This window comes from Chloroflexota bacterium, assembly GCA_016219275.1.
Classification (GTDB): Bacteria; Chloroflexota; Anaerolineae; order UBA4142; family UBA4142; genus JACRBM01.
In genome coordinates this window covers 57,672-115,342 of the sequence record JACRBM010000060.1, presented here as the reverse complement: position 1 = coordinate 115,342, position 57,671 = coordinate 57,672, and the positions used below count along the sequence as shown (strand labels likewise).

General features: G+C 56.8%; 47 protein-coding genes and 1 pseudogene (2 of these 48 cut by a window edge). 32 read left to right on the top strand and 16 right to left on the bottom strand.

All coding sequences use genetic code 11. From position 1 onward, the window contains the following. Positions 1-841: the final stretch of a GAF domain-containing protein gene (locus HY868_17440; GenBank protein ID MBI5303924.1), read on the top strand. 2,081 nt of this gene lie to the left of the window's left edge; the window shows 841 of its 2,922 coding nt (coding positions 2,082-2,922); the start codon falls outside the window, past its left edge; the stop codon is at positions 839-841. A 94-nt stretch (positions 842-935) separates the two neighbouring features. Here HY868_17440 and HY868_17435 read toward each other — a convergent pair whose 3' ends face one another. The 4 genes from HY868_17435 to HY868_17420 form a co-directional block, all read right to left on the bottom strand. Further along, on the bottom strand, positions 936-2,312 hold the full coding sequence (locus HY868_17435) for a SpoVR family protein (GenBank protein ID MBI5303923.1): 1,377 nt from the start codon (positions 2,310-2,312) through the stop codon (positions 936-938). A gap of 2 nt (positions 2,313-2,314) precedes the next feature. Further along, a complete protein-coding gene (locus tag HY868_17430; protein MBI5303922.1) occupies positions 2,315-3,481 on the bottom strand; it encodes a DUF444 family protein in 1,167 nt (388 codons plus the stop codon). 108 nt (positions 3,482-3,589) lie between these two features. Further along, positions 3,590-5,500, bottom strand: coding sequence for a protein prkA (locus HY868_17425; GenBank protein MBI5303921.1), 1,911 nt, complete (start codon positions 5,498-5,500; stop codon positions 3,590-3,592). Between the two features lie 638 nt (positions 5,501-6,138). Continuing rightward, entirely contained in the window at positions 6,139-9,186 is a 3,048-nt protein-coding gene (locus HY868_17420) for a hypothetical protein (protein MBI5303920.1), read from the bottom strand. Between the two features lie 703 nt (positions 9,187-9,889). Here HY868_17420 and HY868_17415 point away from each other — a divergent pair. From HY868_17415 to glk, 8 genes are all read left to right on the top strand, one after another. Next, the gene (locus tag HY868_17415; GenBank protein MBI5303919.1) at positions 9,890-11,716 is read left to right on the top strand and encodes an ABC transporter substrate-binding protein; all 1,827 of its coding nucleotides are present in this window, start codon (positions 9,890-9,892) and stop codon (positions 11,714-11,716) included. Positions 11,717-11,892: 176 nt separating this feature from the next. Further along, positions 11,893-12,906 (top strand): ABC transporter permease, encoded by a 1,014-nt coding sequence (locus HY868_17410; protein MBI5303918.1) that lies wholly within the window; start codon positions 11,893-11,895, stop codon positions 12,904-12,906. A 9-nt stretch (positions 12,907-12,915) separates the two neighbouring features. Further along, complete coding sequence (locus HY868_17405; protein MBI5303917.1) at positions 12,916-13,749, top strand: ABC transporter permease; 834 nt, start codon at positions 12,916-12,918, stop codon at positions 13,747-13,749. Positions 13,750-13,899: 150 nt separating this feature from the next. Further along, positions 13,900-14,892, top strand: a complete 993-nt coding sequence (locus HY868_17400; GenBank protein ID MBI5303916.1) for an ABC transporter ATP-binding protein — start codon at positions 13,900-13,902, stop codon at positions 14,890-14,892. Further along, a complete protein-coding gene (locus HY868_17395; GenBank protein ID MBI5303915.1) occupies positions 14,889-15,698 on the top strand; it encodes an ABC transporter ATP-binding protein in 810 nt (269 codons plus the stop codon). Before HY868_17400 ends, HY868_17395 begins: the two co-directional genes overlap by 4 nt. A 204-nt stretch (positions 15,699-15,902) precedes the next feature. Beyond that, positions 15,903-18,362, top strand: coding sequence for a glycoside hydrolase family 2 protein (locus HY868_17390; GenBank protein MBI5303914.1), 2,460 nt, complete (start codon positions 15,903-15,905; stop codon positions 18,360-18,362). A gap of 96 nt (positions 18,363-18,458) precedes the next feature. After that, entirely contained in the window at positions 18,459-21,122 is a 2,664-nt protein-coding gene (locus HY868_17385) for a glycoside hydrolase family 3 C-terminal domain-containing protein (GenBank protein MBI5303913.1), read from the top strand. An 81-nt stretch (positions 21,123-21,203) separates the two neighbouring features. Then, positions 21,204-22,199 (top strand): glucokinase, encoded by a 996-nt coding sequence (glk, locus tag HY868_17380; protein MBI5303912.1) that lies wholly within the window; start codon positions 21,204-21,206, stop codon positions 22,197-22,199. 2 nt (positions 22,200-22,201) lie between these two features. Here the strand turns inward: glk and HY868_17375 are convergent, their stop codons facing one another. From HY868_17375 to HY868_17360, 4 genes and pseudogenes are all read right to left on the bottom strand, one after another. After that, on the bottom strand, positions 22,202-22,999 hold the full coding sequence (locus tag HY868_17375) for an endonuclease (protein MBI5303911.1): 798 nt from the start codon (positions 22,997-22,999) through the stop codon (positions 22,202-22,204). A 9-nt stretch (positions 23,000-23,008) separates the two neighbouring features. Further along, a pseudogene (locus HY868_17370) lies at positions 23,009-24,373 on the bottom strand (DNA methyltransferase). 51 nt (positions 24,374-24,424) lie between these two features. Further along, complete coding sequence (locus HY868_17365; GenBank protein MBI5303910.1) at positions 24,425-25,096, bottom strand: cobalamin B12-binding domain-containing protein; 672 nt, start codon at positions 25,094-25,096, stop codon at positions 24,425-24,427. Continuing rightward, a complete protein-coding gene (locus tag HY868_17360; GenBank protein ID MBI5303909.1) occupies positions 25,097-25,903 on the bottom strand; it encodes a GntR family transcriptional regulator in 807 nt (268 codons plus the stop codon). 406 nt (positions 25,904-26,309) lie between these two features. Here HY868_17360 and HY868_17355 point away from each other — a divergent pair, with 406 nt between their 5' ends. From HY868_17355 to HY868_17335, 5 genes are all read left to right on the top strand, one after another. Next, on the top strand, positions 26,310-26,933 hold the full coding sequence (locus HY868_17355) for a DUF1638 domain-containing protein (protein ID MBI5303908.1): 624 nt from the start codon (positions 26,310-26,312) through the stop codon (positions 26,931-26,933). Between the two features lie 86 nt (positions 26,934-27,019). Next, entirely contained in the window at positions 27,020-27,826 is an 807-nt protein-coding gene (locus tag HY868_17350; protein ID MBI5303907.1) for a dihydropteroate synthase, read from the top strand. 51 nt (positions 27,827-27,877) lie between these two features. Beyond that, the gene (locus HY868_17345) at positions 27,878-28,513 is read left to right on the top strand and encodes a cobalamin B12-binding domain-containing protein (GenBank protein ID MBI5303906.1); all 636 of its coding nucleotides are present in this window, start codon (positions 27,878-27,880) and stop codon (positions 28,511-28,513) included. A gap of 1 nt (position 28,514) precedes the next feature. Continuing rightward, the gene (locus HY868_17340) at positions 28,515-29,792 is read left to right on the top strand and encodes a hypothetical protein (protein ID MBI5303905.1); all 1,278 of its coding nucleotides are present in this window, start codon (positions 28,515-28,517) and stop codon (positions 29,790-29,792) included. A gap of 110 nt (positions 29,793-29,902) precedes the next feature. After that, positions 29,903-31,711, top strand: a complete 1,809-nt coding sequence (locus HY868_17335; GenBank protein ID MBI5303904.1) for a DUF4445 domain-containing protein — start codon at positions 29,903-29,905, stop codon at positions 31,709-31,711. Between the two features lie 58 nt (positions 31,712-31,769). Here HY868_17335 and HY868_17330 read toward each other — a convergent pair whose 3' ends face one another. Beyond that, positions 31,770-33,281, bottom strand: coding sequence for a PLP-dependent aminotransferase family protein (locus HY868_17330; protein ID MBI5303903.1), 1,512 nt, complete (start codon positions 33,279-33,281; stop codon positions 31,770-31,772). An 82-nt stretch (positions 33,282-33,363) separates the two neighbouring features. Between HY868_17330 and HY868_17325 the strand changes: the two genes are divergently transcribed. Both HY868_17325 and HY868_17320 read left to right on the top strand, forming a co-directional pair. Further along, positions 33,364-33,933 carry a pyridoxamine 5'-phosphate oxidase family protein gene (locus tag HY868_17325; protein ID MBI5303902.1) on the top strand — a complete coding sequence of 190 codons (570 nt, stop codon included), beginning with the start codon at positions 33,364-33,366 and terminating at the stop codon, positions 33,931-33,933. Between the two features lie 26 nt (positions 33,934-33,959). Continuing rightward, positions 33,960-34,868, top strand: a complete 909-nt coding sequence (locus tag HY868_17320; protein ID MBI5303901.1) for an EamA family transporter — start codon at positions 33,960-33,962, stop codon at positions 34,866-34,868. Between the two features lie 5 nt (positions 34,869-34,873). Here HY868_17320 and HY868_17315 read toward each other — a convergent pair whose 3' ends face one another. From HY868_17315 to HY868_17295, 5 genes are all read right to left on the bottom strand, one after another. Then, complete coding sequence (locus HY868_17315) at positions 34,874-35,545, bottom strand: cyclase family protein (protein MBI5303900.1); 672 nt, start codon at positions 35,543-35,545, stop codon at positions 34,874-34,876. 28 nt (positions 35,546-35,573) lie between these two features. After that, positions 35,574-36,263: a CTP synthase gene (locus HY868_17310; protein MBI5303899.1), complete on the bottom strand. Its 690-nt coding sequence runs from the start codon at positions 36,261-36,263 to the stop codon at positions 35,574-35,576. Between the two features lie 45 nt (positions 36,264-36,308). Beyond that, a complete protein-coding gene (locus HY868_17305; GenBank protein MBI5303898.1) occupies positions 36,309-37,517 on the bottom strand; it encodes an aminotransferase class I/II-fold pyridoxal phosphate-dependent enzyme in 1,209 nt (402 codons plus the stop codon). A gap of 165 nt (positions 37,518-37,682) precedes the next feature. Further along, on the bottom strand, positions 37,683-39,746 hold the full coding sequence (locus HY868_17300; protein MBI5303897.1) for a molybdopterin-dependent oxidoreductase: 2,064 nt from the start codon (positions 39,744-39,746) through the stop codon (positions 37,683-37,685). Positions 39,747-39,931: 185 nt separating this feature from the next. After that, the gene (locus HY868_17295; GenBank protein MBI5303896.1) at positions 39,932-40,507 is read right to left on the bottom strand and encodes a GntR family transcriptional regulator; all 576 of its coding nucleotides are present in this window, start codon (positions 40,505-40,507) and stop codon (positions 39,932-39,934) included. Positions 40,508-41,035: 528 nt separating this feature from the next. Between HY868_17295 and HY868_17290 the strand changes: the two genes are divergently transcribed. From HY868_17290 to HY868_17280, 3 genes are read left to right on the top strand one after another with little or no spacing between them, the layout of a single operon-like run. Beyond that, positions 41,036-41,680, top strand: coding sequence for a methyltransferase domain-containing protein (locus HY868_17290; GenBank protein ID MBI5303895.1), 645 nt, complete (start codon positions 41,036-41,038; stop codon positions 41,678-41,680). Positions 41,681-41,699: 19 nt separating this feature from the next. Then, the gene (locus HY868_17285; GenBank protein MBI5303894.1) at positions 41,700-42,116 is read left to right on the top strand and encodes a rhodanese-like domain-containing protein; all 417 of its coding nucleotides are present in this window, start codon (positions 41,700-41,702) and stop codon (positions 42,114-42,116) included. A gap of 9 nt (positions 42,117-42,125) precedes the next feature. After that, positions 42,126-44,564 carry a copper-translocating P-type ATPase gene (locus tag HY868_17280; GenBank protein MBI5303893.1) on the top strand — a complete coding sequence of 813 codons (2,439 nt, stop codon included), beginning with the start codon at positions 42,126-42,128 and terminating at the stop codon, positions 44,562-44,564. Between the two features lie 43 nt (positions 44,565-44,607). Here HY868_17280 and HY868_17275 read toward each other — a convergent pair whose 3' ends face one another. Together HY868_17275 and HY868_17270 are read right to left on the bottom strand one after the other, a co-directional pair. Beyond that, on the bottom strand, positions 44,608-45,978 hold the full coding sequence (locus HY868_17275) for a 4Fe-4S binding protein (protein MBI5303892.1): 1,371 nt from the start codon (positions 45,976-45,978) through the stop codon (positions 44,608-44,610). Positions 45,979-45,995: 17 nt separating this feature from the next. After that, positions 45,996-46,739: a hypothetical protein gene (locus HY868_17270; GenBank protein MBI5303891.1), complete on the bottom strand. Its 744-nt coding sequence runs from the start codon at positions 46,737-46,739 to the stop codon at positions 45,996-45,998. Between the two features lie 379 nt (positions 46,740-47,118). On the opposite strand from HY868_17270, the gene HY868_17265 reads away from it, so the two are divergent. The 13 genes from HY868_17265 to HY868_17205 form a co-directional block, all read left to right on the top strand. Continuing rightward, on the top strand, positions 47,119-47,412 hold the full coding sequence (locus HY868_17265) for an SHOCT domain-containing protein (GenBank protein ID MBI5303890.1): 294 nt from the start codon (positions 47,119-47,121) through the stop codon (positions 47,410-47,412). Positions 47,413-47,418: 6 nt separating this feature from the next. Beyond that, positions 47,419-49,017 (top strand): multicopper oxidase domain-containing protein, encoded by a 1,599-nt coding sequence (locus HY868_17260; protein ID MBI5303889.1) that lies wholly within the window; start codon positions 47,419-47,421, stop codon positions 49,015-49,017. Positions 49,018-49,141: 124 nt separating this feature from the next. After that, positions 49,142-49,333 (top strand): SHOCT domain-containing protein, encoded by a 192-nt coding sequence (locus tag HY868_17255; protein ID MBI5303888.1) that lies wholly within the window; start codon positions 49,142-49,144, stop codon positions 49,331-49,333. Then, complete coding sequence (locus tag HY868_17250) at positions 49,272-49,550, top strand: SHOCT domain-containing protein (GenBank protein ID MBI5303887.1); 279 nt, start codon at positions 49,272-49,274, stop codon at positions 49,548-49,550. The genes HY868_17255 and HY868_17250 overlap by 62 nt, the downstream gene beginning before the upstream one ends. Positions 49,551-49,729: 179 nt before the next feature. Next, positions 49,730-50,392 (top strand): response regulator transcription factor, encoded by a 663-nt coding sequence (locus HY868_17245; GenBank protein ID MBI5303886.1) that lies wholly within the window; start codon positions 49,730-49,732, stop codon positions 50,390-50,392. A gap of 45 nt (positions 50,393-50,437) precedes the next feature. Beyond that, positions 50,438-52,060, top strand: a complete 1,623-nt coding sequence (locus tag HY868_17240) for a HAMP domain-containing protein (protein ID MBI5303885.1) — start codon at positions 50,438-50,440, stop codon at positions 52,058-52,060. Positions 52,061-52,296: 236 nt separating this feature from the next. Further along, the gene (locus tag HY868_17235; protein MBI5303884.1) at positions 52,297-52,728 is read left to right on the top strand and encodes a hypothetical protein; all 432 of its coding nucleotides are present in this window, start codon (positions 52,297-52,299) and stop codon (positions 52,726-52,728) included. Beyond that, positions 52,725-53,186 (top strand): cupredoxin domain-containing protein, encoded by a 462-nt coding sequence (locus HY868_17230; GenBank protein MBI5303883.1) that lies wholly within the window; start codon positions 52,725-52,727, stop codon positions 53,184-53,186. The genes HY868_17235 and HY868_17230 overlap by 4 nt, the downstream gene beginning before the upstream one ends. A 62-nt stretch (positions 53,187-53,248) precedes the next feature. After that, positions 53,249-54,613, top strand: coding sequence for a 4Fe-4S binding protein (locus HY868_17225; GenBank protein MBI5303882.1), 1,365 nt, complete (start codon positions 53,249-53,251; stop codon positions 54,611-54,613). Between the two features lie 54 nt (positions 54,614-54,667). Next, the gene (locus HY868_17220) at positions 54,668-55,645 is read left to right on the top strand and encodes a cytochrome c oxidase subunit II (GenBank protein MBI5303881.1); all 978 of its coding nucleotides are present in this window, start codon (positions 54,668-54,670) and stop codon (positions 55,643-55,645) included. A 12-nt stretch (positions 55,646-55,657) separates the two neighbouring features. After that, positions 55,658-55,993 carry a hypothetical protein gene (locus HY868_17215; GenBank protein MBI5303880.1) on the top strand — a complete coding sequence of 112 codons (336 nt, stop codon included), beginning with the start codon at positions 55,658-55,660 and terminating at the stop codon, positions 55,991-55,993. A gap of 334 nt (positions 55,994-56,327) precedes the next feature. Next, on the top strand, positions 56,328-56,918 hold the full coding sequence (locus HY868_17210) for a DoxX family protein (GenBank protein MBI5303879.1): 591 nt from the start codon (positions 56,328-56,330) through the stop codon (positions 56,916-56,918). Positions 56,919-57,080: 162 nt separating this feature from the next. Then, positions 57,081-57,671, top strand: the 5' portion of a protein-coding gene (locus HY868_17205) for a cation transporter (GenBank protein ID MBI5303878.1). 300 nt of this gene lie beyond the right edge of the window; 591 of the gene's 891 nt are visible here — the first part of the coding sequence; it begins with the start codon at positions 57,081-57,083; its stop codon lies beyond the right edge, outside the window.

The window sequence follows — 57,671 nt, the reverse complement described above, 5'->3', positions numbered from 1 at the left end:
GGAACGCCGAATTATCACGGCGTCCCACTGGGACAAGGATACGAACGGGTTGGCGCGTACGACCTGGCTCGGCGGCGAAGATTTCGTGGATTATTTCGCCGTGCCGCTCATCGCCAAAGGCGACATCAAAGGTGTTTTGGAAATCTTTCATCGCGCGCCCATCGAGGCGAATGCCGAATGGCTCGAATTTTTGAACACCCTGGCAACCCAAGCCGCCGTGGCGATAGACAACGCCACCCTCTTTAACAACTTGCAGCGCTCGAACATCGAACTCGCGCTTGCCTACGATGAAACGATTCACGGGTGGTCGCGCGCGTTAGACCTGCGCGATCGGGAGACTCAGGGACACACCGAACGAGTGATGGAGCTAACCTTGCGCCTGGCGCGCGCGATGAACATTCCTCAGGAAGACATGGTGCACATCCGGCGCGGCGCGCTCTTGCACGACATTGGCAAAATGGGCGTGCCCGATTCAATTCTACTCAAGAGCACCAAACTAAGCGACGACGAGTGGCAGATCATGCGCTCGCATCCCGAATCCGCGTTCCAAATGTTGGCGACGATTCCGTACCTCAAGCCGGCGCTCGACATTCCGTACTGTCACCACGAAAAATGGGACGGCACCGGCTACCCGCGCGGGCTAAAGGGCGAACAAATCCCGCTGGTCGCGCGCATCTTTGCCGTCGTGGACGTGTGGGACGCGCTGTGTTCCGACCGCCCTTATCGTCACGCGTGGAGCGAGGAAGCCGCGCTCAATTACATTCGGGAACAAGCCGGGAAACACTTCGATCCAAAGGTCGCCGCGATTTTTCTGCAATTAATATCCAACGGCGAGATTTGATCGGCGCTCCCGCGCGCGAACCTTGCTAAACAAGAATCCAGGTTTCTTCCCTGCGGGGAAACCTGGATTCTGATTTTTGATGGTGGGTGTGCCGTTACTTGGTTTGACTGAAGCCGGACTGATTAAAGGTGAACTTGATCGAATGTTCACCTTGACGCGCCTCCAACACGACCGGCTTTTTCCACAGTTCAAAAATATACCCCATCGTTTTCTCCGCGTAGCGCGCGTCCAAATCGCCCAGCGATCCTTTCTCGTGCTGCAAGCGCAACTCGCTGGGATGCGCTTCGACGACGACGATTTTCGGCGCGCCGTAATTATAGTGCGGCGCAAGGAGCGCGCGCATCACGTCGTCGTACGCGCGACTCTTGACGCGAATATCGTGGTTGCTCGTATCCTCTTCGTCGGCGTATCCATAACTGAACAGATTCAGTTTCAGCGCCAACTCTTTGGTGAGATAATTGGACAAGAACGAAATGTCGTTCTCGGTCGCGCGCACTTCGAACAATTTGGCAAACCCATCCTGGCGCGATTCGCCCGCCGCGTACTGCGCGTCCCAGCGCGTCTTGATATCCACGAGGATTTTGTAACCGAGGTAGTACGGATTGAGTTGGAGCCGACCGCCTGGTTGCACCACGCTCGAATGGAGTCGCGCAAATTCGAGCGTCTCGCTCGGCGTGAGGTTTTGGTAGCGATTCAAAACCTCGGCGTGCCAAAATGATGCCCAGCCCTCGTTCAGAATCTTGGTCTCAAATTGCGGGAAAAAGTAATACGCTTCTTCGCGGATGATCTCCAGCACATCTTTTTCCCACGCCTCGATGGGCGCATAGTTGGCGAGAAACCACAGCAGGTCTTTTTCGGGATGCGGCGGGAGTTTGTCGCCGATGACCTGGGTCGTCACCGCGAATTGCCGTTCACCGAAAAGGTCTGCATACGGGGCTTGCGGAATTTCCCGCTCCACGACCTGCCGCGCCGGGTACCGCTTACGATTCAGCCCTTTGTGCGAGTCAATGTGCCGGTCGAGCGCAAAGCCAATATCCATGACATGCTCGACGCGCTCCAAACCGTACTTGTTGATGTACTCGTCAATGCGCCGCGCGTGTTCGACGGCTTCGTTCACCATATTGCGATTCGATCCGTCGAACCAGATATTGTTCCGGAAAAAATCGCTGTGCGCCAAAACGTGCGCGGCGACGAGCAGGTTGTCAATCTCTTCGTTCGATTCGAGCAGGAACGCGTAGCAGGGATCGTTGTTGAGCACGATCTCGTAGATTTTCGACAAGCCCATCTCGCCGTGAATCTTGTGGTGATTGTAAACTTTGCCGTAACTCCAATGTTGCGCGCGCGTGGGCAAACCGTACGCGGCAATCTCGTGCATGATGTCGAGTGGAATCACTTCAAAGTACGTGTCGAAAGGACGCAGCCCCGCATCCCGCGCCAGTTTTTCGATCTCGATTACGCGATCTTCAAACATGATTAACTTTCCCGCACTTGAAGAAACTCGCGCAACGCCTGATAGACCTCATCGCGTTTTTCAATCGTCACGGCGATAAAGCGCGAATTCGCGATGGAGCCGAATTCGTGGAGGAGCGTGCTCCACTGCGGCGTGCTATGCGCGCCGCGCCCGGCGTATGCAAAGAACTCGTTATAGTTCACTTCGCCATAGCCCACCATCGTGCTGACCTGCAGTAAATCTTTGACCAGACTCAGGCAGCGCGCGTTATCGTCCGCATAGTTATCGCCGTCGGAAAAATGAAAGACATAGTTGTTCCAACGCGAGGATGGATGGTGCTTGGTGATATGGTCGAGCGCGAGCGCGTACGCGCTGCTGCACATCGTGCCGCCGCTGTTGGAGAGCGTAAAGAAATCTTTTTCGGGGACAATCGCGGCTTGCGTGTCATGCGCGATGAAAATCGTTTCGACCGTGCGGTATTTGAGTTGCAAAAAGCGCACCATCCAGAAAAAGAAACTTTTGGTGATGTACTTTTTTTCCGTCGTCATCGAGCCGCTGCGGTCCATCAACAGGTAGACGGCGCAATGCGAATGGAATTCGGTGCGGATTTCGGGCACGCGAAAACGCAAATCGTCGTCAACGATTTTCCCGATCTGGGGTTTGCCCTTGGCGGCGCGGCGTTTGAGTGTTTGCTTCAGGGTGCGCCGCCGGTCGAGATTGGCGGGCGAACCTTTTTTGCGAATATCCTCAAAGCGCCACGCCTCGATCTTGATCTGGTCCTTTTGCTTTTGCACAAGCCAGGGCAAAGCAAGGTCTTCGAGCATCATCCGGGTCAGTTCGTCGAGCGAAATCTCGGCTTCGTAGATCGCCTCCCCCGGTTGATCGCCGGCTTGCCCAGGCGCGTTGTCTTCGCCGTCGCGCGCGATCACATCGCCAACTTGCCCCGGACCTTGACCGACGCCGCGTCCGTTCGTCGCGCGGTCGAAGATGAAACGATACTGGTCGAGATACCGCACTGGAATCTTGACCATCTTTTGTCCGTCGGACGTGATGATCGTTTCCTCGGCAATCAATTCCTTAAGGTTCTGCTTGATCGCATCGCGCACGCGTTTGTCGTGACGAATCGAATCTTTCAACCCGCGCCGGCGCAAGTCCCACGGAACAGCCATACTGGAAATTGCCACTGCCATATCAAACCTTTGCGAATTACCAATTACTAATTACCGCTTACCAATTACTGATTTCGAGATACGTAAATGGTATGTGGTATGTGGTAAATGGAAATTGGTAATTGGTCATTACTTTTCCCGTGCGAGCAACGACGACACGTACTTGAGCAACTCGTTCGAACACTCGGAGCAATAGCCCTCGCGCTCGACTAGCGTGTTGACGACTTGGTTGATTTTGCGAAGTTGTTCGGGATCGGGGTTGCGCGTGGACACCGTAAGTTTGATCGTGTCGCGCCGTTCGTCAAACAATTGTCGCTCGATGGCTTCACGCAACTTGTCGTGCGTGCGGTAATCGAAAGGTTCGCTGCGACGCTGCGCCATCGCCACCTTGCGGAAGATTTCGTTGCGGAACGCGTCCTTGCCGCTTTCCGAGACTTTGACCTTGTCCTCGATCGAGCGCATCAATTTTTCGTTGGGCGGCAATTCTTCGCCGGTGATCGGATCGGTGACTTTGCGGTCGTCGAGGTACGCTTCGACATTATCCAGATAATTGTCGAGCAAAGTCTGCGCCTCTTTTTCGAACGAAACGAAGAACGCTTTTTGAACATCCGTGCGCGCGATTTCGTCGTACTCTTTGCGCGCGTCGGCGATCAAGTTGATGTAGCGTTCCTTGTGTTCCTTCGTCATGCCGCTGTGCCCTTCGATGCCGTCCTTGATCGAACGGAGTGCGTCAATCGGATTGACACATTTGGCGCTGGGCTTGGTGAACGCCGCGCTGATGCGGTTGATGACAAAGCGCGGCGAGATGCCGTCCATGCCTTCGCGTTCGGTCGCTTCCTTGATTTGCTTGATGTCTTTCTGGCGAAAACCTTCCACATCCTCCGCGCCGTCATACAACTTCATCTTTTTGATCAGCGTCAGCCCCTTGATCTTGGGTTCTTCCAGACGCGTCAGGATCGCAAACATCGAAGCCAGTTCCAGTGTGTGCGGCGCGATGTGGATGTTGCCGAATTTCGATTGGCGGAGCAATTTGTCGTAGATTTTCTGCTCGGCAGACACGCGCAAGTTGTACGGCATCCGCACGACGATCATGCGGTCTTGCAACGCTTCCGATTTTTTGTCCGCCATAAAGGTGTTGAACTCGGCTTCGTTCGTGTGTGCGACTACGACTTCGTCCGCATAGATCAACGGAAAGCGTCCGGTCTTGATATTTTTTTCCTGGGAGAGCGTGAGCAGGACGTACAAGAATCGCTCGTCCGCCTTGAGCATTTCGATAAATTCCATCAGTCCGCGGTTGGCGACATTCAGTTCGCCGTCGAACCGATACGCACGCGGATCGGATTCCGAGCCGTACTCGCCAATCGTCGCCAGATCAATCGAGCCGACCAGCTCGGTAATGTCCTGGGATTTGGGGTCAGCGGGGACGAACGTGCCAATCCCCATGCGTTCGCGTTCGGAAAAAAAGACGCGCTTGACGGGGACGGCGTAAATATCGTTGCGATATTTGTTGGTCAGGTTCATCGCGCAGCGTGGGCAAAGTTCACCCTCGATCTGGATTTTGTACTCATGCAGAAAATCAGGACGGATCGAATGCGGAACGAGGTGAAGTGGTTCTTCGTGCATCGGACAATCGGCAATCGCGTAGACCGCGCCGATGGGAGTGCGCGTGTATTCTTCCAAGCCACGCTTGAGCAAAATCACGAATTGACTTTTGCCGGACGATGGCGGTCCGTAAATCATCAAGATTCGTCGCCCTACGTCCGAACCGAGCGACGCGGCTTTGAAATACTCCATGATTTGCGCCAGCGCCTCGTCCACGCCGAACAAATCCTTCTGGAAAAAGAGATACTTTTCCGCGCCGGTCGTCTCATCGGTTTCCACCCCGGCGGAACGCACCATTTCGTAAATGCGCGCATGCGCGAGTTGGGCGGCGTGAACATTCGCGTGGACAATCGCGAGATAGTCGCGGAAGGATCCGCTCCACTCGTTCGCCTTGTGGCTCTCGGTGTGCGCATCTAATCGGTTGATCAAGTCACTCATCGTAATTTCTCCTGTTACATCTGCAAAAAATCCCGGGGGCAACTAGATGCCTCCCGGGAGCGACACGTTTTTCGATAGAGCAACTGCCTGTGCGGCGCTTTAGCGACGATGCTCGATGCTGGGAACGAAACAGGACGTAGCGTTGGAGTTGGTGTAGGACGATTAGAGCAATCGTTTTGAATTAGCGAACTGCTCCTTGATTGGTTGTGTTGGCGATGTGGTAATTGATCGGTCCTTTTTGCTGGATTGGAAAACGGTCGTGTTGCAATTTCGTCGCGCTTGCATGTGACTCGCTATTAAACGAAAACCGTTCTAGAGTTGGACCAGAACGGTGAATGCGACAGAGTTCCTCGTCATTGAGAAAGTCACTACCTTTGGCGTCATTCCCTCGCGCTCCCGGAAGACCGCGAGGGATCTTACTGCCCGAATTATACGCCATTCGATTATTTTGGCAATAGCCCAACCTGGCGATGACTTTAATCCTATCACCGAAAACACAAACCGCATCAAGTCACCGCGAGAAAATATTTCCTCCTCTGTGTTCGCGGCAGCCCTTTGTTAGATAATACGTTCCCGGCTCATTGCGGGATTGCTGTTGGTACGCGGCGTGTGCCCGGACAGAGCGGGGCATCCAGTTTTCACACCAGTCTCAACGTCTGCGCCTGCGCGATGGCTTGCGTCCGGCTATTCACTCCGAGTTTACGATAGATATTTTCAAGGTGCGTCTTGACCGTGCACGTCGAAATGCAAAAGCAGTCGGCGATTTCCTGGTTCGATAAACCCGCGCTCACCAAACGCAATACTTCTTGCTCGCGCGCGCTAATGGACGCGGCAGTAGAGAGCGCGGCGAGTTCGTGTTTGGGCAAGGGCGTGTATCCGCCATTGGCGGATCCAAGCAAACGCACAAGTTGTTTGGCAAACATTTGCGTTTCGCCGGTCAGGTTGCCAGTGTGCAGAACGAGCGTGAGCAACGACGCGACCTGAGACCCGTAATCCAGGAACGGGCGCAGGAATCCTTCCGGGCTGGCAAGCCGAAGCGCGTCAGTCATCGCTTGGCGCGCCTGATTCGGTTTGTTCTGCTTGAACAACGCGAGCGCGCACAATATCCGCGTACCCATCAACGGCTCTCGATACAAACCGTGCGGGTATTCCGCGAGTAAGGCATTGAGAATTTCTTCAGCACCCGCGGCGTCGTGCTCCAACAGAATCTCGGCTTGGACGCGCCTGGAAAAGGCGTGCGTGGTTGCCTCGCCCGCTTCGTTCAACAGGCGTTCGGCGGACGCGCCGTCGCCTTGCCGCAAAACGAATAACGCCTGGTACGCGATCAAATCCTGGTTGAGCCACGCGCCGGACGGACGTTGGGTATTCAATTCGAGCGCGGCTTGAATCGTCACTTGCGCGGCGTCGTGATTCCCCTCCGCGGATTGAATCAGCGCGCGTGTCACCGCCACCATCACGCGCATATTCGAACTGGTGGGGTTCGGGTCCACCTCGGTCGCGCGCAGCAAAAGTTGATGCGCGTGCGCCAATTGGTTGCGCTCGTAGCACACGCGGCTCATTGTCGTGAGCGCGATGCTCGCCGGTTCCGGCAATTTGCCGCGCCGCGCCAGGGCTTGTTGCAAAACCTGGTGCGCGATCTTTTCACTGCGCCGCAGATTGCCGCGGGATGCCGCGATACACGCGCACGTACCGCCCGCCATCAACATCACAAAAAGATGGCGGCGCGCCTGCGCCGCTTCGTATACCTCTTGCGCGATGGCTTCCGCTTGATCGAGTTGTTGCCGCATGTTGAGACGAAAGCGCGCCAGCTCGTTCAACATTTGCCACACCTCGGCATGTTCACCGTTCGTCGGCAATTCGGCGGACGCGCCCGTCGCCCACGCGCGCTTGAGTCGCTGGATCTCGAGTAACACGGCTTGCTCGTCGCGCGTCTGTTCCGCCAGCGGCTTGCGCGCGATGGACGTTTCGGTGTGCGCCAAAAAGCGTTCCACTTCGGTTTGCGATAACGCCATCTTCGCCAGACGCACAAAGACCGCCAGCAAGGTCTTGTGATGTTGCATCACCGTCTCGGGCAATTGTTGCAGCCACTGGAGTAAGCGCGAGTCTTCGCCGAACTGTTCGAGTTCGCGCAGTGCCACGCTTTCGATGAGCGCGGCGGCTTGTTCCCACTCGCCAATCGCGAGAAAATGATGTACCGCCTCGGCCGGCGCGTTCTGTGTGCGATACCATTCCGCCGCGCGCTGATGCAACTGCCGAATCTCGCCGGGGAATTGCGCCTGTAATTGACTGCACAACATTTCGGCGAACAAATCGTGATAGCGATACCAGTCTTGTTCTTCCAAGCGCACGAGGAAAAGATTTTCTTGCCATAGACGCGCCAACATCTCCGCGCCATCGTTTTGCCCGGTCACCGCATCGCACAAACCGCCGGTCAAATGTTTCAACACCGCCGTCCGGAGGAGAAACGTTTGAACGGCAGGCGATTGTTGATGCAGGATGCTCTCCATGAAATACTCGTGCAGGTACGCGTGCGCGCCGGAAAAATTCGCCATGAACGCTTGCCGATCGTTATACTGCGTCAACGCTAATGTTGCGAGCGTAAGCCCGGCGACCCAGCCCTCGGTACGTTTGACCAACGTTTGCATATCGCCGAACGCCAAACGCCGGTTCGGATTGCGCCGCCACAAGAAATCAATTCCTTCTTCCACAGTAAAGCGCAAATCCTCCGTCTTTAACTCGGTGACGATTCCCTTTGCACGCAAACGACCTAGCACGATCGGCGGTTTGGTGTGACTGGAAATTATCAAGCGCAATGCGGGCGGCAAATGTTCGATCAAGGTTTGAAGTGAGGCGTGAATGACCGGCTGTTGAACGTGGTGATAGTCGTCCAAAATCAACGCCATCCCGCGAGGAGGATTTTCTTCATCCATCACCCGTACGATTTCATTCGAAAGCGCGACGACGATTTCGGAACTTGCGCTAGCCGAGGACATCTGGAGTTGAGAGAGCAGTGCGTGACCCAGGTTCGGGTAATTCGTTCGCAGAGACAAAAGGACCGTGGACCAAAAACGCGACGGCGAATTGTCGTCCGCGTCGAGCGAGACCCAGGCAACCGGCATCGCGCACGTTTGCCGCCATTCGTTGAGCAAGGTGCTCTTGCCAAATCCGCTCGGCGCGTAGATAATCGTCACCGGCGCGGTCAATTGCTGCGTGAGGCGCGGACGCGCGACGAGGTCTTGCGGCAACGTCGGGGGTTTGATTTTGGTCAGGGGTAAAAAAGACAACTCGCTCGTCGTTGCCTGGGGAGGGCTGGTATCGGCAACCTGAATGAGCGGAGTTGTCAAGTCAACCGAATCGGATTGGCTCGCTAGCCGCGCCAGTGTCGTTTGACCGGCAAGGCGCGCGCTGGCTTGCTCGAAACATTCCTGGGTCAGTTCTTCCGATTTGCCCAAGTACGTCTTGGCAAGTTTCCCGGCGCGCCAACGATAGGCGTACCAGTACGCGATCCCGCGTCGCGTTTCGCGGCGCGCGGTAAAGTACCCCGCGCCACCCTCGAAAACAAATCCTGGAGTTTGGTCGAGCCACGCGAACCACTGCGGCGAACCGACGCGAATGGGGTTGAGTGTGCCCGGCTCATCGGTCACCACGCGGTCGTGCCTAACAACCGGCTTGCTGGATTTCCGCATACGCCCTCCAAATCGAGACGGCGAACTTGCCCAACACCCGCGATTGTATCCGTGTTGGGCAAGTTGTCAATTTCTGCCCTCCGCCTTTTCCGCTTCTTTCGGCGATGCCCTTCCGTCTACAATCCGCCAAACGAAGGATGGGCAACGGTGCGATTCTGCGCTATCCTGATTGCCAAATACTCCTGGGGTAGCACCCCATTAAATCGTGGAGCATAGTCTGGACATTGGCAATTGAAATTGCCCCGCATGAGCCGTTGGCTGGTCGCCCGCCTACGCGGGCGAAATGCGGCGGAACGCCCACCAAAAGCGACACTTGCACCGCACCCCTTCGGGAGTGCAGGTGTTTCAATCGCCCCATTTTGACTCCACGATTCAGTATAGAGCTACCACACTCCAGGGACAAGGCAGTCCGAATTACTCACTACGGTGGTCTACTTGTGGCAATGGCGCAATCGCAAGTTTTTCGCAACCTCTTTCTTCAACCCCACGTCATTGCGCGCGATGCGCTTGCCCGCGCGTCGTCATACTGAAAATAAAGCCCTAATCGAAGCTCCGAACCTTGACAGTAGTCTGGCAAGTACCCATGAGAGGAGGTGGTTGAAGAGCTTGGAAAATTCTTTGAACGATTTGTGCTAAAGTCAACTCAACTTTTCAAGGAGGAGATGCGATGAACCGAAAATTGATTGCGAGTATCGTGTTGTTGATGTTGGTTGGACTTGTCGTTGTGAGCGCGTGCACTACTCCAACTACCGCGCCAACAACCGCGCCCACTCAACCCCCCGCCGCCGCGCCGACCAAAGCCGCCGCGGAACCGACCAAAGCCGCTGCCGCGCCAACCTCTGCGCCCGCCGCGGCGACCAAAGCGCCCGCGCCAACCTCTGCGCCGGTCGCGCCGGGTCAACTCCCGCGCAACGAAACGCTCTACATCGGTGGCTTCCAGTGGGGACCACCGGCAACCTTCAATCCTCTGGCTGGCGTTCCAGCCTGGCCCAGCACCGGCATTCACGAGCAGATTTATGAAACATTGTTCGCGTTCAACGTGGCGACCGGTAATCTCGATCCGCTACTCGCGAAAGAGTACAAATTCACGGACGCAACGACCGTTGTGATTACGTTGCAAAATGGTACGCAGTGGCAGGATGGCAAACCACTCACGACGGACGACGTGGTCTACACCTTCGGACTTGCCAAGACGAACAAGGACCTGGTCTATAGTGACTTTTGGCGTTATGTGACTGAGATGACGTCTACCGGCGACCGCACGATCCAACTCAAACTCGATCCCAAAGTGATCAACCCTGGGATCGTCAAGCAACGTTTGGCGACGACGCGTATTCTGCCCAAGCATATTTGGACGGAACGCGAAAAATCCGGCACGGCTCTATCACAAATCGTAGACAACGCGCCAGTCGGCTCGGGTCCCTACAAATTGCAGGTTGCTTCGGCGGAGCGCGTCGCGTTGGTGCGTGACGACAACTACTGGGGCAAATCCATCTATGGTGCTCCCGCGCCCAAGTACATCGTCCATCCGATTTTCAAGAGCAACGACGACGGCAACCTCGCCTTTCAACGCGGCGAAGTGGACATTTCGCAACAGTTCACGCCGCAAATTTGGTTGATGTGGGAACAGAAAAAACAACCGGTGGGTACGTGGTTCAAACAAGAACCGTACTATATTCCCGGCAGCATCCCGATGATGCACATCAACACAAGCAAGAAGGGCTTGGATAATCTCAAAGTACGCCGCGCGCTCGCGTATTCGATCAACTATCCGCTCATCGCGCAGACTGCCATGTCGCGCTATTCAGCGCCGGTTCAATCCAGTCTCATTCTCCCCACCGGCGGCGAAGCCAAGTACTTTAACGCCGAACAAACCAAGAGTCTCGGCTGGGAGTACAATCCGGCAAAAGCCAAAGAGATTCTGGAAAAAGAACTGTCCGCCAAGAAAGGCGCGGACGGAATCTATGTGTTGCCCGATGGCACGCGCCTCGGTCCCTGGAAAGTCATCACCCCGTACGGCTGGACGGACTGGATGACCGCGCTCTCCCTGGTCTCGCAAAGCGCGAAAGAAATCGGCATTGACATCAACACCGAATTTCCCGAACAACCGGTCGTGACGAGCCGCGTGCGGAACGGCGACTTTGACTTTGCCCTGTTTGGCATCACGGGCGCGACACCCGCCGCGCCGTGGCAACGCATCCGCGATATGATTGACGACCGCGATGTGCCCGATCGCGGGACTCAAGCGTTCTGGAACTTTGGTCGCTTCAAACCCCCAGCCGGCACGTACGAACTGCTGGACAAAGCCGCCGCGGCAACCGACGAGGCAACCCAGAAGCAACTGTTCGGTCAACTCGATAAAATCTTTATCGAGAACATTCCTGGGATCGGGTTGATGTACCGCCCGCTCGAGTTCTACGAATTCAATGAAACGGTCTGGACGGGCTTTCCGACTTCGGACAATCCCTGGGCTCCGCCGATGCACCAACAAGCCGGGATCAAAATCCTCTACAAGATCAAGCCGAAGTAGAGTTGGAAGTTAGAGGTTGGAAGTTGGACGTTAGAGGTTGGAGGTTGGAAGTTGGAAATTGGATGGTGGAGATTTGCGGACAACAACGATTTTCCGATTTGCATTCCGCCATCCGCAACCTCTAACGTCCAACATCCAAACTCCAACCTCCTATCCCCAAACCAAGGCGGGAAAAGATGACGCGATTTCAAAGTTATCTGCTCAACAAAATCCTTTGGTTCATGCTGGCATTTTGCATTGCCTTGACTCTCAACTTTTTATTGCCCCGACTAATCCCAGGTAATCCAGTAGATGTCATCGTCGGCGAGATGGCAACGGGTGGAACGTTGAGCAGCGAGACCGCGCAAAAAGTTTACGCCGCCTACATCAGCGAATTCGGGCTGGATCAACCGATGTGGATGCAGTTCCTGCTCTATGTGCGAAACTTGACGCGGGGTGACCTGGGAATCTCGTTCGCGCGTTCCCCGTCGCGTGTGCAAGACCTGATCGCGCAGGCGTTGCCGTGGACGATTGCGCTCCAACTGCCGGCGATTCTCGTCGGCTGGACGCTGGGCAATGTCCTGGGTGTGCTGGTCGCTTACAAGGGCGGCTGGTTGGATCGCGGCGTGTTTCCAACGTTCATGTTCATATCGAGTATGCCGTACTATTGTTTGTCCATCATCCTGCTCTATCTGTTCGCCGTGTACTGGAATATCTTTCCCGCCGCGGGCGGTTATAGTTTTGCGCTGACGCCAACCTGGAGTTGGGAATTTGTGCGGAGTGTGTCGGAACACTACATTCTGCCATTTGGCTCGCTCGTGTTGATTTTTATCGGTGGGCAAGCGATTGGTATGCGCGCCATGTCTATCTACGAGCTGGACGCGGATTACGTGCGTTACTCGCGCAGTCTGGGCGTCGCCGACAACCGGATCATCGCCTACATTTTTCGCAACGCGATGTTGCCCCAGGTCACCGGGTTGGCTTTGGCGATTGGCTCGATGGTGAGCGGCGCGCTCATCACCGAGGTCGTCTTTTCGTACCCTGGGATCGGCAGTTTGCTGTTCGGCTCGATTCGCCAAAACGATTATCCGGTCATTCAAGGAATCACCCTCTTGCTAATGGTCGCGGTCTTGGCGGCGAATTTTCTAGTTGACCTGGCATACGGCTTTATTGATCCGCGCATTCGCGCGCGCACATCCGGGGAACGGTAAGGAGTCACCATGGCGAATCTCATGCGCCTCAACCGGCGATTTTTGTTCAGCGTGATCATGTTGTGCTTGGTCATCAGTTTTGGTTTTCTCGGTCCGGTGATCCTGGGCAGGGACAAACCGTTGGCGACGGTTGGCGGGCTGTACGACCACCCCTCGGAAAAAGCGTGGCTGGGCACGGACAATTTCGGACGCGATGTGTTCACCCAGTTAATGCACGGCATTCGCACGTCGCTCATCATCGGAGCGATTGCCGGCGCAGAAGCCATCTTGATCGGACTAGTGATCGGGACGTTGGCGGGTTACATTGGCGGCATCGTCGAAGAGGTGTTGATGGCGACGACCAACGTGGTGATCACGATTCCCTCCATCGTGATTTTGATTTTGCTTTCGATTGCGATTAGCACGCGTTCCATCGTCGCGATGGGATTGATCATCGGGCTAACCAGTTGGCCCTGGACGGCGCGCGCGGTGCGCGCGCAAACGAGCAGTCTGCGCACGCGCGAGCACGTGGACATTGCGCGTCTCTCCGGCGCGGCAACTTTTGGATTGATCATCTGGGAAATCTTGCCCTACATGTTGTCGTACGTCGTGATGGCATTCGTCCTGCAACTCAACACCGGCATCTTGCAAGAAGCGACGTTGAGTATGCTGGGCTTGGGTCCGAGTGACACGATCTCGCTGGGGCAAATGTTGCACTGGGCGTTGTTGTGGGAATCGGTCCGCACCGGGGCATGGTGGGGCTTTGTGCCGCCCGCGTTGTTCCTCACCCTGATTGCCTTTTCGCTTTTGTTGTTGCAATCAAGCGTGGACGAGTTGTTGAACCCGCGTCTGCGAAAGGCATAGTGGATAGTAAACAGTAGGACAGTGAGACAGTGTTCAGTATTCAGTATTCAGTTCACGTTTCACGCTTTACGCTTTACTTGTATACCTGTCTACCTGTTTACGTTTTACGTTTCACGTTTCACGTATCACGCATCACGGGAGTATGACGAGATGATTGTCAAAAACGTCCGCGCCTACTATGCGGTTGGCACGGGTCCCGAAGTTAAAGCTGTAGACGGCGTTTCGTTCGCCATTCGCGAGGGCGAAGTGCTGGGCATCGCCGGCGAATCGGGATGCGGCAAGTCCACACTCGCCGCGGTGATGGCGTTGACCGCGCGCGCACCGCTCCTCGTCAAGAGCGGCGAAATGTCGCTCGACGGCGAAACGCTTCCGCTGACCCATCAACTTGACGCGCCGCGCGCGTGGCATGGCAAAAAAGTTGCGTTGCTTCCACAACGCGCGATGAATTCGCTGAATCCAACCGCGCGCGTCCGCGATGTCGTCGTGGATGTCGTGCGCGCGCACGATCCCACGATTCAATCGCGCGCGGCAATCGAGCAAGCGCGCGAGCGATTGGAGCAAGTGTCGTTGCCGTCGCGCGTGCTCGAAAGTTACCCGCATCAATTGAGCGGCGGAATGCGCCAGCGCGTCGTCGCAGTGATTTCGACGTTGCTCAACCCCAAGGTGTTGATCGCGGACGAGCCGACCTCCGCGCTCGACGTGTCGTCGCAAAAGCAACTCATCTTGCTTTTGCAGTTGCTCTTGGAATGTCGTTTCATCACGCGCATTGCGTTCATCACGCACGACTTGCCGATGTTGAGCAACATCGCGCATCGCATCGTGGTGATGTATGCGGGCAAACTTGCCGAGATCGGCACGACGAGAGAAATTGTGGACTCGCCCCAGCATCCCTACACCAAGGCGCTGATTTGTTCGACGCTCGATCCCGATCCGCGCGTGCGAGCGTGTCGTCTCGACGGCATCCTGGGTGCGCCGCCCGATCTGCGTCGTCCTCCGAGCGGTTGTCGCTTTCAACCGCGCTGCCCGCACGCGCTAGAGATTTGCGCGCGTGAAGAGCCGCCCATTTTCGGCAGCGAGGAACGCTTTGCCGCGTGCTGGTTGCTGCACGAACAATTCCAAATCGCGAAGGAGAAACAGCGATGAGCGCGCAACCATCCCAGGTTCCTCTTCTCGAAACGCGCGACCTCTCACGCGTGTTTGGTCATGGCGCACGCGGCGTGCGCGCAGTGGATCGCGTGTCGTTCACGGTGCAACCCGGCGAGATCGTCGCCATCGTCGGCGAAAGCGGCAGCGGCAAGTCCACGCTCGCACGGCTCTTGTTGCGTTTGTTGGATGTGTCGAGTGGCAGTATTTTGTTGGACGGCGACGATGTCACGCAACTCAAGCGCACGGACGACCTTAAAAAATATTGGCAAAAAGTGCAAGGCGTTTTTCAAGACCCGTTCGCCGCGTTCAATCAGTTTTACACGATTCGCCGCGTTCTGGGCAACGCGTTGAACGTGCTCGATCATCGCTTGACGGACACGGAACGTTTGCCGCGCGTCGAAGCAAGTCTGCGCGAAGTGGGCTTGGACCCCGACGACGTGTTGAACAAATTGCCCCATCAACTTTCGGGCGGGCAGGTGCAGCGCGTGATGATCGCGCGCGCGTTGGTCGTGGGACCCAAGTTGTTGATCGCGGATGAGCCGACGAGTATGCTCGACGCATCGCTGCGCGTCACCGTGCTGAATCTATTGCTCGATCTCCGCAAGCGGCATAACACGACGATTCTGTTCATCACGCACGACCTGGGGCAGGCGTACTATTTGAGCGACCGCATCCTGGTCATGTATAACGGCGAATTGGTCGAAAAGGGACCGGTTGAGTATGTGTTAGCAAATCCGCAACACGAGTACACCAAACGCTTGATGACCGATGTGCCGCGTTTGCATGGATGGGGCACAGCGTGATTTTGCTCTTCTCCTCCTTCGCCCTCTCTCGCCTCTCTTGCGAAACAGTCGTCGGATTCGGAGAGGCGGAGAGGGTCGGGAAAATTTTTCGCCCACGAAGGACACGAAGGAACACGAAGAAGAAATAAATCTGGTGTCCCTTTGTGTCCTTCGTGGAAAAACATCAGTTTAGTTTCGGCGTGGGCGCGTTAGGAGAAAAGGCAGATGCTTTCACAATCACTAAAAGGTGCTTGGCAATTTCGCCGAGTGGGGACAACCGAGTGGTTGCCGGCAAACGTCCCCGGTGGTGTTCACACCGATTTGCTCGCGGCAAACAAAATCCCCGATCCCTTTGTGGGCGACAATGAACAGCGCGTCAAGTGGGTTGCCGAATCCGACTGGGAATATCGCCGCACGTTTTCGTGCGCGCCCGAATTGCTAAACGAGGATCACGTCCGGCTCGTCTGCGATGGACTCGACACGCTCGCGACGATCAAGCTCAACGGGCAGGAGCTGGGTCGGACCGACAATATGTTCCGGCAGTACACCTGGGATGTTAAACGATGGTTGCGCGCAGATGCGAACGAATTGCAAATCATTTTTGATTCGTCGGTGCGGTACATCGCCGAAAAGCAAAAGGTGCGCGCGCTCCCTGGCACCTCGCACCCAATTCCCGGCGGACCGTACCTTCGCAAAGCGCCGTGCCAGTTCGGTTGGGACTGGGGTCCGCAACTTCCGCCGATTGGAATTTGGAAAGACCTGCGTTTAGATGGATACACCGACGCGCGACTCGAAGAAGTACATTTGCGCCAACACCACGCCGACGGCAACGCGACCATCGAGGCGCGGATCGTCGTCGAGCGCTGGAGTGATGCGCCGCTTGCCGCGACGATGCGCGTCACTGCGCCGGACGGCGCGACCTGGGATGTGCGCGCGACGATTCCCGCGAGCAATCAGGGGACTCTGCAAATCCCAATCGCGAACCCGCAACTGTGGTACCCCAACGGCTATGGCGCGCAACCACTCTACGCTGTTCAAGTGACCATCGCACACGACAATGTGATCGTGGATCGCCGCGAGTATCGCATCGGTCTGCGAACGATCGAGGTGCGCCGCGAAGACGATCCATGGGGGCAATCGTTCGCGTTCGTCGTGAACGGTGTGCCGATATTTGCCAAGGGGTCGAATTGGATTCCGGCGGATTCATTCCCGACGCGCATCGGCGACGCGCACTTGGAAGGATTGATTCGCGCGACCGCCGACTCGCATCAAAATATGCTGCGTGTGTGGGGCGGCGGCTTGTACGAAGAGGAACGCTTTTACGATTTGTGCGACCGCTACGGCATTCTCGTGTGGCAAGAATTTATCTTTGCATGCAATGTTTATCCGCTCGACGATCCTGGGTTTGTCGAAAACGTTCGCGTCGAAGCGATCCAAAACATCCGGCGCGTGCGCCATCGCGCGTGTTTGGCGATGTGGTGCGGTAACAACGAGATCGAATGGCTCTACGCGCCGCGCGGTTGGAATCGTCCCGACTTGAGCGATTTGCAAGACGCGTACGTGCAGTTCTTTCATCACACGTTGCCGGAATGGTGCGCGGCACATGACCCCGCTCGTTTTTATTTGCCCAGCTCGCCCACGTCGTACACGCCGTTTGAAAATCCGAACGGACAGGAACGCGGCGACGCGCATTACTGGGACGTGTGGCACGGGCGAAAACCGTTCACCGCGTACCGCGATCAGTTTCCTCGCTTTATGAGTGAGTTTGGATTCCAGGCATTGCCGCCGCTCGCGACGATTCGGACGTTCGCCGATCAAGCAGACTGGAACATGACCTCGTACATCATGGAACAGCACCAGAAAAATGGAAACGGCAACAGTTTGATGGTTGGGCAGATGCTCGATACGTTTCGACTGCCCAAAGATTTCGACTCGCTCGTTTACTTGACGATGGTGCTCCAAGCTGAAGGCATTCGCTACGGCGTCGAGCATTGGCGGCGAAATATGCATCGCGTTGCCGGCACGCTGTATTGGCAACTCAACGATTGTTGGCAAGTCGCATCCTGGTCGAGTCTGGATTATTTCGGGCGTTGGAAAGCGTTGCACTATGCCGCGCGCCGATTCTATGCGCCGCTTTTGCTTTCCATCGAAGACCAGCCGCCCATGCAAACGCTTCACGTGACGAGCGATCTGCGCGAAACCTGGGAAGGCGTGATTCGTTGGTCGCTCGAAACACTCGATGGCAAGTTGCTGGCTTCAAGCCAAGAAAATGTGCGCGCCGCGCCGCTCGCTTCGACCCAGGTTCGCGCGCTCGATTTTGCAAATCGCGTGACGTACGACAATCGGCGCGAGTTGGTATTCATCGCGGAGCTGATGCAAGGAGAACATCGTCTCGCGTTGCAAACCGCGACCTTTGCGCCGACCAAGCATCTCGCGCTGACCGACCCGGCAATCACAGTAAACGCGCGCGAAGAGAGCGGCTCGCTAACGATCGAACTTTCGTCGCTCTCGTTCGCTCGGTTGGTCGAGTTGTCGCTGCGCGATGTGGACGTGGTTTTCAGCGACAACTATTTCGATTTGCCCGCCGGACGTACCGTCTCGATTACGTGTCCCTTGCCGGCGGGCTGGACGTTAGCGCAAGCGCGCGTCGCGCTCGCCATTCGCTCGGTGTACGATACGTACTAGACAATCGTGAGGCAAGTTTCCAACTTGCCACCCTGATCCGACATCCCAACGAAGCAAGGCAAGTTGGAAACTTGCCCTACATTTTTAAGGAGCTGTATGAACGACAAAATCGAATCCTTGATCGCGCAATTAACGTTGGAAGAAAAAATCACGCTGCTCGCCGGCGCGGATTTCTGGCACACCGTTGCTATCAAACGCCTGGGCATTCCAGCCATCCGCGTGACCGACGGACCGATCGGCGCGCGCGGCACGAGTATGCAGTCCGGCGTCACCTCGGCGTGTTTTCCGTGCGGCACCGCGCTCGCCTCAACCTGGAATCCAGAGATCGTCCAGCGCGTCGGCGAAGCGCTCGCGGAAGAGACGCGCGCCAAGGGCGCGCACATCCTGCTCGCGCCAACCGTCAACATTCATCGCACGCCGCTGGCGGGACGCAATTTTGAATGTTACTCCGAAGACCCGTACCTGACCGCGCGCATGGCAATTGCGTACATCACCGGCTTGCAGAGCAAGGGCGTCGGCGCGTGCATCAAACACTTTGTTTGCAACGATTCGGAATTCGAGCGCATGTCTATGAGTTCAGAGGTGGACGAACGAACGCTGCGCGAAATTTATCTGCGCCCGTTCGAACTCGCGATTCGTGAAGCGAAACCCTGGTCGGTCATGTCGTCGTACAATCGCATCAACGGCGTGTACGCCAGCGAGAACGCGTACACCTTGCTCGATATTCTAAAGGGCGAATGGGGCTTTGACGGCATCGTCATGTCCGATTGGTTCGGCTCGTACAGTCCGAACGTTGCCCGGGGCGGCTTGGATTTAGAGATGCCTGGTCCCGCGCGTTGGATGGGCGATAAAGTGATGGCAGAATTCAAGCAGGGCAACGTTAGCGAAGACATGCTCAACGACAAGGTTCGCCGGCTGTTGCGTACCGTCGAGCGCGCCGGCGCGTTCGCGCATCCCGAATTGCAGCCAGAGCGCGCGATAGACAAGCCAGAACATCGCGCGATTGCGCGGCAAGCCGCCAGTGAAGCCATCGTTCTGCTCAAGAACGAGCGCGCGGTTTTGCCGCTCGATGCGAGCCGCGTCAAATCTATCGCGGTGATTGGCGAGAACGCCAAGTGGGCATCTATTCGCGGCGGCGGCAGCGTGCGCGTCAATCCGCATTACGTCGTCGCGCCGTTCGACAGCATCGCGCAACGCGCGGGCGATTCGGTGCAGGTCGAGTACGCGATGGGATGCGTCACGCGCAAGAACACGCCGCTGCTCGACACGAGTTGGTTGTCGAATGGTTTGACCTTGCAGTACTTTGGCAATCGCGCGTTGGCGGGCGAGCCGGTGCATACCGAAACAACCCGCAACGCCGAGTTCGTGTGGATTGACGACAACCTGGGATTTGTCAAGGGCGCGGATTTTTCCGTGCGCTTGACCGGCGCGTTCACCACGCCCGCGTGTGGGACGTTTGAATTTAGTTTGGCTGGCGTCGGCAAGAGCCGCTTGTTCATCAACGACACACTGCTCCTCAATTCCTGGGACCGCGCGACGGTGTGGGAAACTCGCGAAGGTAAACCGGTCAAGGGCGACATCGCGTTGGACTCCGGCAAGCCGTACCAGTTGACCGTCGAGTATGTGCCGGAGCCAGGTCCGCGGTGGCGTAATCTGCGAATCGGCTGCGCGATCAAACTGCCGGCGGATTCCATCGCGCAAGCCGCCGCGCTCGCGGCAAAATCGGACGTCGCAATTGTGTTCGTCGGTTTGACGGACGAATGGGAGAGCGAGGGGTTTGATCGCGCAGATATGGAATTGCCCGGCGACCAAGCCGGGTTGATCGAGCAAGTCGCCGCGGCGAATCCGCGCACGATTGTCGTCGTCAATGCCGGGTCGCCGATCACGATGAACTGGCTCGATCGGGTCGCGGGCGTTGTCGAGGCGTGGTACCTGGGTCAAGAGACCGGCAACGCGATTACCGATGTGTTGTTCGGCGACGTGAATCCGTCCGGCAAGTTGCCGACGACGTTCCCGAAACGCTTGCAGGACAACCCGGCGTACATCAATTATCCCGGCGAAAACGGCAAGGTCGCGTACGGTGAAGGAATTTTTGTCGGCTATCGCTACTATGACGCAAAAGATGTTACGCCGCTGTTTCCATTCGGCTATGGTTTGTCGTACACGACGTTCGCATACAGTAATTTGCGCTTGAGCCAGACCGATCTCGGCGCGGGCGAGGCGCTTTTAGTGAGCGTGGATATTCAAAACACCGGCGCGCGCGCGGGCAAAGAGATCGTCCAACTGTACGTGCGCGATGCACAGTCACGCCTCGTGCGTCCGGAAAAAGAGTTAAAAGCGTTCGCCAAGGTCGCGCTCGCGCCGGGCGAAATCAAGACGGTGACGCTCGTGGTGGACGAGAACGCGTTGGCATACTACGACCCGGCGATAAAACGCTGGGTCGCCGAAGCGGGCGAGTTCCAGGTATTGGTCGGCAGTTCGTCGCGCGCGATTCACCTGACGGCAAAGTTCAACTTTCAGGGCGCGGCATCCCAATCGCGCCAATGCGCGCGCTTGCACGCCGGCTTGCCGTTGCGGACGTTGATGGAAGACGCGCAAGGCAGAGCGATTTTGTACAAGTATTTCGCCGCGCAGTTGGCGCACATGCACCTGGACGCGGTGGGCGGGATGACGCTCGAACAAATCGCAACGCACGTTCCCCAGTCATTGCCCGCGCAAGTGCTCGACGTCATCAACGAAAATTTGGCGACGATACAGTAAAAGACCCAACGGGGCGCAGTCCGAAACTGCGCCCCGTTTGATAGTGGCGAAAATTTATTTCTAAAAACGCAAGAGCAAAAAATGAATCGTACGAATGAATGGTTGCTGGCGGGCGATATTGGCGGCACGAAAACCGCGCTCGCGATTTATGCGCGTGAACGCGGTCCGCATCAGCCGCTCGCGCAGGCGACCTTTGCAAGCAAAGACTATGCCTCGATGGAAGCCATCGTCCACCGATTTTTGGCGGACCTGGATTTGAAACCGACGCGCGTGTGTATTGACGTGGCGGGTCCGGTCGTTGACCAGCGCGCACAGGTGACCAACTTGTCCTGGGTAGTGGACGCGCGCAAGTTGAGTGAAATGCTCGGCAATACGCCGGTGTGTTTGCTAAACGATCTCGAAGCCATCGCGCATGCGATTCCCTTTCTGGAATCGGCGGACTGGGAAACGTTGAACGAAGGCGCGCCGGTCGCCCAGGGCGCGCTAGCGGTCATCGCGCCAGGCACGGGATTGGGCGAAGCATTTCTAACCTGGGACGACGATGGATACCGCGCGTGCGCTTCCGAAGGCGGTCACGCCGATTTCGCGCCGACAACCGCGCTCGAACGCGACCTGCTGGAGTACATGCAGGCACGGATGGAACACGTCAGTTACGAACGCGTCGCGTCGGGAATGGGACTGCCGAACGTGTACGCGTTTTTCAAAGACGCGCGGCACATGGACGAGCCGGCCTGGTTGCGCGATGCGCTCGCCGCGGCGAGCGACCCGACGCCCATCATCGTGCAGGCGGCGCTCGAAAGCCAGGTCGCGATTTGCGCGGCAACGCTGAATCTGTTTGTGGCAATCCTGGGAAGCGAAGCAGGGAATCTGGCGTTGCGGATTTTGGCGACGGGCGGCGTGTATCTGGGGGGTGGCATGCCGCCGCGAATCTTGCCGTATCTGAAAGAAAGAACTTTTCTGGAACGATTTACGCGCAAGGGACGCTTTGCGGAATTGCTTCGCCGCGTCCCGGTGCGCGTGATTCTCAATCCGCACGCCGCGCTTATCGGCGCGGCGTGTTATGGCTTGCGCGATTAAAATCAGACTGAACGTGTTCTGTATTTTTCGAGTTCTTCCGTCGTTAATTCATCCGGATGAACAAGTTTGTAATGTTTTTCAGCGGCGACTTTGATGCCTTCATCTGTTTGCTCTAGTTCAAATAATGCAATCAGATTTTCCTCCATGAACTGCGCTGCGATCGGACGGCAAACCAGGTTCGGAAATTTTGCCGCGCACATGGCGATGTCTTGTTCAACTTGCACAATGCCAATTCGATCGGTTCCGCCTTTTGCTTGAATCGGCAAAACATATTGCGCGCCGCGTTTGTCAATGCCAATGTACAGTTCGTCGGTTTCGACTTGCCCCATCCCTGGGACGGTTGTCCTCAAATGGTTTTGCAAAGAATAACAGGCAAGCCTAGTGAAAATATCAACGAGTCGGTTGTAACGTAGTTTTGCCAAGACGGCTTGTTCGTCGTTCAAAGCATATTTGACGATGATCCCAGGTGTGGCATCCGGAATCTTGGTCTCGACCAAATTATCCGATGGCGCGATGGCAGATTGAATGACCAGCACGAATTTGTAGCGTGATCGTCCTGCCGCGCGGATAACCCACTCAAAGCCGGAGGGCGCTTTCGTGATGATGCTGTCCGGCAATTGAGTTCGGTATCGAAAAGAATAGAGCACATCGCCCAGGTTTTTGGGCAAGTCCATCTTCAATTTATCCGCCGCGCGGTTGATATCTGATCTTTCAAATTCAACTTCTGTTGCGCCTTCCTGGTAATGCGTGAAAAAAATGGATTCGATCAGTCGAGTATAGCGATTCTTTTCTTCTGCCATGTCGTTTTTTTCTCCTCGCCAACGTAGAATGACGACTTCTTCGCGCAATTGTTCTTTGGTTGCCGTCGCAAAGCGCGTTCTGAAAAGGTCTGTTCTAACGAGTTCGTATCCAACCGTCTCCGCGATTTCCGCCAGCAATCGTCCGGTGCGAATCATCACACGCAAGTAGGAAGCTTGATCGCCGACGACGTACGCCAACCGCGCACCCGGTTTAAGCAAGGGGCGCAGTTCGATCAAATGGCGCGCCATTGCCGCAAAGTAGAGACTCGTGACTCGACCGTACAGCTTTTCAAAACCGGAATTTTTTCCCAGCGCGATTCGGCGAGTTTCAATCGAATCAACAATCTGCCGAATCTCAGCGGGTGTTTCCACCCATTCGTCGTCGTCGTCGTCTTTGTATACCCCGCGCGTATTCGACCGCACCAGTCTCTTTTTCAGTTCGCGCAAATCTTGTTTGGTTTTGATGTAACCCAAGATGACCGATTCGAGCCGCGTGGTTCGTGTGTAATCTTTTTCATTTGGATACGGCGGCGATGTGATCACGGCATCAATCGAATGAGGCGCGATTCCATTAAATTGGAGATGGCTGACCGCGCGCGCATCCGCATTGTAAACCTGACATTCAGGATAGGATTTGCCAGCGACGCGCCGCAAGTCGTTCGCAATCTTTCCAACTTCGGATAACCAGATTGCAATGACCGGCGCGTCTTGCTTTTTTACACCGACTCCGACCTCGGGTCCGAAACGGAGATTGCCGATCTTGAATACCAACGCGTTTGCCAATGCCAATTCGGCATGGCGATAGAATGGTTCGTTGGCAAATTCACGCAAGCAATCCAAAAGCACCAGAGTTTTGTGTAGTGGCAATGAGCTGATTGAATCTGTTAGCAAAAGTTTAGCCGCATCAGGATTGAGCGTTCTTAGCGTCAAGTTTTTGATTTCGTCTTGAAGAATTTGGTTATCGTCAATTCCTTGTGTCTGCAAAATTTTCGATGCCGCTTCGGCAATATCGTGCGCGCGCACCAACAAAATATCGGGATCAATCGACCAATCTGTTTTGACAGAGCTGGCAATGTAGGCAAACGGATTTGCTTCCAATCCAATCGCATGGATTCCATTCAATTTGGCTTCGACCAATGTTGTGCCAGTTCCACAGAAAGGATCGAGCAATGTGCTTTTTTCATCCAGTCCAAAATCCTGAATGTATTGGCGCACAAGATGGGGAGGAAATGAAAGCACAAACCGGTACCATTCGTGGAATGGACGGTCTTGAGAATCCAGTTTGTTGGCTTTACCGTTGATTTCGGGGATGGAAATTATTTCTGGCTCGGCGACTGCGGGAAACGGCAAAACGGTTTGCTCTAACGATTTCATCTAAACATCATGGCTCTCGAATAATCTGCCAAAAGTATACATTCGTTTCCATCACGAGTCAACGACGATTGAATGTTCTGTCATCAATCGCTGACACAAACGCACGCCCATCATCGCGTCTTGTCCGTAATAGTCCGCGCCAGTGTTCGTGCGAACTTGTTCATCAATTTGTCCGCCGCCGATGATAATCGAAAATTTCGCGCCGGTGCGCTTGGCTTCGCCGCGCAAGAGCGACACCGTCTCGCGCATTTTTTCGTGCGCCGAAGTCAGCAGTGCGGACAATCCGACAATGTCCGGTTTGATCTCGACCGCGCGCGCGGCGAACTCCGTCGGCGCAACGTCCACACCGAGATCAATCACCGTAAAGCCATAGCAACTCAGCAACATCGCGAGCATATTCTTGCCCATGTCGTGAATGTCGCCTTGTACCGTGCCGAGCAACACGCGTCCCGAAGATTGTTGCCGGATGCGATGTTCGAGCAAGGGCTGGACGATCTCGGTCACCTCGCGAAAAATTTCGCCTGCCATGATCAAACCCGCCAAGTAATACTCGCCGCGCTCGTAACGCAAGCCGACCTGGCGCATCCCTTCCTGGCATTCTTCGACAATCTTCAAGGGGTCTTCGCCTTCCGTCAACCGTTGGCGCACGAGATCGAGAACGGCATTCTCCTCCAAGTTAGCCACATGCGCGATCAATGCGGCGCGTTGATCGTTGCTCGGCATTTATCTTTCCTTCCTGGGTTGATCCATTCCGTCCAATCGTGGAATGCCCACGCCGGTCGTAAAGCGCAAGCGCGTGCTATGGCAGACGAACCAACCCCAACTGACCGGACGCTCTTTGAGATCGTAGAAAAGATGCTCGATGCAAAACGCCGCGGCGGGTGTGGCGACCTCCAACAGGCGCGCCTCCTCGTCGTTGAGGATCGTCGCTTCGATGCCGAGTTCGCCGCGCTTGAGCAGAGTTTCGCCGATGCCGGTAAACAATCCTTGGAGCGACGTCACTTCCATTTCCGCTTCGACGACCGGGCGCGCGGGATCGTACACCACGTACTCGCGATGATAAAACGCCGGTTGGTTTTCGATCGTCAAGAGGCGACGAATATAGACGACGCGTTGCCCCAGCGCGATATCGAGTTTGCGCGCGGTGCGTTCATCCGCCGTGACGACGCGCGCTTCAAGCAGTTTGACGTTGGTCTGTGGTTTGTTGCTGAACAGACTTTGCAATTCTTTGAGTCCGAATGTCGCCGTGCTTAATTCGACGCCGCGCACGAATGTGCCGCGTCCTTGCGCGGTGCTGATAACTCCCTGGTCGGCGAGGAGGTTGATCGCGCGGCGCACCGTCATCGGGCTGACATCAAAGCGACCGACGAGTTGCGATTCGGAAGGCAACTGGTCGCCGGGCTGAAACACACCGGTCGCCACTTGTCGGCGCAAGATATTGGCGAGCTGGGCATACGCCGGCTCATATGAATCGCGATCAATACGCCCGCTTAGATTCCGCGCGGTGAGTGGTTTCCCTTTTCTAGTCATTTTGCAATACTCGGTTGCCCATCCATCCTTGCGAAGGTTGCAAAAACGCATTTCAATTTCAACACCTTCGCCAAAATCATAAATTCATCCGCGAATAACGCGAATGAATTTAAAAATTAGCAGAGATTCGCGTTATTCGCGGATAAAAAAACGGGTGAAAACGATTTGGCGAAGGTATTGAATTTAAGACACCGCTCGAACCATCGCAAGGATGTGTAGTTGTCATATCTGTAGGATATTCACAAAAACGAAAATGTCAATACGCTTTCTCATCAAAAAACACTTGAATAATAGCCAATTTGACAACTTCCCTATATAAGTGTATAATCGGGGTGGATTCAAGACAATGGCGACTAGGAATCTCTCTAGCACTCGTGTAATCGCTTGCGCGACGGTCATCGAGGAGATGCTCCCCTTTCTCCCCGGTGATGTCTCGTATGATATCCTCGAATTCGGTCTTCACCTTCACCCCAACGATCTGAAGAACACATTGCAAAAAAAGATCGAGCAAGTCAGTCCGCACGCCGATATGGTGTTGCTGGGTTACGGCTTGTGCTCGATGGCGGTGATCGGTCTCCGCGCGACCACTGCCACGCTCGTCGTGCCGCGCACCGACGATTGTATCGCGATTTTTCTGGGATCGTGCGCGGCGTACAAAGAGCAGATCAACCGCGAACCGGGAACGTACTATCTCACGAAAGGTTGGATCGAGGTCGGCGATAGTCCGTTCGAAGAGTACAAACGCCTCGCCGAAAAATATGGCGCGACCAAAGCAAAGCGCATGATCAATCTGATGCTCAAGAATTACACGCGGCTTGGTTTTATCAATACCGGACAATTCGAGCTCGAACGATATCGCCAATACGCGCGCAACACCGCCGAGCAGTTCGGACTGCGCTTTGAAGAAATCGAAGGGTCGCCCGCGCTCGTCAAGAAAATGATCTTTGGACCCTGGGATGACGAGTTCGTCGTCGTGCCGCCCGGGCAAACGATTTTGTACGAACACTTTTTCCCTCCCGCGCGCGATTAAATCAAGGGGACGCAGACGAACGCAGATTTTATTCTTATCCGCGTTCATCCGCGCTCATCCGCGTCCCAATTCCGAAGGAGCGGTAGATGAAAATTATTGGCGAAAAAATTAACGGCACTCGCGCCCAGGTTAAGAAAGCGATTGCCGAACGGAATGCTGAATTCATTCAGAACCTGGCAAAGAAACAAGTCGGAGGCGGCGCGCATTGGCTCGATGTCAACGCGGGCACACCGCCCGATCGCGAGCCGGACGACCTGGTGTGGCTTATCCAACTCGCGCAAGACGCGGTGGATGTGCCGCTCTGCCTGGACAGCGCGAATCCCAACGCGTTGCGCGTCGCGATGAAGCACGTCAAAAAGACGCCGATGATCAACTCGATCAGTGGCGAACAAACGCGCTTGAGTGGCATCCTGCCCATCGTCGCCGAGTTCGGCTGTGAAGTCATCGCGCTGTGCATGGACGACAAGGGCATTCCGCCGACGGTTGCCGCGCGGCTCGACGTGATCCGCAACGTGTTCGCGGCAACGCGCCGCGCCGGCGTGCCCGACGAGAAAGTGTACGTGGATCCGTTGGCGATGACGATTGCGACGAACACCGAAGCGAGCCGTATCACCTTCAACACGATGCGCGCGATCCGCGCGGGATTTCCGCAAGCGCACATTTCTTGCGGGTTGAGCAATGTATCGTTTGGCTTGCCGGTGCGCGCGTTGATCAATCGAACTTTTCTGGCGCTCGCGCTCGATGCCGGCATGGATACCGCGATTATTGATCCGAACGACCGCGAACTGCAAGCGACGATGCTCGCCGCCAATCTTTTGCTGGGTCGCGACAAGCACTGTTTGAACTATACGCGCGCGTATCGCGCGGGATTATTGGAAAACAAACCGAGTTAAACGTGGGTGCGCGAGAATCAAGCGCCCAAGTCACTTTCAAAGGAGAAGGGTATGTCAGAAAAACTGGTCAACGCGATTGCGGACATGCAGGAAGAAGAGGTCCTTGCGCTCACCCAGCAATTGTTGGAAAATGGGACCGACCCCATGACCATTCTCGACGATTGCCGGCTCGCGATGGAAATTGTCGGCAAACGATTTGAGGAAGGCAAGTATTTCATCCCAGAGTTGATCCTCGCCGGCGAGATGCTCAAGTCCATCTCCGCCGTGGTCAAGCCGCGCGTCACCGGCGCCGCGGAAACCGCCAAGCAAGGCGCGAAGGTGTTGGTCGGCACCGTCAAGGGCGACATTCACGACATCGGCAAAGACATTGTCGTGTTCATGCTCGACGTGAATGGTTTTGAAGTGAAAGACCTGGGTGTGGATGTGCCTATCGAAAAATTCATCAGCGAAGTCAAGAGTTACCAACCCAGCATCGTCGCGCTCAGCGGTTTTCTCACGCTGGCGTACACTTCGATGAAAGAAACGGTGGACGCGATCAAAGCGGCGGGGTTGCGCAACGATGTCAAGATCATGATCGGCGGTGGCACAGTGGACGATCAGGTACGCCAGTATGCCGGGGCGGATGCCTTCGGCAAAGATGCGATGGAAGCGGTCGTGCTCGCCAAGCAGTGGGCAGGAGGAAAGTAAAATGGCAACGAATTCTTTTCAAGACGCAGATGTCGGCAAAAGTCCTCAGCAACTTTTTGCCGAGCGCGCCAAGCGCATTCAGGATGCTTTGCAACTCAAGCAACCCGACCGTATCCCGATTCAACTCGGCATGGGTTACATGCTGGCGGAGATGGGCGGCATCACGCGGCAAGAGCAACACGAGAACGGCGCGAAAGAATTGGAATTGCTGGAAAAGGCGGCGTTGCACTTTCAACCCGACAGCATCATGGGCGTGTTCAATAATCCCGCGCCCGGTCTGGTGGTGGGCGACCGCATGACCAAGTTCCCAGGTCATGGTTTGGATCCGAATGGCTCGTTCCAGTTCGTCGAAGGCGAGTACATGAAGGCGGAAGATTACGACGCCTTTCTCGACGACCCCGCCGATTGGAGCATTCGCAAGTATTGGCCCCGCGTCTTCCCACGACTGGAAGGGCTAGCCGTCCTCCCGCCGCTAGGTATGGCGGCGTTCGGTCATTATAGTTTGTTCAACCTGGGAGTGTTCAAAGCGCCGCCCGTCGTCCAGGCACTGCAAACGCTTGCCAAAGCGATCGAAGCGCAAGCAGCCGGCGATGCGCGTGCCGTCCGCGGGGTTCAGCGCATGATCGAACTGGGATTCGCGCCGCCCACGTTCATGGGTTCGCTGATCGAAGCGCCGTTCGATTTCATGTCCGACACCTTGCGCGGGATGCGCGGCATTTTTCTCGACATGCACCGCCGACCGGAAAAATTGCTCGCGGCGCAAGAAAAGGTCTTGCGCTTTGAGCTCGAATTCGCGATCAACTGGAGTCGCGCGACTGGCATCAACGTCGCGTTCATTCCGCTGCATCGCGGCTCGGACGGATTCATGTCGCTCCCGCAGTTTGAAAAATTCTATTGGCCCCAATTGAAAGCAATGATGGTGGGCTTGGTCAACGCGGGCATCCAGCCCTTTGTCTTTTACGAAGGGGTTTGGAATCAACGCCTGAAATATCTGGCAGAGTTGCCCAAAGGTAAGACCGCGGGCTTGTTCCAGTCCAGTGACATTTTCAAGGTCAAGGAAATCGTCGGCGATACGATGTGCATTATGGGCGGCATGCCTAACTCGTTGTTGCAAGCTGGTACCGCAGACCAAGTGCGCGATCTGACCAAGAAACTGTGCCAGATCGTCGGCAAAGGCGGCGGCTATATTATGAGCGTCGGCGTCGGCGAGATGGAAGGTTGCAGACCAGACCTCGTCAAAGTTTGGGTAGATGCGACGAAAGAGTACGGCGTGTACTAATTTTGCGCGGTTCGCAAAATAGCATACAATTCGTTCTGGGCGCATAGCGCATTGCAACTTGTTCTGCACTATGCGCCCGCGTTTTACCTCAACTGGAGTTCTAGAAAGCGATGACGGCTTTTCAAATAGATTTCGAGCCGGTGGGACGTCGCGGTGAATGTCCCCATGACCAATCCTTGCTCGATTGCGCGCGCCAACTTGCCGTTGACCTGGTCAACGTGTGCGGTGGCATGGGCAGTTGCGAACGCTGCAAAGTCCAGGTTGTGTCTGGGCAAGTCTCTCTACCCACCGTTGACGAAAAAAATATTTTGACCCCGCGCGAATTGGAGCGAGGTTATCGCCTCGCGTGCCAAACGTTTCCACAAAGTGATGTCAAGTTGCGCGTTCCCCCGGAATCACTCACCGCCCCGCAACGTACCCAGCTCGAAGGATTGCAAGTTGAAATTCAACCCGACCCGCCGATCCGTACTTTCGATATTCAACTCACCCCACCTACGCTCGAAAACCCACGTGCGGACGACCTGGGTCTCTGGTCGGCGTTAGCCGGCGAGCATCACGTCGAACCTGGGACGATTGATTACCATGTCTTGCAAACGCTCTCGCCACACTTGCGCGATTTGAATTGGCGCGTTCGCGTTGGATTACGCGGAAACGAAATCGTCGCGGTGAGCGCGCCGGCGACGCGTTGGCTCGGTCTCGCAGTGGACATTGGCACGACCAAGATCGCGGGCTATCTCTTGGATTTGGAAACTGGACAGACGCTCGCATCCCAGGGCTTGATGAATCCGCAAATTTCGTACGGCGAGGATGTGGTCACGCGCATTGGCATCGCGTGTCAAGGAGCTGCTCAAGCCGCGCGCATGCAAAAGTTGCTCACCGACGCGTTGAGTCAGTTAGCCGCGGATTTGTGCGCGACGATCAGCGCGAATCCAAGCGAGATTGTCGAAGCGGTCGTCGTCGGCAACACCGCGATTCACCATCTCTTTTTGCGCTTGCCGGTGCAACAACTGGGATTCGCGCCGTACGTGCCAGCCACACGCGCCGCGCTCGATGTCAAGGCGCGCGACCTGGATTTGAACATTGCGCCGGGCGCGTACGTGCATTTGCTCCCCAACATCGCCGGTTACGTCGGCGCGGATCACGTCGCGATGATCTTGGCGACGCGTCTCGCCGAATTGAAAGGCGTCGTGCTCGCGCTCGACATCGGCACCAACACCGAGATTTGTCTGAACCATCGCGGCAAGATGACGAGCGTGTCATGCGCGTCGGGTCCGGCATTCGAAGGCGCGCACATCAAATTCGGAATGCGCGCCGCGCCAGGCGCAATCGAGCATCTGTTGTTGACGAAAGAAAAATTAGAGTATCAAACGATTGGCGGCGTCGCACCAGTCGGGGTGTGCGGGTCGGGATTGCTGGACGCGGTCGCGCAATTGCGCTTGAATGGGATACTGGATCGGCAAGGTCGTATGGGCGATCACGCGCGCGTCCGCGTTCAGAGTGGGATGCGCGAATTTGTGATTGTGAGCGAGGAAGAACGTCAAGGACTGGACGCGCTCACGATCTCGCAAAAAGATGTACGCGAATTGCAATTGGCGAAGGGCGCGATCCGCATGGGGATTCAGGCGTTGGTTGCCGACGCGGGTCTCACCGAAAACGACATCGAGCAAGTCATCATCGCCGGCGCATTCGGCACCTTCATTGACGTGTCGAGCGCGGTCACGATTGGGATGTTGCCGCGATTACCTTTGGAGCGGTTCAAACAAGTCGGCAATGCGGCAGGCACGGGCGCGCGCCTCGCGCTCATCTCGCGCGAACAGCGCGCATTGGCGAAGCAAATCGCGCAGCGCGATGCGTACATCGAGTTGGCGAGTGTTCCCGGTTTTCAACGCAAGTACGCCGAAGCGACGTACCTGGAATAAACGAGTCTTCGAAATCGTTCTTGCGCCGCGATGCGCTCGCCCAACCCATTGAACATTATTATTCGCGCGATTTGCGCGGATGCGCGAATGAACACGCGGACGCGAGTTGCCGCACACCTTCGCGAATCTCGCGCGCGTTGACCGCCGCGTAACCGAGCACCAGTCCACCGCGCGCCAAACGCGCGAGCGCATAATCGGACAGCGCCGGTGTTTCGACATTATGCTTCGCCGCGCGTCGCGAAATCACGCGATCATCCACGCCTTTCGGCAAGCGCGCCAGCACGTGCAACCCCGCTTCTTCCGACGTAATCTCCAGTAGCCCACCCAGTTCGCGCGCGACAGCGTCCACCAACGCCGCGCGTCGTTCCGCGTACAACGTTCGCATGTGCCGTACGTGCCGCGCGAAAAATCCCTCCGCGATAAAATCGGCGAGCACGGCTTGATCGAGCGTCGGCGATTGACGATCCGCCATCGCGCGCGCGGCGACGAACGCGTCCACCAAGTTCGGCGGCACGACCAGGTAACCCAGGCGCAATGCGGGAAACAGCACCTTGCTGAACGTGCCGATGTAGATCACTCGCTGCGCGTTGTCCAATCCTTGCAACGCGGTGAGCGGTCGCCCCGCGTACCGATATTCGCTATCGTAATCATCCTCCAAAATCCAGGCATTCGAATGCGTTGCCCACTCCAACAAAGTCAGTCGGCGCGCCAGACTCATCGTCACACCGAGCGGATATTGATGCGACGGTGTGACGTACGCCAGGCGCGCGTCGGCGTTTTTCGCAACGCCGACTTCCACGCGCAATCCCTCCGCGTCCACGGGCACCGGGACTAGCCGCGCGCCCGCCGCAAGCAATGCGCCGCGCGCGCCGCGATAACCTGGGTCTTCGATCCACGCGATATCGCCGGAGTCGAGGAGCAAGCGCGCGGCGAGATCAAGCGCCTGTTGCGAACCGGCGACGACGATCACTTGCTCCGGATCGCACCGCACGCCGCGCGATGCGCCAAGGTACGCGGCGATAGATTCGCGCAACGGACGATAACCCGCCGGTTCGCCGTACCCGAGCGCGTCGCGCGGCAGATCGCGCCAACGTTTGTGCGCGAGCCGCCGCCACATCGCAAAGGGGAATTCGTCGAGTGCGGGGATGCCGGGACGGAACGCGCGCGGCTTGTCGCTATCCTGCCAATCGCGCGCCGGCGCGGACGCCATGATCGCGCCGCGCTTGGATAGTGTGGCGCGCGCCAACATCGCGCGCGAAGGCGCACTGCTTTGCGCGCGTACTTGCAGGACCTGATCGGGCAAGGCGTGGCTGACGTACGTCCCGCTGCCAACCTTGCCCTCGATGTAGCCCTCCGCCAAAAGTTGTTCGAACGCGTTGACGACCGTGTTCCGCGAGACGCCCAGTTCCGCCGCGAGCGCGCGCGTCGGCGGAAGCCGCACGCCAGGCGCGAGCCGATGTGTAAGAATCGCGTGACTCAAACGATAATAGAGTTGACGGTGCAACGCGGTGGGCGTGCCGCGTTCGAGATCCAATGCCGCGAGCGTAAGAAATGCCGCGCGTTTTGCCATAACGCCCTCCAAAAAGTGGTACCTTCAATTTAGCGAAAAATGGCACTTGTGTCAAGACCACTTTTAGGTTACATTATGGCGCATGAAAACAATTTCCTTAGCCCAAGTCAAACGCCAAGACCGCGCTGTCGAGGATGAAGCATGGATTCGGGCGATGCTCCATCGCGCGGCAATCGGGATCATGGCGACCGCCCACGAGGGTCAGCCGTACATCTCCGCCCGGCACTATGTTTTCGACGAAACCGCGGACGCGATCTACATGCACGGCGCGCCCGCCGGGCGCACGCGCACCGATGTTGAGGACAACCCGCGCGTCTGTTTCAGCGTCAACGAGATTGGGCGACAATTGCCCGCGCCGACTGCATTCGCCATGAGCAGCGAGTACGCGAGCGTCGTCGTGTTCGGACGCGCGTCGGTCGTCGCCGATGAAGCGGAAGCCGCGCACGCGTTGCAGTTGCTCCTCGAAAAATATTTTGCACATCTCGAGTACGGCATGGATTATCGTTCCATTTCGCCGCAAGAATTGGCGCGCACTGCCGTGTATCGCATCGAGATCGAGCAATGGAGCGGCAAGCGGAAACAAGTCGCCGAAGATTTTCCGGGCGCGTTTTGGTACGACGCGGCGCATGCTTCGTCCAGCGCGAATTCGTAAATCGAAAATCAAAAATAGGAGCACCCATGTTTGCCTGGTTCATATTATTCTTGCTTGGCGCGATCTGGGGCGCATCGTTCTTGTTCATCAAAGTCGGCGTCGCCGAGATTCCGCCGTTCACCTTCGTCCTGGGACGAACGTTGATCGCCGCGACCGTCTTGTTCGGCGTGATGCGATTTCGCCGCGAAGCGTTCCCGCGCACGCGCGCATTATGGACGACGTTCATCGCGCTAGGAATTTTGAACGGCGTGATTCCGTACACGCTGATCACCTGGGGCGAAACGCACATCACGAGCGGCTTGGCATCCATCTTGAACGCGGCGATGCCCTTGTTCACCGTTTTGCTCGCGCATTATTGGACGCACGACGAACGCATGACGATGCCCAAGATGCTTGGCGTGTTGGTCGGATTTGTCGGGGTCGTCATTGTTTTCCTGCCGGAATTGCGCGGGGGAATTCAAATCGAATTCTGGGGACAGCTGGCAGTCGTCGGCGCGGCGTTGAGTTACGCGGTTGCAACGATCATGGCGCGGCGCACCTTGCGCGGCGTGTCGCCAGTGCTTGCCGCCGCGGGGCAACTTGGCACGGCGGCAATGTGGATGGTGATACCCAGCATAGTCATTGATCGTCCGTGGACGTTGCGTCCAACGTTGCCTGCGCTCGGCGCATTGGTCACGCTGGCAATCCTCGGCACCGCAGTCGCGTATATTTTGTACTACTGGCTCGTCAATCACACCGGCGCGACGCGCACGTCGCTGGTCACATATCTGTTGCCGATCTTCGGCGTGATGTGGGGCGCGGTGTTGTTGCGCGAACCGATTGCATGGGAAGCGATCCTGGGATTGAGTCTTATCCTGGCAGGGGTGATCTTGGTGAATCGCAAATTTGCGCCACAAACGAAAATCGTGGGCGCGATGGTCGAGTCGAGTGACTAGAGTGGCTACCTGAGTTTCGCCATCGCGCGCACCGGGAAGGTGCCGACGCCTTTCCACTTGGGCGGCACCGCGCTAAATGTGAATCCTTCGTCGGGCAATTCGCCCAGGTTGCACAAGTGCTCGACGATCAGAATGTCCGATGCCAACAAAATCGAATGAACGGGGCGGGACTTGACCTGGCTCGTGTTGTCAATGTTCATCGAATCAATGCCAACCAGTTTGACGCCGCATGTTTGCAAATACACCGCCGCATCCTCGGTCACGTAGGGATGATTTTGAAAATACGCGTCGGTGTTCCAATGAACATCCCAGCCCGTGTGGACCAAGACCGCCTTGCCGCGCAGTTCCTTGTCTTGGAAGAACGTCGCGTCCACCGCTAACGAGTTACGATAATCCGCGCGGACAACGATGCCTTCGAGGTCGGCGAACGCCTCTAGCCCCATTTGCGATAAATCCTTGCCGTCCGCGTACCGGTGAAACGGACAATCCACGTACGTGCCGGTGTTCGTCACCATTTCGATTTTGCCGATTTGAAATTCGGTCCCCGGCGCGTACACCGCGCGCGATTTTTCGCGGCTCAAATAATCGCAGATGATCGGCGCGGGCAACCCCTTGTACGTGACCAGACCATCCTCGATGGTGTGACTCAGATCAATGAACTTGATGCGTTTGTCCATGAATGCGATTTCCCTTTCATCGCGAATGTTAGTCCGTACCAGCAACCGCTTTCAAAAACGCGGTGACGAGCGGATGGGGTTTCTCGGGCGTGGAGCGCGCCTGGGGCACAAACAGTGTGCCCAGAAAAAATGGATGGTCCGGCAACTCGATCACCCGAACCGCTCCCTCCGAATCGGACCCTGTGACGCGCAGTGAGCCGCTCGTCAAGAATTGCATCTTGTCGGGGTTCACGCCAAAGTTGCAGTAATACTCTTCGATGGCGGATCGCGCACCATAGAACGCCGCCACATGCGAATCCGCGCCAAAATTCAATTTCATCGCGCGTCCAACTAGTGAGCACTCTAGCCGTGAGATGAACAGATTGGACGCGTAGGGATCGTACTCGGCATGTTGCGCGTCCTGGAAACCCAGGGCGTTACGCGCGTACTCGATGATCATGTGTTGAAAGCCGCCGCACGTGCCCAGGCAAGGGATGCGGTTCTCCCGCGCGTGTTGAATCGCCCAGAGCGCCCTGTCCATGTTTTTGTATGGACTGCCGGGCGCGACCCAGATTCCGGAATAGCGCGCGAAAAGAGAAGGTGCGATATCCTCGGTCGAGACCCATTCGCCGGCGACGCCGATGCCGAGCGTGTCACACGAATGTTGAGTCGCCGCGTTCGTCGCGCGATGTGTTTTCGATGTCAGCGTGAATTCTCCCAGTAAAGCAACGTACTTCATCTGCAAGTTCCTTTATTGGCAATTTTGGAAAATTGCCCCACGATTTTACATGCCGGCATTGTCAAGCGCCTGGGCGAGATCGGCAATAATATCGTCGGCATCCTCGATGCCAACCGACATTCGCACCAAGCCCTCGCCGATGCCGACCTGGGCGCGTTCTGCCGGTGTCAGTCCGCGGTGCGACGACGATGCCGGATGCAAGACCAGCGTGTAAATATCGCCCAGCGTCGTCGCGGGCAGACATAGTTCGAGCGCCTCCATGAAACGGAATGCCTTGGCGCGATCCGCCCCAACAATTTCGAACGACACCATTCCGCCAAAGCCGCGTGCGCCAAAAAGTTTTTGCGCCAACGCGTGTTGAGCATGATTCGACAATCCAGGATAATTAATCCACGCGACCTTCGGATGCTGGGTGAGCCATTCCGCGATGCGCGCCGCGTTCGCGCACTGCTGGCGCATTCGCAACGGCAACGTCTTGACGCCGCGCAATGCCAGCCACGCCTCGAACGGACCGAGCACTCCGCCGACGAGTTTGTTCAACTCGTACAGCGTACTTTTATTTTTATTCGCCGTCACCACCACGCCTGCCATCACATCGCCATGTCCGCCAATGTACTTGGTCGCGCTGTGCACGACATAGTCCGCGCCGTGCGCGATGGGATTGCACAAGTACGGCGAGCCGAACGTATTGTCGATCAGACACTGCGCGCCATAGCGATGCGCCAAATCCGCGAGCGCCGGGATGTCAGCCACTTTGAGCAAGGGATTCGAAATCGTTTCCGCCCACAGCGCAACAGGACGCGTTTCAGCCAGCGCCGCTTCAACCGATGCCAGGTCGGTCACATCCACCCATCGCGCGGTCGCGCCCAATTGCGAAAAGAGACGTTGCAGTAAGGTGAAGGTCGCGCCGTACACATCCATCGCGCCGACCACGGTCGTTCCCGCGCGCACGCCCGCGGCTAACAACGCGGCATGAACCGCCGCCATTCCCGAAGCGTAGGCGTGCGCCGCTTCGCCGGCTTCGAGTTCCGCGATCGCTTGCTCAAATGCGGCGACGGTTGGACTGCCGTAACGCGGATAGACGTATCCTTCACGCGTCGTCGCAAAGATCGCGTCCAAATCGTCCATGCTTTCGTACACAAAACCGACCGTCGGGTGAATGGGTGTGGCAACCGGTGTATAGTCACCCTGGAGCGCACGTTCGCCCGCGTGCACGGCGCGTGTGACAAATCCCTTGCGGCGTAATTCTTTCATCGAGTTCCTCCTCGAATTGTTTTAAAAACCTATTTCAGCATCATTTGCGAGGAGTGCAGCGACGAAGCAATCACTCCTCCCAACCCTCCCCTTAGCAAGGGAGGGCTAGGGTGGGGTTGGGGATTGCTTCGGGCAAGGACCACCCTTGCAATGACACCTGGGTAGTTACGAACGCGACCGCTCGACCTCGACGCGATTGTCGTGAAAGACCGCGCCTTCCATATCCGAATCGCGTTCCGCGACGGTGGCGTTCGCGTTGGAGGGGTGGCTATTCAACTTGACCCAGTAGCCCTTGGGACTCATCGCCAACCCAGGACGAATGACATCGCTCACTTGTACCATCGCGTAGAACTCGCCGCGATCATTGAAGATGCGCGCGTGATCGCCATGCGATAACTTGCGATGCGCGGCATCCGTGGGATGGAGAATCACGCGAATCGGTCCGGCTTGTCTTGCCAGGTCGGGTTTGTTCGCGAACGTGCTGTTTAAGAAATAGTGCGACGCCGGGGTGATGAGGATTAACGGATAGCGCATTGCCAATTCCGCATCTACAACTTCCTGGGATGGGATAAAAGTCGGCAAGGGATCGAATCCGTCATTCGCCGCTTTCTTCGAGTAGAACTCGATCTTGCTCGACGGCGTTGGAAAACCGAGCGGGTATGCGTGAGTTGGTTGTGGATAATTCAAACGCGCCCATCCCTGCTCCTTGAGTTTTTCCAAAGTAATTCCGTGGAGCGAGGGATGCTCCGTGTCGAGGAACGCGCGCGCCAGGTCTTCGTCGCTATCGTAAAGGTACGAATCGGTTAGTCCCATTTGTCGCGCCAAACGACGAAGGATTTCGGTGTTGGCAAGACATTCGCCGGGCGGCGCCACTGCTGGCTCGTTCCACATCACATAGAGATGTCCGTACGCGTTAAGAATATCCGCGTGTTCGGGCTGCATTGTGGAGGGCAACACGAGATCCGCGTAATCCGCGGTATCGGTTTGAAAGTGGTCAACGACGACTGTGAACAGGTCCTCGCGCGTCAATCCCCGGCGAATCTGGTTTTGATCGGGATTGCTCGCGGCGGGATTCGCGCACAAGATCAGAAGCGCCATCACCGCCGGGTTCGCGACCTCGAGCAGACTCTCGCCGAGACGCGACATCATGAGCACGCGCGTCTTGGCTGGTCGCAGATCGGGACGAAAGAGGCGCGCGAAATTTCCCTGGCAATAATCGCCGGTCGAGTACACCGCGCCGCCGCCCCGGTATTGCCAATCGCCGGTCACACCTGGGATGGTCATGATCGTTCGCAGAGCCATGCCGCCGCCGGCGTGACGTTGCATGCCCATTTTGGTGAGGATGCTCGTCGGTCTGGTTGTGGCGAGACGTTCGCCCAGCGCGCGAATTTTTTCTTCCGCGATGCCGGTGATCCGCGCGACGCGTTCCGGCGGATATTCCGCGATGCGTTCGCGATAATGATCCCAGCCGAGCGTGTTCTGTTCGATGAACGCGCGATCCTCCGCGCCCAGCGTGACGACGAGGTTCAAGAGTCCGAGCGCAAGCGCGGCGTCCGTCCCAGGAATGATGGAGATATGTTCGTCGGCTTGATCGGCGGTGCGCGTGCGGATCGGATCAATCACGACGACATACGCGCCCTGGGTGCGCGCTTGGTTAATAAAGCGCCAAACATGGTTGTGACTCGTGAGCGGATTCGTGCCCCAGAGCATGATCAACTTGGAATGACGACATTCTTCCGGATCCATGCCATCGCGCGACCCCATCGTGTAGATCGTGCCCAGACTTCCCGCGCGCGAGCAGATATTTCCCAGGTGAACCGACGCGCCGAGCGTATTCCACAATCGTTGACCCACGCCCGCCTCGCCTTGGAGAAATCCCATATTGCCGGTTCCAACGTACGGCAAAATCGCTTCGCCGCCGTGTTGCGCGATGATCGCGTTCAATCGTTCCGCCATCTCGCCCAGCGCCTCGTCCCAGGTGATGCGCGCGAATCGTCCTTCACCCTTGCGACCGACGCGCCGCAACGGATAAAGCAATCGGTCGGGCGCAGACACATGCTCCAAGTAGTTGTTCATCTTGGCGCACAGACTGCCGCGCGTGAACGGATGATCGCGCGCGCCGCGCAACGCGACGGCGTGACCATCCTCGACGGTTATTTCCCAACTGCACGTATCGGGGCAATCCAGCGGACATGCGCCTCGGACTGTGCGTTGATTATTCGCAGACATGGCTCACCTCACTGATTCATCTCGGTTTACGTGATCCAGAGTTTACACATCTCGCAAACAATTTGCAAACGCGCCTGTCGGTGGGGTCACTCCGCCGGTGAGCGCGGCAGTGATAATCAATTTATCCAACGAAATCCTCCATTAAGACAAGCACAAGAAACGGATCTGGGTTGCGCGCGAGAAAATCAGAGGATGCTGAGAACCCCTTCGACCGTATGGCGCAAATGTTCCACCAACAACACTTTCGCGCGATCAACCTCGCGGTAGCGACACGCGGCGATGATCGCGGTGTGGTCGGCGATTGCCATTTCATCGCGCGCGAGGATGGACGAGTACATTTGACGATAGCACGCCGAGCGGAGCGCGAGACTGCTGACGAGTTCGAGCAAAAGCGGTTGACGAGCCGGGGTGTAAAGCAGAACGTGAAATTCTTGGTTGATTTGCAATGCTAACGCGTGGTTCTGTTGTTTTGCCGCTTCCGCAAAACGTTGTTGCACCGCCTGGATTTTATCAAAATCCTGATCGGTCATTTGGGGAATCGCCAGATCGATTCCAAGCGGTTCGCGCGCCTGACAAATGCGATAAATTTCAAGCAGACCGTCGTGCGAGAGTTCACTAACATACGCGCCGCGATGGGGTGTTATCGTCACTAATCCCTCTGCCGCCAGCAGTCGCAATCCCTCCCGCACCGGGATGAGACTGACATCTAGCGCGCGCGATCTCGTTCTGGTCAAGCCGTTGACCGGGAACATGCTGCTCAATGAAAATCGCATTGAGGAGTTGCGTTCGAACGAATTTCGAGGTCGTTTTACGTTTATCCTTGGCAATTGAAATTGCCCCGCATGAGCCGTTGGCTGGTCGCCCGCCTACGCGGGCGAAATGCGGCGTCCACGTAGGTGGACGCCCGGCGGAACGCCCACCAAAGGCAATTTCAATCGCCCATTTTAACTCCACGATTCAGTGTTGGGCTACCAAATCATAAATTCATCCGCGAATAACGCGAACCCTGGCACTTGCGTTCCCGCCAGGGCAAGTGTAACGCGAATGAATTTAAAAATTAGCGGAGATTCGCGTTATTCGCGTATAAAAAAACGGGCGAAAACGATTTGGCGAAGGTAACGTTTATAATACATCTTTAATTTTTGTTTGCTCACAATTCACCGCCGAGATCACGAACTTAACGGATAGGTCAAATCGCCTACTGCGAATTACGCCAACCGACGGTAGAACAGTATGTTGTTTGGTGGTACAATTGAATTACCAAACCAGGTCTGCTCTTGGGAGACACGATGAACACTGACAAGGAATATATTCCCGCGTTGCGGTTTCGTGTTCTAACTCCGTTGTACGATCCACTCTTGCGCTGGGGCATGCGCGAACTCACGTTCAAGCGGCGTCTCATTGAAACCGCACGCATCGCAACTGGATTCCGCGTACTCGATCTCGGTTGTGGCACCGGCACGCTGACTGTCCTGCTCAAGCAAACGCATCCCGCTGCCGAAATCATTGGCATGGACGGCGATCCAACGGTGCTGGCAATGGCGCGCGCAAAAGCGGCGCGACAAAACGTGACGATCACTTTTGACGAAGGGATGGCTTTCCAACTGCCGTACCCCGCTGACTCATTTGACCGGGTCGTTTCGAGTCTCGTGATGCACCACTTGACGACCGCAGACAAATCGCGCGCATTGCGCGAGACATTTCGCGTGCTCAAGCCAGGCGGCGAATTGCTCGTGGTAGATTTTGGCGAACCACACAATTCGCTCGCGTGGCTGATTTCGCGCGTGACGCGGCGACTCGAAAGGACTGACGACAATATCCTGGGACGTCTGCCCGACATGTTTCGCGGTGCGGGCTTTCAATCCGTCCAAATCGTCGAACAATTTATGAGTGTGTTTGGTACGCTGGCGTTGTATCGCGGATGCAAACCTTGATGTCACATGGGAGGATTCGATGCGAACGATATTTTTGTTTCTACTCGTGGCAATGCTCGCGCTCGCCGCATGCGGGACGCCGGCGCTCAACGCGCCGACGAAGGTAAACGTCGCAGACGGTTCGTACACGAATGTTGCGCCCGCGCTGTTGAAGCAGATGCTCGCGACAAAAGATTTCGTCTTGGTCAACGTGCACATTCCGTATGCCGGCGAAATCGAAAAGACGGATGCGTTCATCCCGTACGACGAGATTCAGCCAAACATTTCCAAATTTCCCGCCGACAAGAATGCCAAGATTCTCTTGTACTGTCAGTCGGGTCGCATGAGCACGATCGCAGCGGAAGAGTTGGTGAAACTGGGTTACACCAACTTGTGGCACCTTGACGGCGGAATGAGCGCGTGGGAAAACGCGGGCTTGCCAGTCATTCGAAAGTGAGATGACGCGATGAAAGAAGCAACCTTGGAGATTGGGGATTGGAAATCGGTCCTCGATGCGCAGTGCATCGAACACTGCTTGCTGCAGGTGCGCGGCGTGCATCACGCCGACGCGAATTTTATGAGCGGGACGGTCACGGTGCATTTCGACGAAACGCAAACCTCTGTTGCCGCCATGAAAAAAATGCTTGACGAACGGGGATTCGAGTGCATGCAGTCCATGCCGCGACACCTCGTCAAAGACGCCGACCCACCTGCCGCGACGATGACGATGGATCAGCACGCCGCGCACATGGGACACGTGATGCCGACCTCACCCCCTGCCCCTTTCCTAAAAGGAGAGGGGAGTCACGCGGCGCATGGCGAAACCGCCGCGATGGCGCACGAGACACTTGCACCGCACGCAAGTGCAGGTGTGGGGCATGGCGCGGGAATGACGATGGACGCGATGGTGCGCGATATGCGAAATCGGTTTCTTGTGGCGCTCGTGTTCGCGCTTCCAATTTTTCTCTACTCGCCGCTCTTCACCGATTTTTTCAAAATCGTTTTGCCGGTGCCGTTCGGTTTGAGCAACAAACTCTTTTCATTCATCCTCGCGACGCCGCCGATTTTGTACAGCGGTTGGATTTTCTACATCGGCGCGTGGCGTGCGCTCAAGAATCGCGTGCTGAATATGGCGGTGCTCGTCGCGCTCTCGGTGCTCGCGGGCTATCTGTTCAGCGTCGCCGCGACGTTTCTGTTCGAGAGCGAAGTATTCTACGAAGCGTCCGCGCTCCTGCTCGTTTTCGTCTTGCTCGGGCACTGGCTCGAAATGCGCGCGCGGTCGGGCGCATCGCAAGCGATTCAGCAGCTGCTCAATCTCGCGCCGCCGCAAGCGACGGTGATACGCGATGGACAAGAAATCGAAATGGCAACCTCCGACGTACTGCGCGACGACATCGTGCTGATTCGACCTGGGAATAAAATTCCGGTGGATGGTGTGCTCGTCGAAGGCGCATCGTCGGTGGACGAATCTATGATTACGGGCGAGTCGCTGCCCGTGTCGAAAAAAGTGGGCGATCCGGTCATCGGCGCGACGATCAACAAAACCGGGACGTTCAAATTCAAGGCGACCAAAGTCGGTGCGGACACCGCGCTCGCGCAAATCGTCAAACTCGTGCAGACCGCGCAAAATTCCAAAGCGCCCGCGCAGAGATTAGCGGATCGCGCGGCGCAGTGGCTTGTCGCGGCGGCGATTGGGTTCGGCGCATTGACGTTTATCGGATGGTACTTGTTCGGCGCGCGCTATGTGCCGGCGGAGACGACGCCGTTCGTGTTCGCGCTTACGCTCGCAATCACGGTCGTCGTCATCGCCTGCCCCGACGCGCTGGGTCTCGCGACGCCGACCGCGGTGATGATGGGCACGGGACTCGGCGCGCAGAATGGCATCCTGTTCAAGAACGCGACCGCGCTGGAACAAACGTCGAAGGTGAGCGCGATTATTTTCGACAAGACGGGAACGTTGACCCGCGGACAACCGGAAGTGGTAGAGGTTTTGGAAGTTGGAAAGACCGACGTCCAACCTCCAACGTCCAACCTCCAATTTCTATCCCTTGTCGCGTCCGTCGAACAATCATCCGAGCATCCGCTCGCGCAGGCGATTGTGAATAAAGCGAAAGCGCAGAACCTGGCTCTCGCCGAAGCGAAAAACTTTGAGGCGATCCCAGGTCACGGCGCGCAAGCAACGGTGAACGGCAAAACGGTTCTCGTCGGCAATCGCAAATTGATGCGCGATAATCACATCGCGTTCGATGGTTTGGCGCAATCCGCCGATGCGCTCGAAGGCGCGGGGCGCACGGTCGTGTACGCGGCGCTGGACAGAAAATTTGCGGGCTTGATCGCGATTGCGGATGCGTCACGCGACACATCGAAAGCGACCGTCGCGAAATTACGCGCGCGGGGTATTCAAGTCGCGATGTTGACCGGCGACAATCGCGCAACCGCAAAACGTATCGCAGGGGAACTGGGAATCGAAACCGTGTTCGCCGAGGTTCTACCGCATCAAAAAGCGGACAAGGTGAAGGAATTACAGTCCCAGGGTAAGCAGGTCGCAATGGTCGGCGACGGCATCAACGATGCACCCGCGCTTGCGCAAGCCGACGTGGGCATCGCGATTGGCGCAGGCACGGATGTCGCGATGGAAACCGCCGATGTCGTGTTGATGAAGAGCGATCCGTTTGATGTTGTCAAGGCAATCGAATTGTCGAAAGCGACGGTCGCCAAGATGAAACAGAATTTGTGGTGGGCGGCGGGTTACAACACGATTGCGTTTCCGATTGCCGCCGGCGTGTTCTATCCCGCGTTCGGCTTGATGCTCCGCCCTGAAATCGGCGCGATCGCGATGAGCGGGAGTTCGCTCATCGTCGCGGTGAACGCGTTGATGCTCAAGTACACCAAGTTGGGCGATTGAAAGCAAAAGGGAGCGGCGACGACCGCTCCCTTTTTGATGGCGCTTACATTCGCATTGCCATCGGCAACATGAAAAAGTAAATGTTCACGATGCCGAGCAACGCGATCAAACTCGCGTACGGAATCAGGGTCGTCCAGCTCTTGCCGCCGGTGTAGTTGTTCCGCGCGATGCGATATGCGGTGTAGAGCGAGAGCGCCGCACCGAGAACAATCAACACGAATTGAAGCAGTTGAATCGTCGCATTGTCCACGAGCGCGGGCGACGCATCGGGCGCGGTTTGACCCAGGAACGTGAGCGCGGTGTAGACGACGGCTTTGCCTTCCGCCAACAGGTGGAACAAGTTGTGCGCGACGTGTCCCGCGACATCGAGCGGAATGATCGCGTAGCCGAACTTGGCAAAGTTTTGCGCCGGCGAATCGCCGTTCAGTTTCTGCGCGAACAACGCGGCGATAGACAACAAGCCGATCGGAATTCCCATCGCGATCAGAAACGTGATCGTGAATGTGATCGCGTAATTTTGTGTGCCGATCGCGTTCTCAAGCCAGGTCAACATCGAACGCCACACTTCGAGCATTGTCACGTTTTGAATGAACACGATGCCCATAATCACGACCGCGAGAAACGCTTCTTCCAATTTCGGTTTGCGAATGAACCACAACTCTTTCGTGGGAAAGCGCAAGGTCAGGCGAATCGAATCGTTGGGGCAGGTCTTGGCGCAGTTGCCGCACACGTTGCATTCGGCGTTCGTGTCCATCACGCGCGGAAACTCGAACATGGGGCAACCCGCGACTTGATCATTGCCTTTGTAGCACGCCGACACGTTGCATTTGGCGCATTTTTCCGGCGTCGCGCGCAAAGCCAGCATTCCGGTGCGCGCGTAATTGCCGGACAGTCCACCCAGGAAGCACAGATAGCGGCACCACGCGCGGCGTTCCCACAGCGCGCCGGCAATCACCACGCCGGTCGTAATGAGCAAAAGCAGAATGCCCGAGCCCCAGGGCGACTCGACGATGCCCCAGACGTGATCGCTCCACGTAATCATAATGAACGCGGCGTCAATGATCCAGATGCCGTACTGTTTCAAAAACTGCGGCACGCGGCGATGGTGTCCGACAAACTTTTGCACGACATCGCTTAACGTGCCGAACGGACAAATCGCGCACCAGAATCTGCCCAGGATGAGAAAGATGATTGGAATGAGGGGCCACCACAGCACCCAGGTCAGCGCGGTGCCCAGGTTGTCGTGCGCGACGACGGGACCGAGCACCAGTTGATAGATAACCAGCGCAAAAAACACGATGGTGGGCAATTGGAAAATTCCCGGGAACCAGTTGCTTTTTACAAATCCGCCGATCCATTTATTCTTGAGCAGATTGCCGGCGGCGGCAGTCGCCGGTGGTTTTGAATTCAACATCCGAATAACTCCTTCGTCTATTTTTTCGACGCTTTGCGTTTGGTGATGCCTGCCGTCGCGATGACGGCAAGATTCACGCCGAGAAATCCGCTCAACACGAGCCAGGTTTCCGCGCTGCGCGCCGCGTTGACGGCAAACAGCGCCGTCTGTTCTTTGCCTTCGATTTCGTAACTGACGGTGAGCAACCATTCACCCGCGTTGGGAAACATCACCTGCCCGACGTACTCGCCTTCGGTCTTGCCGGCGGTCATCGGTTTGCCCGCGTGGGCGGCATCTTCATCGGCGTGGCTTGCGTTTTTCGCTTCGGCTTGGTGCGTGACATTTTTTTCGTTCGCGTGCGATGCGACCTGGGCTGTTGCGTGCGTGTCCTTCTGTTCGTTCGCGTGATCGTCTTTCTTGACGGCGCTGTGAGTTTCCGGCGTAGACCCATGACTCGACGATGTGGTTTTTGTGTGATCGTCTTTTGCGATTGAGGCGCGCTGGTTCGCGGCGACCGCGACGCGCACCGTCGCATCGTGGAGTGGCTTGCCGGTCTGGATGTTCCGCACTTGCACAGTGATTGGATTGCTTCCCGGGATCACAGGCGACATCAAGGTCACTTGGGTTTGGTACTCGTTCTGCGCGATTTCCATCGCGTTGGCAACTGGCGAGGCGATCATGGGTGTCGCGGCAGGCGCGGCGCAAGCTGTCAAACCCAGCGTCAACACAACGACGCCGGCGATGCCGAGTCGCCACCAGACCGATCGAAAACGGATTCTCATTGATGGAACCTCCTCATGAAAAATGGTCGCACGCACGAATGGCGTGCTTGGGACTTGCGATATTTTAACAATCTCACGCGCAACCCCCCAGAGCGAAATGGCGCGGAACGGACTAGGCAAAATGGCGGGGTAACAACGGGCTACCGCCAAATGGCGTAGCCCACAACCCGCTCAAAAGCGGTGGCGCGGCGTCGAAAAGCAGATTATATTGGGAACGCAGAAAAAAAACACACCCTCTTCACGCCATCTTCACAACGTTTCGATAAACTGTCCACAAGATTGAAAAATTCGCAGGAGGCGAAAAATGAAAAACACTAGTTGGGTTCTCGGCATCGTTCTCGTCGTCGTACTTGCGCTGTTGCTCTTTAGCGGCGCGGGGATGATGGGCGGATTCGGCATGATGGGATCCGGAATGATGGGCGGCTATGGCGGTTACGGCGGAATGATGAACAGCTATAGCTTTAATCCGCTCGGCGCGATGATGATGCTCGTCTACTGGGGTCTCTTCATTGGCGGCATCGTGCTGTTGGTCGTTTGGCTCGCGCGCAATGCGAATCGGGTGACGCCTTCAGCGTCAAGCGAATCGCCGCTCGATATTTTGAAAGCGCGGTACGCCAAAGGCGAAATCACGAAAGAACAATTCGACGCCATCAAGCGCGATTTGGGAGCGTAAGAAAAAGTGATACGACGCTTTACGCGCAGAGAATTTCTGAAATTATCCGGTTTGGGCGTCGGCGCCTTGACGATTGTAGGTTTGAGCGGTTGCGGGGTTGCACCGTTTCTATCTGGAGCGGCGCAACCGGTTCGCACCAGCGGCGATTTCGTTCCCGATGTCGAACTCAAATTGACCGCGACCGATACACAAGCCAGCATCTTGCCAGGTCAACCGACGCGCGTATGGAAGTACGACGGCGCGGTGCTGAAAGGCGACTCCGCCAGTTTGCAAACGATTCCAAACAGTTACCTCGGTCCGATCATTCGCGCCAAACGCGGACAAAAGTTTCGAGTGCATTTGAATAATGCGTTGGGTGAGCCGACGATCATTCATTGGCATGGTCTGCACGTTCCGCCCGAAATGGACGGGCATCCGCGTTATGCGATCCAGCCAGGACAGTCGTACGTGTACGATTTCGAGATTCGTAATCGCGCCGGCACGTATTGGTTTCATCCGCACCCGCATCAACGCACCGGCTTTCAAGCGTACGCCGGACTCGCGGGCTTGTTCCTGATTTCGGACGACGAAGAAACGGAAGCGAATTTGCCGCGCGGCGAATTCGACTTGCCGCTCGTCATTCAAGATCGCACATTCAACGCGGCGAATCAACTGGTCTATGTCACGAGTCCGATGGAGCAGATGATGGGATTTCTCGGCGACCGCATTCTCGTCAACGGGCGACCTGATTTCGCGATGAACGTCGCCACGCGCGCGTATCGTTTCCGCGTATTGAATGGCTCGAACTCGCGCGTGTACAAACTCGCGTGGGAGGACGGTACGCCGTTGACCGTGATTGCAACCGACGGCGGCTTGCTCGAAAAACCCGCGCAACGGAATTACGTGACGCTCGGACCCGGTGAACGCGTTGAACTATGGGCGGATTTCAGCAATCGGCGCGTGGGCAGTGAATTGAAACTTCAGAGTCTCGCGTTTTCGGGTGCGGAATCGGGGATGATGGGCGGAATGATGGGTGGTGGCATGATGGGCGGCGGGATGATGGGTGGCAGCAACGCCACATTACCGCACGGCGCAGAATTTACGATCATGCGCGTCAAGATAGATCGCGAGATCAAGGACAGTACTCCATTGCCCGAACGTCTCAGCGCGATTCAACGCTATCGTCTCGACGACGCGATCAATCGTCAGAGTCCACGCACTTTTGGAGTTTCGATGCAACAAATGATGACGTGGACGATCAACGGGCGCGTGTTCGAGATGGAGGGCATCGCGAACGACGAAATCGTAAAACTCAATACGCTCGAAGCGTGGGAGTTTGTCAATCAGACGAACAGCATGGATCAAATGGTACACCCGATGCACATTCACGGCGTGCAGTTCCAGGTGATCGAACGGCAGATCGCGCCACAATTCAGGGTGGACTGGGACACGGTGCGCGCTGGGTACGTGGATGAGGGTTGGAAAGATACGGTGACGTTGTGGGCTGGTGAGCGCGTCAAATTGTTGATGCGCTTTGAAGATTTCCCAGGAATGTACTTGTATCACTGTCACAATCTGGAACACGAGGATCAAGGTTTGATGCGAAACTATTTGGTTCAAGCGTGAATCAGATAAACACATAAAATTTCACTCGTTTCACTTTTTAGTGAAAACGAAGAATGAAAAAGGAGAAGATAAAATGATGGGCGGATTTGGACTCGGTGGCGGAATGTTGTTCGGCGGATTGCTGATGATCGCCTTCTGGGTGTTGGTCATCGGCGGCGCGGTGTGGCTCGTGGTCACGCTCGCGCGCGGCAGTCAAGGTTCCTTGGCGACGCCGGTATCCGGGCAAACCCCGCTGGCGATTTTGCAAGCGCGCTATGCCAAAGGCGAAATCACGAAAGAACAGTTCGACACGCTCAAGCGCGATGTGGGGGTGTAAGATGTGGTGTATGTTGATGCATGCTCTGCACGGCAACCACGATGGACACCAACCATCAAGTACCTCGAACGAATCGCTGTTGGAAATTCTCAAGCGGCGTTACGCGCTGGGTGAAATCAACGATGCGCAATTCGAACAGTTGAAGCGTACGCTGGGGGTGTCATCGTCAGCGCAAGCTAATGCGCCGACAGAACACCCGGGTCATTCGACAATTTAGCGATTCCCGGAAGAATTCAAAGGCGAAATCACGAAAGAACAGTTCGACGAAATGCGCCGCGATCTCGCCGCGTGAAAATCTCGAACCGTGCCTAAACTCGCCACGTTCAACGCGGACGCGGCGAGTTTGCGTTTGCATCCCGTTACCGAGTGTGTTAAGATTCGGCTGAAAGGTTGACTATGGAAAATTCCGCGCCAGTCATCCGCGTGATCCTCGCCGACGATCACGCCGTCGTTCGCAAAGGCATCCGCGAGTTTCTGGAAGAAGACGCGGCGATTCGTGTCATCGCCGAAGCGAGCGACGGCGAAGAAGCTGTTGCGTTCGTCGCGCGCGACAAGCCCGACGTCGCGGTGTTCGATATTCAGATGCCGAAGATGAACGGGATGGAAGCGACGCGCCGCGTGAAAAAAGAATTTCCGCACACGCGCGTGCTGATTCTCACCGCCTACGACGACGATCCGTACATCTTTGCCGCGCTCCAAGCGGGCGCAAGCGGTTATCTGCTCAAGACGGCAAACTCCGATGAAATCTGCCGCGCCGTGCACGCGATTGCCGCCGGCGAATCGGCGCTCTCTCCCTCCGTCGCCAAGCGACTCGTGCAACGCGCGTCGGGCGTCGAAACCCCGCGCGACGAAATCGTCGAACCGCTGACCGACCGCGAACTCGAAGTGTTACGCCTCGCGGCGAAAGGCATGAGTAACAAACAAATCGGCGTCACGCTCTCCATCAGCGACCGCACCGTACAAGGGCATCTCGCCAACATCTACGCCAAACTACACGTCACCACGCGCACGGAAGCGGTGCTGTTTGCGTTACGCGAAAAGTGGATCATGCTTGAGTAGCCAATCAACAGTTTACTGCCTACTGTTGACTGTTGACTGTTCACTATGTTTCGAGACCTCCGCACCCAACTCCTCCTCTGGACGATTCTGCCGCTCGGCGCAATATTGATCGTCGTCGCGTATTTCGGTGTCAATAGTCATCAGACCGCGATGCGCGAGATGGTCGCCGAGCGCGATGGCGTCGTCGCGCGCGTCGCCGCCGCGCAATGGTCGGAGACCCTCGCGCTGCACGCGCGTCTGCTGCCCACGCTCGACCCAGGTCTGCCCGCGCAATGCGACACGAGTTGCGCCGCGTTCGACGGCGGCATCGCGTCGTTCGACGCGCAAGGCAATCTGCTGCACGCGCAACCCTCCGCCGACGTTTGGCAAAATCGGCGCGCCCACGTCGCCAGTCTGCTCAACCGTCGAGAGGTTTCCTTCGCGCCGCCGTTCGTCGAAAACAACGTGACGCGCGTTCTCGTCGCCGTGCCGCAAAGCGGAAATATTTTGATCGGCGCGTTCGCGCCGCCGCCGCTGACGAACCTCGGCTTTGGCGCGCACGGCATCGCGTATCTCGTGGATGCGCGCGGAAAAATTATCGCGCATCCCAACGCCGCGCGCCTGGGCGAGGATATGTCGCGCCACGCCGGCATCACGCAGGTGATGCGCGGCGAAACCGGCGCAACGTATCATCACGCGGACACCGGCGCGGAAATCGTCGTCGGTTACGCGCCGATCGCGCCGATGAACTGGGGCTTGATCGTCGAAGAACCCTGGGAAGAAATCGTCGCGCCGATGTTTCAGTACGCGGTGCTCTTGCCGCTGCTGCTTTCGCTGGCGGCGGTGGTTGCGCTCGGCGCGGTGTACTTTGGCGTCCGCAATGTCGTGCGTCCGCTGCAAAATCTCGCGCAAGCCGCGAACCGCATCGCGTACGGCGATTATCGTGCGGCAGAACGACCGGTCGGCGGGGTGGGTGAAATCGAAGCCCTGCGCGAAACGCTCGATGCGATGGCGCGCCAGGTTAGCGCGGCGCAGGACGCGATGCAGAATTACATCACGGCGATGACGCGCGGGCAGGAAGATGAACGTGTGCGCCTCGCGCGCGAACTGCACGACGAGACCATCCAATCGCTCATCGCGTTGCAACAACGGATCGAGATGGTGGAAAAGGCGTTGGGTAGAGACACAGCCAGTGCCGCAGGGAAAATCAAGGAACTGAGGGAACTGGTTGGAACGGCGCTTGTGTCGGTGCGCCGTTTCGTGCGCGATTTGCGTCCGACCTATCTTGAGGAACTAGGATTGATTCCCGCACTGGAAATGCTGGCGCGCGAATCACACGCGACTTTTGAAGTGACCGGCGAAGAAACGCGGCTCGATGCGGAGCGCGAGCTCGCGCTGTATCGCATCGTGCAAGAAGCGTTGCGGAACGTTGCCAAGCACGCGCAAGCCAAGCACGTAGCGGTGACGTTGTCGTTCGACGCGCACGAAGTCGCGGCGACGATTGAAGACGACGGCGTCGGTTTCGTCGCGCCGGACGCGCCGACAGCGTACGCGCCCGCCGGGCATTTCGGTTTGATGGGAATGCAGGAACGCGCGCAATTGTTCGGCGGCAACGTCTATGTGAAATCGGAACACGGCAAGGGCACGAAGGTGGTGGCGTTTGTGCCGGTTAGTGCGATAGTTCAATAGTGCGATAGTGCGATGGTGCGATAGTGCGATAGTGCGATGGTTGGATAGTGCGAGGAGCGCAGCGACAAAGCAATCTCCGAGCGACAAATTGACGGACACACGCGGCGCGCGAAATTGTGCGCCGTTTTTTTATTTTTGGCATACGCCAAATGGCGTACCGGCGATGCGTCGCTTTGCCCGTGCGATTTTGCTAGCGCGGTTATACAATAGGCGCAAGATTATCTGCGGGGTGCAATGTGAATCGAATTCTATCTTTCGTCTTGCTCATTGTGATGCTTACGCCTTTACTCTTGACGACGGCGTGTGCGGCAACTCCAGCGCAAGAATTGAAATTAGCGCCCGCGAGTAGCTTGCCCGCGCATATTCACAATGCGCCGACGCGTGTGCGCGAAGCGTACCAATTTGCCGTAGCGAATCCCGACGCGCTCAAGAATGTGCCCTGCTATTGTGGTTGCGGCGCGATTGGACACACGAGCGATTACTCGTGTTACGTGAAAGAAATCAAAGCCGATGGCATGCCGGTGTTTGATGATCATGCGCTGGGGTGTAGCGTTTGCGTGGACATCGCGCAGGATGTAATGAAACTGACGCGCGATGGGAAATCGCCGCCGGACATTCGCGCGGCAATCATGGCGACGTACAGCCAGTTTGGACCGCCGAATCAATGAGCCGACCGAATCGCCAATTGCGATTTGCAATTGTCGCGGTGTCGGCGGTGCTGACGCTGGCGGCGTTCGTCGCGCCGCTCCCTGCCGTTGCGTCTGCGCCCCAAGCGCGCCGAATCGAAATCAGCGCGCGCCAATTCGCGTACGAACCCGCGACGCTCAACGTCCAGCGCGGCGATACGATCACGGTGCATCTCGAATCGCTCGACGCGGCGCACGGCTTGGCGGTTGACGGCTATGCCGTGAACATTCAAGCCGAACCTGGGAAGAGCGCGGACGTGACGTTTGTCGCGGATAAGGAAGGCAAGTTCAAATTTCGTTGTTCGATTGCGTGCGGCACGTTGCATCCGTTTATGATCGGCGAATTGGATGTCACGCCAAATTATCCGTTCGCGCGCGCAATCATCGCTACGTTGATCACAGCCATCGGCGCGGTGATCTATTTCTGGAACAGGACATAGCGCGTGTTGCGTATTGCATGTTCCGTCTTACGCAACACATACTACACAGTCCGACAAAGACCATGACAGATACTCGTCTCGACCTTACCCGCATTCCTATCATCAAAAAAATTCTCGCGAGCCGTTGGTTGCAATGGTCGCTCGTTGCCGGGACCTTGCCGTTCTTTGTGCTGGCGATTTTGACCGGATTGTTTGGCACGCCGGCAGGCAATCGCAACTTTGGCATCGTCTTTGTGTGGATCGTGTGGTGGGGACTGTTGATGCTCGTGATGGTCCCTTTCGCCGGACGTTTTTGGTGCGCGGTGTGTCCGATTCCCGCGCCCGGCGAATGGTTGCAACGCCGTTCGCTCGTGCAGGTACACGAACGCGGCAAACTGTTCACCCTCGGATTGAAATGGCCCCGCCAACTCAACAACATCTGGTTGCAAAGCGCCGCGTTCCTCATCGTCGCGCTCTTTGCTAAAGTGATTCTGACGACGCCGTTCGTCAGCGCGGTGACGGTGTTGATCTTTGCCGGGATCGCCATCGCGACAAGTTTGCTGTTCGAGCGGCGAACGTTCTGCCGCTACATTTGTCCCGTCGGCGGATTCATCGGTTTGTATTCCCAGGTCGCGCCCATCGAAGTACGCGTCAAGGATCACGCACTTTGCGCGACGCACCACGACAAGGCGTGTTACATCGGCAGTGAAAAAGGGTACGGCTGTCCCTGGCTCATCTTTCCCGCGACGCTCGACAAGAATACGAATTGCGGACTGTGCACCGAATGCTTGAAAACCTGCACGCTCGATAACATCGCGTTGTCCGTGCGCCCGTTCGGCAAGGATTTGCTGACGAACAAAGGTCGCCGTCTCGACGAAGCGTATCGCAGTTTGATGATGCTCGCGGGCGCGCCGCTCTACACGATTGTGTTTTTGGGACCCTGGGCGGAGATCAAAGAAGCCGCGTACGCGATCGCTTCGCCGGGCTGGTGGCTGTACGCGCTGGGATTGCTTGCGCTGACGCTCGTCGTCGTCCCAGGAATTTTCTTCGCGTGCGTTGCGTTGTCGAAATTCATCGCGCGTACGAAAGCATCATCGCGCCAATTCTTCGTCGAGTACGCGACCGCGCTGCTCCCGCTTGGACTTGGGGCGTGGGCGTCGTTCAGTTTGTCGTTCGTCCTCGTCAACATTTCGTACGCGTGGCAAGTGATCTCCGATCCATTCGGCTGGGGCTGGAATTTATTTGGCACCGCGAATTGGCAATGGACGCCGTACCTCGCGGGCTGGCAAGCGTACATGCAGATTCCGATTTTGCTGATCGGCTTGGTCGCCGCGATTGCGATTGCGTTTCGCACCACGGGCGAACAACGCGGATCATCGCAAGCCGCGTTGCCGATTGTCGCGTTTTGCGTCGCGTTCACGCTGGTGATGGTGGGATTAAATTTCTGATTTCTAATTGCAGATTTTGGTTTTCAATCTGCAATCTGAAATCTGAAATCTAAAATGAGAAAAGAACTTTTCGCACTTACAGTTGTATTCCTCATCTTCGTCGCGTTTCCCGCGTCGCTTTGGGGATACCAGGCATGGCGGACGAACGCGGGCGATACGCGCGTCATCGCGCTCACCGCGAACGCGCCGGCGACCGGCGGCTGGGTTCCCGATACAATTCGCGTGAACGTGGGCGAGCGCGTGCGTTTGCGAATTTCGTCGCCTGATGTTGCGCATGGGTTTGAAGTTCCCACGCTGGGAATTCGCGTGGATGAAATTTTGCCGGGACACGTCGAGGAAATCGAGTTCACCGCGACGCGCGCGGGACGCTTTCCATTTGCGTGCACGCGTTGGTGCAGCGTAGATCACTGGCGAATGCGCGGAACGATTCTGGTAGTTGATCCGGCGAATCCGAATCCGCCTTTGCCGACCTTTGCGCCGCCGCTCTATCAGCAATTGAAAGTTGACATTGATGCGATGCACCCGACGCAAAACACGCCAACGCAAAAACCCTCCGCCGCGCGCGGCGCGTTGCTCGGCATCGCCATCGCCGATGACCTGCGGATGAAATCGCCGAGTGATGTGTTTACGAAATTGCGCGCCGATGCAATGTTGAGATCGTACACGGATTTGCAACTCTGGGACGCGACGGCGTTGGCATGGAAACGCACCGCCGGCGACACGGCGCTTGCGCGCGGGCAAAAATTATACGCGCGCGATTGCGCCGCGTGTCACGGTGAATCCGGTCAAGGCGATGGACCTGCCGGACGCAATTTGCCGGGGATGCGCGCGATGGACGCGACGATGAGAAAAGGTCCCGCCGATTTCACGGATGCGGCGCAGATGCTCGGCGCAAGCGATGTGCTTTTGCAGGGCAAACTACTGCGCGGGGGGATGGGCACGGGCATGCCCGAGTGGCGATCGCTTTACACGGATGAAGAAATGTGGAACGTGATTAGTTTCTTGAGATCGTTTGTGTTTGATTACCCATAAACAAGGAGACAAATGTCAGACCAACCCATTCGCAAAACGCACGCGCGCGTATCCGAACGCGCCCGCGCGCGCAAGCAAACTGAACGCCGCGATACCATCACGCGCGTCTTGCCCTTTGTGATTGCCGCCGCCGTCGTGCTGTTCGTCGGCATCGTGGTTTTCCTGGCGGCGAACCAAGCGACGCCCGGCGCAGTCGGCGCGCGCTTGGAAGTGGATCGCGAGCAGGTTGACCTGGGCAATCGGATTTTCGATCAACCCGTGCGCGCGACCTTCACCGTCAAAAATGTTGGCGACGGCGCGCTGAAACTCGATATGCCGCGACTGGTCACTGCGTTGGAGGGATGCTGACCTTCCCAAATCGTCGTCGGTCAGACGACACTCCAACCAGGTCAGTCCACCACGATTTCGACCGAGATTGTGATGCATGAAGGCATGGGCGGCAAGCACTTGTTCGAGATTCCGTTGAAGACCAACGACTCGACACAACCACTCAAGAAACTCCTCATCGCGTCGAACTGGGTGCCGCGTTGATCGGGCACACAATCTGCTGATACGCCTACGCCATTTGGCGCACCCGCGCCTACGCCAATTCACACGGCACAGACAGTTCAAATGACGCTGTTGATTTCAAGCGCGGTGTGCTACGCTATGCCCAAGATTTCGCTTCGAAGGAGAAAAAGAAATGGCACGACTCGCTGCATATCGAAACGGAGAGATGACTGACCCACCCATCACGCGGTTCATTTTCTCGGACACGCGTTTTGCGTGGATCTGGTTGATCGTACGGCTGTACATGTCGTACACTTGGATCACGTCGGGGTGGGGCAAGTTCAACAATCCTGCATGGCTGAATACGGGCGATGCGCTCAAGGGCTATTGGGTCAACGCGCTCAAGCTAGATCCCAAACCCGTGATTACGTTCGATTGGTACCGCGTATTCATTCAATTCTTGGTGGATACGCAAGCGTACGTGTGGTTTGCTAAACTCGTCGTGTTCGGCGAATTGCTCATCGGCATCGCGCTATTGGTTGGCGCGTTCACCGGCATCGCCGCATTCTTCGGCGGGTTTATGAACTGGAATTTTATGATGGCAGGCACGACGAGCGTCAATCCGGTTTTCTTCACGCTCTCGATCTTGTTGATCTTCGCGTGGAAGACTGCCGGGTACTGGGGGCTTGACCGCTATCTGTTGCCGGCGCTCGGCACACCGTGGAAACCTGGGTTTATCGCCAGTCCACCCAAACGCGCGTCTGGCTCCGCGCTCGCCGAATAACTGAATCTCTCTCCCCCCGAGGAAACGGTTACCCACGCGGGTGACCGTTTCCACTTTTCTTCGATCCTGCCCATACGCCAAATGGCTTGCCGCGAAACAGGACAGATTGCGCTCACCACCACTGACGATCCGAGGTACACTCTCAGCGAAAGATTTGCCAAGATGAACACACGCCAAATCTCATTTGCCATAGAAGGAATGTTTAGCGCGAATTGTGCGGTCACGCTCGAGCGCGCGTTGACGCGGCTCGATGGGGTCATCGCCGCGCGCGTGAACTATGCGACCGAACGCGCGACCGTCACCTTCGATCCCGCGCGCGTATCGGCAATCGCGATGGTGGGTGTGGCGCAAGGCGAAGGATTTGATGTGCCGCGCCAACGGATCGTACTGAACGTGGCGGACTTGATCTACGCGAGTTCGACGCGCACCATGGAAAAAGTTTTGGCGCGAATGGATGGCGTGGCGCACGTGTCGGTTGACTTGAACGCGCAACAGATCACGTTAGACGTGCTCAACGAATATGTGAATCACACCAATTTCGCAAACGAAATCGCCGCACTGGGCATGCGCGTGATTGATCAACCCGCGCAAAACGCGACGCGCCCGTTCGTTCTGCGCGCCCTCGCGATGATCGCGTTGGCTCTGCTCAGTCTCGTGAGCGCGGGCGCGCACGCGGGTCTCTTCGAGGCAGGCATCCTGCACGCGCCGCTTGTCGTCATCGCGATTTCGGTCGTCATTGCCTACGGGATTGCG

What these genes read in the sequence shown, in the direction of transcription:
- HY868_17435 (MBI5303923.1), bottom strand. Translation starts at nt 2,312, where the DNA reads ATGTTTGAAGATCGCGTAATCGAGATCGAAAAACTGGCGCGGGATGCG.
- HY868_17430 (MBI5303922.1), bottom strand. Translation starts at nt 3,481, where the DNA reads ATGGCAGTGGCAATTTCCAGTATGGCTGTTCCGTGGGACTTGCGCCGG.
- HY868_17425 (MBI5303921.1), bottom strand. Translation starts at nt 5,500, where the DNA reads ATGAGTGACTTGATCAACCGATTAGATGCGCACACCGAGAGCCACAAG.
- HY868_17420 (MBI5303920.1), bottom strand. Translation starts at nt 9,186, where the DNA reads ATGCGGAAATCCAGCAAGCCGGTTGTTAGGCACGACCGCGTGGTGACC.
- HY868_17415 (MBI5303919.1), top strand. Translation starts at nt 9,890, where the DNA reads ATGTTGGTTGGACTTGTCGTTGTGAGCGCGTGCACTACTCCAACTACC.
- HY868_17410 (MBI5303918.1), top strand. Translation starts at nt 11,893, where the DNA reads ATGACGCGATTTCAAAGTTATCTGCTCAACAAAATCCTTTGGTTCATG.
- HY868_17405 (MBI5303917.1), top strand. Translation starts at nt 12,916, where the DNA reads ATGGCGAATCTCATGCGCCTCAACCGGCGATTTTTGTTCAGCGTGATC.
- HY868_17400 (MBI5303916.1), top strand. Translation starts at nt 13,900, where the DNA reads ATGATTGTCAAAAACGTCCGCGCCTACTATGCGGTTGGCACGGGTCCC.
- HY868_17395 (MBI5303915.1), top strand. Translation starts at nt 14,889, where the DNA reads ATGAGCGCGCAACCATCCCAGGTTCCTCTTCTCGAAACGCGCGACCTC.
- HY868_17390 (MBI5303914.1), top strand. Translation starts at nt 15,903, where the DNA reads ATGCTTTCACAATCACTAAAAGGTGCTTGGCAATTTCGCCGAGTGGGG.
- HY868_17385 (MBI5303913.1), top strand. Translation starts at nt 18,459, where the DNA reads ATGAACGACAAAATCGAATCCTTGATCGCGCAATTAACGTTGGAAGAA.
- glk (MBI5303912.1), top strand. Translation starts at nt 21,204, where the DNA reads ATGAATCGTACGAATGAATGGTTGCTGGCGGGCGATATTGGCGGCACG.
- HY868_17375 (MBI5303911.1), bottom strand. Translation starts at nt 22,999, where the DNA reads ATGGCAGAAGAAAAGAATCGCTATACTCGACTGATCGAATCCATTTTT.
- HY868_17365 (MBI5303910.1), bottom strand. Translation starts at nt 25,096, where the DNA reads ATGCCGAGCAACGATCAACGCGCCGCATTGATCGCGCATGTGGCTAAC.
- HY868_17360 (MBI5303909.1), bottom strand. Translation starts at nt 25,903, where the DNA reads ATGACTAGAAAAGGGAAACCACTCACCGCGCGGAATCTAAGCGGGCGT.
- HY868_17355 (MBI5303908.1), top strand. Translation starts at nt 26,310, where the DNA reads ATGCTCCCCTTTCTCCCCGGTGATGTCTCGTATGATATCCTCGAATTC.
- HY868_17350 (MBI5303907.1), top strand. Translation starts at nt 27,020, where the DNA reads ATGAAAATTATTGGCGAAAAAATTAACGGCACTCGCGCCCAGGTTAAG.
- HY868_17345 (MBI5303906.1), top strand. Translation starts at nt 27,878, where the DNA reads ATGTCAGAAAAACTGGTCAACGCGATTGCGGACATGCAGGAAGAAGAG.
- HY868_17340 (MBI5303905.1), top strand. Translation starts at nt 28,515, where the DNA reads ATGGCAACGAATTCTTTTCAAGACGCAGATGTCGGCAAAAGTCCTCAG.
- HY868_17335 (MBI5303904.1), top strand. Translation starts at nt 29,903, where the DNA reads ATGACGGCTTTTCAAATAGATTTCGAGCCGGTGGGACGTCGCGGTGAA.
- HY868_17330 (MBI5303903.1), bottom strand. Translation starts at nt 33,281, where the DNA reads ATGGCAAAACGCGCGGCATTTCTTACGCTCGCGGCATTGGATCTCGAA.
- HY868_17325 (MBI5303902.1), top strand. Translation starts at nt 33,364, where the DNA reads ATGAAAACAATTTCCTTAGCCCAAGTCAAACGCCAAGACCGCGCTGTC.
- HY868_17320 (MBI5303901.1), top strand. Translation starts at nt 33,960, where the DNA reads ATGTTTGCCTGGTTCATATTATTCTTGCTTGGCGCGATCTGGGGCGCA.
- HY868_17315 (MBI5303900.1), bottom strand. Translation starts at nt 35,545, where the DNA reads ATGGACAAACGCATCAAGTTCATTGATCTGAGTCACACCATCGAGGAT.
- HY868_17310 (MBI5303899.1), bottom strand. Translation starts at nt 36,263, where the DNA reads ATGAAGTACGTTGCTTTACTGGGAGAATTCACGCTGACATCGAAAACA.
- HY868_17305 (MBI5303898.1), bottom strand. Translation starts at nt 37,517, where the DNA reads ATGAAAGAATTACGCCGCAAGGGATTTGTCACACGCGCCGTGCACGCG.
- HY868_17300 (MBI5303897.1), bottom strand. Translation starts at nt 39,746, where the DNA reads ATGTCTGCGAATAATCAACGCACAGTCCGAGGCGCATGTCCGCTGGAT.
- HY868_17290 (MBI5303895.1), top strand. Translation starts at nt 41,036, where the DNA reads ATGAACACTGACAAGGAATATATTCCCGCGTTGCGGTTTCGTGTTCTA.
- HY868_17285 (MBI5303894.1), top strand. Translation starts at nt 41,700, where the DNA reads ATGCGAACGATATTTTTGTTTCTACTCGTGGCAATGCTCGCGCTCGCC.
- HY868_17280 (MBI5303893.1), top strand. Translation starts at nt 42,126, where the DNA reads ATGAAAGAAGCAACCTTGGAGATTGGGGATTGGAAATCGGTCCTCGAT.
- HY868_17275 (MBI5303892.1), bottom strand. Translation starts at nt 45,978, where the DNA reads ATGTTGAATTCAAAACCACCGGCGACTGCCGCCGCCGGCAATCTGCTC.
- HY868_17270 (MBI5303891.1), bottom strand. Translation starts at nt 46,739, where the DNA reads ATGAGAATCCGTTTTCGATCGGTCTGGTGGCGACTCGGCATCGCCGGC.
- HY868_17265 (MBI5303890.1), top strand. Translation starts at nt 47,119, where the DNA reads ATGATGGGCGGATTCGGCATGATGGGATCCGGAATGATGGGCGGCTAT.
- HY868_17255 (MBI5303888.1), top strand. Translation starts at nt 49,142, where the DNA reads ATGATCGCCTTCTGGGTGTTGGTCATCGGCGGCGCGGTGTGGCTCGTG.
- HY868_17250 (MBI5303887.1), top strand. Translation starts at nt 49,272, where the DNA reads ATGCCAAAGGCGAAATCACGAAAGAACAGTTCGACACGCTCAAGCGCG.
- HY868_17245 (MBI5303886.1), top strand. Translation starts at nt 49,730, where the DNA reads ATGGAAAATTCCGCGCCAGTCATCCGCGTGATCCTCGCCGACGATCAC.
- HY868_17240 (MBI5303885.1), top strand. Translation starts at nt 50,438, where the DNA reads ATGTTTCGAGACCTCCGCACCCAACTCCTCCTCTGGACGATTCTGCCG.
- HY868_17230 (MBI5303883.1), top strand. Translation starts at nt 52,725, where the DNA reads ATGAGCCGACCGAATCGCCAATTGCGATTTGCAATTGTCGCGGTGTCG.
- HY868_17225 (MBI5303882.1), top strand. Translation starts at nt 53,249, where the DNA reads ATGACAGATACTCGTCTCGACCTTACCCGCATTCCTATCATCAAAAAA.
- HY868_17220 (MBI5303881.1), top strand. Translation starts at nt 54,668, where the DNA reads ATGAGAAAAGAACTTTTCGCACTTACAGTTGTATTCCTCATCTTCGTC.
- HY868_17215 (MBI5303880.1), top strand. Translation starts at nt 55,658, where the DNA reads ATGTCAGACCAACCCATTCGCAAAACGCACGCGCGCGTATCCGAACGC.
- HY868_17210 (MBI5303879.1), top strand. Translation starts at nt 56,328, where the DNA reads ATGGCACGACTCGCTGCATATCGAAACGGAGAGATGACTGACCCACCC.